General features: G+C 58.8%; 52 protein-coding genes (1 of these 52 running past the window's edge). 18 read left to right on the top strand and 34 right to left on the bottom strand.

The window, feature by feature from the left end; all coding sequences use genetic code 11:
* The 7 genes from ABIB44_RS19930 to ABIB44_RS19900 all read right to left on the bottom strand — a co-directional run.
* Positions 1 to 272: the 5' portion of a hypothetical protein gene (locus ABIB44_RS19930; RefSeq protein ID WP_354586440.1), read on the bottom strand. It extends 100 nt beyond the left edge of the window; the window shows 272 of its 372 coding nt (coding positions 1-272); the start codon lies at positions 270 to 272; its stop codon lies beyond the left edge, outside the window.
* Entirely contained in the window at positions 272 to 1,207 is a 936-nt protein-coding gene (gene porD / locus ABIB44_RS19925) for a type IX secretion system protein PorD (RefSeq protein WP_354586439.1), read from the bottom strand. Before porD ends, ABIB44_RS19930 begins: the two co-directional genes overlap by 1 nt.
* Positions 1,204 to 1,863, bottom strand: a complete 660-nt coding sequence (locus ABIB44_RS19920) for a phosphopantothenoylcysteine decarboxylase domain-containing protein (protein WP_354586438.1) — start codon at positions 1,861 to 1,863, stop codon at positions 1,204 to 1,206. Before ABIB44_RS19920 ends, porD begins: the two co-directional genes overlap by 4 nt.
* Before the next feature lie 154 nt (positions 1,864 to 2,017).
* Positions 2,018 to 2,605 carry a flavoprotein gene (locus ABIB44_RS19915; RefSeq protein WP_502916506.1) on the bottom strand — a complete coding sequence of 196 codons (588 nt, stop codon included), beginning with the start codon at positions 2,603 to 2,605 and terminating at the stop codon, positions 2,018 to 2,020.
* A gap of 138 nt (positions 2,606 to 2,743) precedes the next feature.
* Positions 2,744 to 3,091 (bottom strand): DNA-directed RNA polymerase subunit omega, encoded by a 348-nt coding sequence (locus ABIB44_RS19910; RefSeq protein WP_354586437.1) that lies wholly within the window; start codon positions 3,089 to 3,091, stop codon positions 2,744 to 2,746.
* 100 nt (positions 3,092 to 3,191) lie between these two features.
* Positions 3,192 to 4,022, bottom strand: coding sequence for an outer membrane protein assembly factor BamD (locus tag ABIB44_RS19905; RefSeq protein ID WP_354586436.1), 831 nt, complete (start codon positions 4,020 to 4,022; stop codon positions 3,192 to 3,194).
* Positions 4,023 to 4,121: 99 nt separating this feature from the next.
* The gene (locus ABIB44_RS19900; RefSeq protein WP_354586435.1) at positions 4,122 to 5,924 is read right to left on the bottom strand and encodes an OstA-like protein; all 1,803 of its coding nucleotides are present in this window, start codon (positions 5,922 to 5,924) and stop codon (positions 4,122 to 4,124) included.
* 117 nt (positions 5,925 to 6,041) lie between these two features.
* On the opposite strand from ABIB44_RS19900, the gene tilS reads away from it, so the two are divergent.
* From tilS to ABIB44_RS19870, 6 genes are all read left to right on the top strand, one after another.
* Positions 6,042 to 7,373: a tRNA lysidine(34) synthetase TilS gene (tilS, locus tag ABIB44_RS19895; RefSeq protein WP_354586434.1), complete on the top strand. Its 1,332-nt coding sequence runs from the start codon at positions 6,042 to 6,044 to the stop codon at positions 7,371 to 7,373.
* Between the two features lie 863 nt (positions 7,374 to 8,236).
* Positions 8,237 to 8,497: a hypothetical protein gene (locus ABIB44_RS19890; protein ID WP_354586433.1), complete on the top strand. Its 261-nt coding sequence runs from the start codon at positions 8,237 to 8,239 to the stop codon at positions 8,495 to 8,497.
* A gap of 133 nt (positions 8,498 to 8,630) precedes the next feature.
* The gene (locus ABIB44_RS19885; RefSeq protein WP_354586432.1) at positions 8,631 to 9,524 is read left to right on the top strand and encodes a GLPGLI family protein; all 894 of its coding nucleotides are present in this window, start codon (positions 8,631 to 8,633) and stop codon (positions 9,522 to 9,524) included.
* 62 nt (positions 9,525 to 9,586) lie between these two features.
* Positions 9,587 to 12,247, top strand: a complete 2,661-nt coding sequence (locus ABIB44_RS19880) for a TonB-dependent receptor (RefSeq protein ID WP_354586431.1) — start codon at positions 9,587 to 9,589, stop codon at positions 12,245 to 12,247.
* A 112-nt stretch (positions 12,248 to 12,359) separates the two neighbouring features.
* Positions 12,360 to 13,304, top strand: coding sequence for a malate dehydrogenase (gene mdh / locus ABIB44_RS19875; protein WP_354586430.1), 945 nt, complete (start codon positions 12,360 to 12,362; stop codon positions 13,302 to 13,304).
* A gap of 142 nt (positions 13,305 to 13,446) precedes the next feature.
* Complete coding sequence (locus ABIB44_RS19870; protein ID WP_354586429.1) at positions 13,447 to 13,848, top strand: hypothetical protein; 402 nt, start codon at positions 13,447 to 13,449, stop codon at positions 13,846 to 13,848.
* A 66-nt stretch (positions 13,849 to 13,914) separates the two neighbouring features.
* On the opposite strand, the gene ABIB44_RS19865 is transcribed toward ABIB44_RS19870, so the two are convergent.
* The 3 genes from ABIB44_RS19865 to mutL all read right to left on the bottom strand — a co-directional run bounded on the left by ABIB44_RS19865 (position 13,915) and on the right by mutL (position 17,848).
* Positions 13,915 to 14,826 carry a rhomboid family intramembrane serine protease gene (locus tag ABIB44_RS19865; protein WP_354586428.1) on the bottom strand — a complete coding sequence of 304 codons (912 nt, stop codon included), beginning with the start codon at positions 14,824 to 14,826 and terminating at the stop codon, positions 13,915 to 13,917.
* Positions 14,827 to 14,892: 66 nt separating this feature from the next.
* Positions 14,893 to 15,687 carry a rhomboid family intramembrane serine protease gene (locus ABIB44_RS19860; protein ID WP_354586427.1) on the bottom strand — a complete coding sequence of 265 codons (795 nt, stop codon included), beginning with the start codon at positions 15,685 to 15,687 and terminating at the stop codon, positions 14,893 to 14,895.
* A 121-nt stretch (positions 15,688 to 15,808) separates the two neighbouring features.
* A complete protein-coding gene (mutL, locus tag ABIB44_RS19855) occupies positions 15,809 to 17,848 on the bottom strand; it encodes a DNA mismatch repair endonuclease MutL (RefSeq protein WP_354586426.1) in 2,040 nt (679 codons plus the stop codon).
* Positions 17,849 to 18,166: 318 nt separating this feature from the next.
* Here mutL and ABIB44_RS19850 point away from each other — a divergent pair, with 318 nt between their 5' ends.
* From ABIB44_RS19850 to bshA, 3 genes are all read left to right on the top strand, one after another.
* Positions 18,167 to 21,166 carry a serine hydrolase domain-containing protein gene (locus ABIB44_RS19850; RefSeq protein WP_354586425.1) on the top strand — a complete coding sequence of 1,000 codons (3,000 nt, stop codon included), beginning with the start codon at positions 18,167 to 18,169 and terminating at the stop codon, positions 21,164 to 21,166.
* Positions 21,167 to 21,233: 67 nt separating this feature from the next.
* Positions 21,234 to 21,968, top strand: coding sequence for an outer membrane beta-barrel protein (locus ABIB44_RS19845; protein ID WP_354586424.1), 735 nt, complete (start codon positions 21,234 to 21,236; stop codon positions 21,966 to 21,968).
* Positions 21,969 to 22,167: 199 nt separating this feature from the next.
* Complete coding sequence (gene bshA, locus ABIB44_RS19840; RefSeq protein ID WP_354586423.1) at positions 22,168 to 23,304, top strand: N-acetyl-alpha-D-glucosaminyl L-malate synthase BshA; 1,137 nt, start codon at positions 22,168 to 22,170, stop codon at positions 23,302 to 23,304.
* Between the two features lie 167 nt (positions 23,305 to 23,471).
* Here the strand turns inward: bshA and ABIB44_RS19835 are convergent, their stop codons facing one another.
* On the bottom strand, positions 23,472 to 23,873 hold the full coding sequence (locus ABIB44_RS19835; RefSeq protein WP_354586422.1) for an Imm63 family immunity protein: 402 nt from the start codon (positions 23,871 to 23,873) through the stop codon (positions 23,472 to 23,474).
* Positions 23,874 to 23,882: 9 nt separating this feature from the next.
* Positions 23,883 to 24,419, bottom strand: a complete 537-nt coding sequence (locus ABIB44_RS19830) for a DUF7935 family protein (RefSeq protein WP_354586421.1) — start codon at positions 24,417 to 24,419, stop codon at positions 23,883 to 23,885.
* Between the two features lie 247 nt (positions 24,420 to 24,666).
* Between ABIB44_RS19830 and ABIB44_RS19825 the strand changes: the two genes are divergently transcribed.
* The 3 genes from ABIB44_RS19825 (at position 24,667) to ABIB44_RS19815 (ending at position 27,641) form a co-directional block, all read left to right on the top strand.
* Positions 24,667 to 25,014, top strand: a complete 348-nt coding sequence (locus ABIB44_RS19825; RefSeq protein WP_168675019.1) for a HesB/IscA family protein — start codon at positions 24,667 to 24,669, stop codon at positions 25,012 to 25,014.
* A 191-nt stretch (positions 25,015 to 25,205) separates the two neighbouring features.
* Entirely contained in the window at positions 25,206 to 27,401 is a 2,196-nt protein-coding gene (locus tag ABIB44_RS19820) for a penicillin acylase family protein (protein ID WP_354586420.1), read from the top strand.
* A gap of 51 nt (positions 27,402 to 27,452) precedes the next feature.
* Entirely contained in the window at positions 27,453 to 27,641 is a 189-nt protein-coding gene (locus tag ABIB44_RS19815) for a hypothetical protein (RefSeq protein WP_354586419.1), read from the top strand.
* 75 nt (positions 27,642 to 27,716) lie between these two features.
* On the opposite strand, the gene ABIB44_RS19810 is transcribed toward ABIB44_RS19815, so the two are convergent.
* The 8 genes from ABIB44_RS19810 to ABIB44_RS19775 form a co-directional block, all read right to left on the bottom strand.
* Positions 27,717 to 28,217, bottom strand: coding sequence for a cupin domain-containing protein (locus tag ABIB44_RS19810; RefSeq protein ID WP_354586418.1), 501 nt, complete (start codon positions 28,215 to 28,217; stop codon positions 27,717 to 27,719).
* A gap of 551 nt (positions 28,218 to 28,768) precedes the next feature.
* Positions 28,769 to 29,659: a ChaN family lipoprotein gene (locus ABIB44_RS19805; RefSeq protein WP_354586417.1), complete on the bottom strand. Its 891-nt coding sequence runs from the start codon at positions 29,657 to 29,659 to the stop codon at positions 28,769 to 28,771.
* Between the two features lie 79 nt (positions 29,660 to 29,738).
* Positions 29,739 to 31,130 carry an ABC transporter permease gene (locus tag ABIB44_RS19800; RefSeq protein ID WP_354586416.1) on the bottom strand — a complete coding sequence of 464 codons (1,392 nt, stop codon included), beginning with the start codon at positions 31,128 to 31,130 and terminating at the stop codon, positions 29,739 to 29,741.
* A gap of 9 nt (positions 31,131 to 31,139) precedes the next feature.
* Complete coding sequence (locus tag ABIB44_RS19795; RefSeq protein ID WP_354586415.1) at positions 31,140 to 32,087, bottom strand: ABC transporter ATP-binding protein; 948 nt, start codon at positions 32,085 to 32,087, stop codon at positions 31,140 to 31,142.
* A 155-nt stretch (positions 32,088 to 32,242) separates the two neighbouring features.
* A complete protein-coding gene (locus ABIB44_RS19790) occupies positions 32,243 to 32,884 on the bottom strand; it encodes a hypothetical protein (RefSeq protein WP_354586414.1) in 642 nt (213 codons plus the stop codon).
* Positions 32,884 to 33,393 carry an RNA polymerase sigma factor gene (locus tag ABIB44_RS19785; RefSeq protein WP_354586413.1) on the bottom strand — a complete coding sequence of 170 codons (510 nt, stop codon included), beginning with the start codon at positions 33,391 to 33,393 and terminating at the stop codon, positions 32,884 to 32,886. The genes ABIB44_RS19790 and ABIB44_RS19785 overlap by 1 nt, the downstream gene beginning before the upstream one ends.
* A 240-nt stretch (positions 33,394 to 33,633) precedes the next feature.
* Entirely contained in the window at positions 33,634 to 34,776 is a 1,143-nt protein-coding gene (gene dnaJ, locus ABIB44_RS19780) for a molecular chaperone DnaJ (RefSeq protein ID WP_354586412.1), read from the bottom strand.
* Between the two features lie 150 nt (positions 34,777 to 34,926).
* Positions 34,927 to 35,499, bottom strand: a complete 573-nt coding sequence (locus ABIB44_RS19775) for a nucleotide exchange factor GrpE (protein WP_354586411.1) — start codon at positions 35,497 to 35,499, stop codon at positions 34,927 to 34,929.
* A gap of 142 nt (positions 35,500 to 35,641) precedes the next feature.
* Here ABIB44_RS19775 and ABIB44_RS19770 point away from each other — a divergent pair, with 142 nt between their 5' ends.
* Entirely contained in the window at positions 35,642 to 36,115 is a 474-nt protein-coding gene (locus ABIB44_RS19770; RefSeq protein ID WP_354586410.1) for a DUF3592 domain-containing protein, read from the top strand.
* Between the two features lie 7 nt (positions 36,116 to 36,122).
* Here the strand turns inward: ABIB44_RS19770 and obgE are convergent, their stop codons facing one another.
* From obgE to ABIB44_RS19745, 5 genes are all read right to left on the bottom strand, one after another.
* Positions 36,123 to 37,112, bottom strand: coding sequence for a GTPase ObgE (gene obgE / locus ABIB44_RS19765; protein WP_354586409.1), 990 nt, complete (start codon positions 37,110 to 37,112; stop codon positions 36,123 to 36,125).
* A 180-nt stretch (positions 37,113 to 37,292) separates the two neighbouring features.
* A complete protein-coding gene (locus ABIB44_RS19760; protein ID WP_354586408.1) occupies positions 37,293 to 37,916 on the bottom strand; it encodes an adenylate kinase in 624 nt (207 codons plus the stop codon).
* Between the two features lie 75 nt (positions 37,917 to 37,991).
* On the bottom strand, positions 37,992 to 38,561 hold the full coding sequence (locus ABIB44_RS19755; protein ID WP_354586407.1) for a phosphoribosyltransferase: 570 nt from the start codon (positions 38,559 to 38,561) through the stop codon (positions 37,992 to 37,994).
* A 211-nt stretch (positions 38,562 to 38,772) separates the two neighbouring features.
* A complete protein-coding gene (locus ABIB44_RS19750; protein ID WP_354586406.1) occupies positions 38,773 to 41,049 on the bottom strand; it encodes a sodium-translocating pyrophosphatase in 2,277 nt (758 codons plus the stop codon).
* A gap of 212 nt (positions 41,050 to 41,261) precedes the next feature.
* Positions 41,262 to 42,176: a M20/M25/M40 family metallo-hydrolase gene (locus ABIB44_RS19745; protein WP_354586405.1), complete on the bottom strand. Its 915-nt coding sequence runs from the start codon at positions 42,174 to 42,176 to the stop codon at positions 41,262 to 41,264.
* A 108-nt stretch (positions 42,177 to 42,284) separates the two neighbouring features.
* On the opposite strand from ABIB44_RS19745, the gene ABIB44_RS19740 reads away from it, so the two are divergent.
* Together ABIB44_RS19740 and ABIB44_RS19735 are read left to right on the top strand one after the other, a co-directional pair.
* Positions 42,285 to 43,541, top strand: coding sequence for a tetratricopeptide repeat protein (locus ABIB44_RS19740; protein WP_354586404.1), 1,257 nt, complete (start codon positions 42,285 to 42,287; stop codon positions 43,539 to 43,541).
* Positions 43,542 to 43,544: 3 nt separating this feature from the next.
* Positions 43,545 to 44,900: a hypothetical protein gene (locus ABIB44_RS19735; protein WP_354586403.1), complete on the top strand. Its 1,356-nt coding sequence runs from the start codon at positions 43,545 to 43,547 to the stop codon at positions 44,898 to 44,900.
* A gap of 18 nt (positions 44,901 to 44,918) precedes the next feature.
* Here the strand turns inward: ABIB44_RS19735 and ABIB44_RS19730 are convergent, their stop codons facing one another.
* The 9 genes from ABIB44_RS19730 to ABIB44_RS19690 form a co-directional block, all read right to left on the bottom strand.
* On the bottom strand, positions 44,919 to 45,989 hold the full coding sequence (locus ABIB44_RS19730) for a glycosyltransferase family 4 protein (protein ID WP_354586402.1): 1,071 nt from the start codon (positions 45,987 to 45,989) through the stop codon (positions 44,919 to 44,921).
* Positions 45,989 to 47,137 (bottom strand): dTDP-4-amino-4,6-dideoxygalactose transaminase, encoded by a 1,149-nt coding sequence (rffA, locus tag ABIB44_RS19725; RefSeq protein ID WP_354586401.1) that lies wholly within the window; start codon positions 47,135 to 47,137, stop codon positions 45,989 to 45,991. Before rffA ends, ABIB44_RS19730 begins: the two co-directional genes overlap by 1 nt.
* A 60-nt stretch (positions 47,138 to 47,197) precedes the next feature.
* Positions 47,198 to 47,920 carry a GNAT family N-acetyltransferase gene (locus ABIB44_RS19720; protein ID WP_354586400.1) on the bottom strand — a complete coding sequence of 241 codons (723 nt, stop codon included), beginning with the start codon at positions 47,918 to 47,920 and terminating at the stop codon, positions 47,198 to 47,200.
* Positions 47,917 to 48,867 carry a glycosyltransferase family 2 protein gene (locus ABIB44_RS19715; protein ID WP_354586399.1) on the bottom strand — a complete coding sequence of 317 codons (951 nt, stop codon included), beginning with the start codon at positions 48,865 to 48,867 and terminating at the stop codon, positions 47,917 to 47,919. The genes ABIB44_RS19720 and ABIB44_RS19715 overlap by 4 nt, the downstream gene beginning before the upstream one ends.
* 92 nt (positions 48,868 to 48,959) lie before the next feature.
* Entirely contained in the window at positions 48,960 to 50,105 is a 1,146-nt protein-coding gene (locus ABIB44_RS19710) for a glycosyltransferase family 4 protein (protein WP_354586398.1), read from the bottom strand.
* The gene (locus ABIB44_RS19705; protein WP_354586397.1) at positions 50,098 to 51,342 is read right to left on the bottom strand and encodes a glycosyltransferase; all 1,245 of its coding nucleotides are present in this window, start codon (positions 51,340 to 51,342) and stop codon (positions 50,098 to 50,100) included. Before ABIB44_RS19705 ends, ABIB44_RS19710 begins: the two co-directional genes overlap by 8 nt.
* A 117-nt stretch (positions 51,343 to 51,459) precedes the next feature.
* Positions 51,460 to 53,502 carry a glycosyltransferase gene (locus ABIB44_RS19700; RefSeq protein WP_354586396.1) on the bottom strand — a complete coding sequence of 681 codons (2,043 nt, stop codon included), beginning with the start codon at positions 53,500 to 53,502 and terminating at the stop codon, positions 51,460 to 51,462.
* Positions 53,503 to 53,575: 73 nt separating this feature from the next.
* Positions 53,576 to 54,556 carry a glycosyltransferase family 2 protein gene (locus tag ABIB44_RS19695; RefSeq protein WP_354586395.1) on the bottom strand — a complete coding sequence of 327 codons (981 nt, stop codon included), beginning with the start codon at positions 54,554 to 54,556 and terminating at the stop codon, positions 53,576 to 53,578.
* Positions 54,557 to 54,594: 38 nt separating this feature from the next.
* A complete protein-coding gene (locus ABIB44_RS19690) occupies positions 54,595 to 55,215 on the bottom strand; it encodes an acetyltransferase (protein ID WP_354586394.1) in 621 nt (206 codons plus the stop codon).
* A gap of 330 nt (positions 55,216 to 55,545) precedes the next feature.
* On the opposite strand from ABIB44_RS19690, the gene ABIB44_RS19685 reads away from it, so the two are divergent.
* From ABIB44_RS19685 to ABIB44_RS19675, 3 genes are all read left to right on the top strand, one after another.
* Positions 55,546 to 55,716 carry a transposase gene (locus tag ABIB44_RS19685; RefSeq protein ID WP_354586393.1) on the top strand — a complete coding sequence of 57 codons (171 nt, stop codon included), beginning with the start codon at positions 55,546 to 55,548 and terminating at the stop codon, positions 55,714 to 55,716.
* A 127-nt stretch (positions 55,717 to 55,843) separates the two neighbouring features.
* Positions 55,844 to 56,308, top strand: coding sequence for an IS3 family transposase (locus ABIB44_RS19680; protein WP_354586392.1), 465 nt, complete (start codon positions 55,844 to 55,846; stop codon positions 56,306 to 56,308).
* Complete coding sequence (locus ABIB44_RS19675) at positions 56,247 to 56,483, top strand: integrase core domain-containing protein (protein ID WP_354586391.1); 237 nt, start codon at positions 56,247 to 56,249, stop codon at positions 56,481 to 56,483. The genes ABIB44_RS19680 and ABIB44_RS19675 overlap by 62 nt, the downstream gene beginning before the upstream one ends.
* Positions 56,484 to 56,654: the final 171 nt, after the last annotated feature.

Below are 56,654 nucleotides of genomic sequence, written 5' to 3'. Positions count from 1 at the left end.
TCATCCGGCGAGCTGTTAATAAGTGCAGGCCATATCATTCTGACCCGGCGATTGCTTCTTATTGCCCCAGCTAAATGGAATGGCCCGAAGCCGCTAACAAACTCCCGAAAGAAACTAAACACCCCTACACCGTCTTGCGTTTTATTAGCCTTTAGCTTTTTACCTGCATTCAGTGCGTGTTCCAGAAAAGCTGCTTTGACGCTGAAGTAATAACCTAATATTACGCAACTGCTGAAGGCAATAAATGCGAAAATGAAGGCATTATTATGCACTATCTCAAAAGGGTTTGATACTTGGCCGAGTTCGTGGGGTCCACATCAGTCAGCATGGTCACGAGTTGCTGCTTGAGCTGGGCATCGGGACTGGTGCGGAAAATGTTGGTGATTTCATCGGACTTCGCATCGAAGAAAGCCCGCACGAACAAGGTGCCGGGGCGCGTGAGCGCCGCTTTCTGCACGCCGGTGAGGGCTACCATTACCGAGGCGCGGGCCTCTTCGGGCTTCTCGATAAAAATGTCCATGCCCTGCCGGTAGTAGCCGTAGAGGCTGGTGCGGAAGGCTTCTAGTTGCGGGTCGAGCAGGTTGTCGAGCAGAAAGTGGCGCTCGCGCGAGCCGCTGCCGCGCCACCCTTCGTCGGGCTCATTGGTCTGGGTCTGGTTGGCGGTGTAGTTCACGATGGTGCGGGCCTGCTCGTAGTAGAGAGTGCCGCCGAGGCGGGCAAACGAGTCGCGGTCGAGCCCAATCACCAGGTTGGCGTAAAAGCCCAGCAGCGAAGCCAGGTTCGAGGTGAAGCTGTTGGCCGAATACGACAGCGGATTCTGCGGCGAGTAATTAAAATTAAAGTTCTTATCAACCAGACTCACGAGATTGGTTTCGTAGCCGGTGCCATACACCGGGCGCGTCGAAATCAGGCGCATGGTGCAGTTGTAGGTACCATTCACCGGAATAGCCGTGATGCCGATGAACATTTTGAGCCGGATGCGCTCGGTGGGCTGATAAACGAGGTTGGTCCAGGCCTGGGTATTGAGCAGGTTACGGATTTCATTCTGCATCTGCGTCACGATGCTGGGGTCCGAAATCGTCACGTTTTCGGTTGATACCCGCACTTCGGCCAGCAATTCCTGGGCGCGGGCGGGGCCGGCCAACAGCAGCGCCAGCAGCAACAGCAACGCGGGCAGCGGCCGGGCCGCGAGAAAGGTTCGCATCATAAGGACGGAGGAGAAGATGGCCGGCGGGCCAGAATCAGGCTAACCAGTCCGCGAGCCACGTCGGCCTTGGACTGCAACTCAAAATTAACGATTTGGCCGGTGGCATCCAGCACGGTCACCTTGTTGGTGTCGTGCCCAAAGCCCGCGCCCGCGTCGCGCAGCGAATTCAGCACCACGAGGTCGAAATTCTTGCGGCGCAGCTTGCCTTCGGCGTGGGCCAGCTCGTTCGTGGTTTCCAACGCAAAACCGACGGCAAATTGTTCAGCCCGCTTGCGCTGGCCGAGCGTGGCGGCAATGTCCACGTTCTTTACCAGCTCCAGCGTCAGTGTTTCGCCCGATTTTTTAATTTTCTCGCTTGCCACCTGCGCCGGCCGGTAGTCGGCCACGGCCGCCGCGAATACCCACACGTCGGCCTCAGCGGCCACTTTTTCCGCCGCCGCAAACATCTCAGCCGCCGTTTCTACCCGCACCGTGCGGATGCGGGGGCTGGCGGGGTCGGGCAATTGGCTGGGGCCGCTCACCAGCGTTACCTGCGCGCCGGCGGCGGCAAAGGCCTCGGCCAGCGCGTAGCCCATCTTGCCCGTCGAGCGGTTGCCGAGGAAGCGGACGGGGTCGAGCGGCTCGTAGGTGGGACCGGCGGTGAGGAGAACGTGCATTTATTATTGATGTATAAGAGCGAATTGATAATAGCCCGTTATGCTGAGTGAAGTCGAAGCATCTCGCGTGTGGTAGTAACTCAATCCTTGCAGCGTCATTGATTAGTTGAAGCACGCGAGATGCTTCGACTTCGCACAGCATGACGGGCTATTATCAATTCTTTTCTCCAAAAAACTGCTCCAGCTCCGCCACAATATCCTCCGGCTCCAGCATGCGGCCGGGGCCGCGCAGGCCGCTGGCCAGCTCGCCGCTGGGCGACTCGAATACGTGGTTGCCGAAGCTGCGCAGCCGGGCCAGGTTCTGGGTCACGGCCGGATGGGCGTACATATCCAGGTCCATGGCCGGGGCCAGAAATACCGGGCAGCGGGCCGACAAATACACGGCGCACAGCAAATTGGGACACAAGCCGTTGGCGAGCTGGCCGATGGTGTTGGCGCTGGCCGGCGCAATCAGCAGGGCATCGGCCCACAGGCCCAGCTCGACGTGGTTGTGCCACTCGCCGGCGGCTGCATCGCGCAAAAAGCCCGTGAGCACGGGCTTTTTGGAGAGCGTGCCCAGCGTGAGGGGCGTCACGAAAGCGGTGGCCGCTTCCGTGAGAATCACCTGCACTTCGGCCCCGGCCTGCACCAGCAGGCGCGTGAGCGGGGCCGCTTTGTAGGCCGCGATGCTGCCGCTCACACCCAGCAGGATGCGGCGGCCGGCGAGGAAGGCAGCAGGAATTAGAGAAGCGGTGGCGGTCATGGAATGATTATACAAAAAGAACGTCATGCTGAACGCAGGGAAGCATCTCTACCGCAATAGTAACTAAATTACTGTTGCGGTAGAGATGCTTCCCTGCGTTCAGCATGACGTTCTTACAAACAATCAGACGACAAAAGCCTAGAACAGTTCGCGCGGAATCGGAACCTCCTCCGGCTCGGGCGTGGTGTAGGCGATTTTACCTTGCAGAAATTCTTCAATGGCGAGGCTGGTGGGCTTGGGCATGCGCTCATATGACTTCGACACCTCGATTTGCTCGCGGTTCTCGAACACTTCCTCCAGGTTGTCGACGGTGGAAGCGAACTCGGCCAGGCGGTCGTTCAACTCCTCTTTCAGCTTAATCGACAGCTGGTTGGCGCGCTTGGAAATCACGGCAATGGCCTCGTACACGTTGCCGTTGTCGCCGGTGATGTCGGCGATGTTGCGCGTGACGATGGAGCTCGATACAGCGTTGGGATTCGGTTTCATGGGCTTATTAGTTGTTAGTTATTCGTTATCGGTTGTCAGGTGCTGGCACCAGTTTCAGGACGAAGCCCATCAACTGATAACGAGCAGCTAACCGCTAAAGTTAGTTGGCGGCGGCCGTGGGCAGGGCCTTCAGCCGGGCGATTTCGCGCTGGCTGGTGTCATACATGCCCAGGGCGGCCTTCAGGTTCTTGCTCTGCGGGTAGGCATCCACAAACTGCTGGTAGAAGGCGACGACCTCCAGAAAACGTTCGCGCTGCTTGTTTTCCACGCTTTCCTGGGCCCAGGCGTACTGCGCGCTGACGCGCAGGAAGGAGGCCTGCTCGGCGTAGGCCGAAGCCGGGTAGCTTAGCTGGAAATTAGTGAGGGCGACCACGGCCGCCTGGTTGTAGCGCAGCTGGTAGTAGAGGCGGGCACTTTCGAAGGCTTTGTTTTCCAGCTTCTTCTGCAGTTCCTGCGACATGCTTTCCGTTTCTGCCCGGAATTTGCTGTTGCCGTAGCGGTTCAGGAAATCCTGAATGGATTCGAGGGCCGAGATAGTATTCGTTTGGTCGAGCTCATAGCCCGGCGAATCCAGAAACAGGGACTTGGCGTGCAAATATGAGGCCTCCTCGGCATACTCCGAGTTGGGGTACGTGTCGGTGAATGACTTGAAATAGAAGGCACTCAGCACGTAGTTGCGCTGCTTGTAGTTGGTGTTGGCAAAGTAGAACTGGGCCTTCTCCGCCTCGGGCCGGCCTTTGAGCAGCGGAATCAGGTCTTCGAGCAGCGTACCGGCCCGGAAAAAGTCGCCCTTGTCGTAATACTGAATGGCGGCTTCGTACTTTTTATTAACGTCGGGGCTTTTCAGCAACCGCTGATAGCTGCTGGTGCAGGAGCCCAGCAGCAGCGAAGTAACGAACAGAAAGAGAACCAGGAGGCGGGAAATCGGCATAAGGGGTGCAAAGGTAACGATTTGAGCCCGGGAAGGCAAACCCGCCCGCAAGCCGGGCCGGCAGCAGCAAGAGTGCCCCGCCGCCGGCAAAGGTTGCAGCTAGCGCTTCGGCAGGCCCGCGGCCCGCGGCCCCGGGCTTACCGAAGCAGCCGGCAGCGCGGGTTTGGCGGGAGCTTTAGGTGCTGTGGGAGCCTTCGGGAGCGTTTTGGCCGGGTTTTTCTTTGGTGCAGGCTTTTTGGAGCTGCGCTTGGGAGTGGTTTTTTTCCTGACCACTTTCTTCCTGGGGCGGTCGTCGAACTGCTTGCCCAATACCTGGCGGCGGGTGGGGCGTTCCGAGGCCCGCCAGGAGTATCCTTTCAGGCGCTCATCGTCGGGCTTGAGCTCGTGAGGCGGAATGAATTTGGCCTCGGGGTTGGCCAGTACCGATATGCGGTTCAGCTTGTTATCGGCGAAAAGCAGGCGCATGTTGGCCGAGAGCAGCCGGTTCATGCCAGTGGTGGCGGTGTCGCCATCGAGGGCGTAGAAGATGCTTTCGGCGTTGCCCAGCACGTCCACGCGCCGCATTTTGTCGTCACGAAAATAGGCGCGCATGCTGCGGCCCTTGGTCTGATTAAAGTTTAGCAGCGTGTCCTGGTTCACGGCAAACGCATTGCCGAACAGGCGCATCTCGTCCACCTTGCCGCGTTGCGAACGAATCTGCATCGAGTCGGACGTGAGCTGGTTGCGGGTGTGCCATAGCACGGGGTCCTGGTTCAGGTAAATAATGCTGTCCTGCCGGTCGTAGGTCAGCGAGTCGCAGATGCCCTGCATCGGGCCCCGGAAAATCTGCACCTTCGGGAAGGCGTAGAGCACGGTGCGCTTGGTGGTCTGCCCGGGCTTGGCTTCCACGCTGATAAGCGTATCGGCGGCCATGTACAAGGTGTCTTTCTGGCTGATGTTGCGCACCACCGGCCGGCCCCCGTAGAGCTTGGTGCGGCCCAGGGCGCGCCAGTAGCGGCCCATATCGCCGCGCAGCGTCAGGTTGTCCTTTTTCGAAATCAGCGATACGTGCCCTTTGGCCACGCCATACTGCTTCACCTCGTCGTACACCAGCTGGTCGCCGCCAAGCCGGTAGTTGGGCGTGTCGATTTTGGCGTTTTGCTTGAAGTCCGATACCCGGGTGATGGTGTTGTAGTTACCGCCTTCCGCATACAAGTTGCCCGATTTGCCCTTGATGCGGGTGGGGCCGTTGAAGTAGGCGATTTTGCTGACCGTGTTGTAGCGCAGCGTATCGTTGTTCAGCTCCGAGTCGGGCGTGACGAGGTGCACGTCGCGCTTAAAAACGAAAACCTTGGTGTTGGTATCATAGAAGCCCTGCTGGCTGTCGAGGGTGTTTTGCGGGTCGGTGAGGTGGCCGGTTTCGGTGTAGGCGGCGGTTTTGCGGTTCAGGTCGTAGACGAGGCTGGGCGTGGTTAGGGTCATGCGCGGGTCGCGCATCACCACGTTGCCGGTCATGCGGGCGGTGCGCCGGGCCCCGTCGTAGTAGCCGTGGTCGCCGGTAATGGTTATGGTGTCGCTCTGCACCACGCGCACGTTGCTGAAGGCTTCAACTTCATTGCGGTCGAGGTACTGGTAAGCCGAGTCGCAGTACAGAAATACGTCGTCCTGCCGAAAGCTGACGTTGCCGAGCAGCTTGCGAATTTTTAAGTCTCCAAAAATGCCGCCCACCAGTTCCCCTGTCGTGAGTAGCAGAATGGGCGAGCCCTTCAGGCCCGATGGCGTCGTGGGAGCCGGGCGCGGCCCGCGGGGCACGGCGGGGCGCACGGCAGGGGGCGTTTGGGCGGGCTTCGGCGTCTGGGCCGCGCCGAGGCGCGCCAGCAGCAGCGCGGGCAGCAATAATAGTAAGAAGCGGAACAAGGTCATGCGGGCCTCAAAGGTACGGCAGATGGCCGGGGCTAACGCCGAATGCCGCGCCATAGTGCCCGGGACAGCGCAACGTCTCCTGCGCTGGTACTTTTGTCCCGTTAACGTTTCCTACTCATGCTCGATTCCGTCCGCCAGTTCATCGCCGAACACCAGCTTTTTAACCTCGAAACCGACGCCATTCTGGTGGCCGTGAGCGGCGGCCTCGATTCGGTGGTACTGCTCGATGTGCTGCACCGGCTGGGCGCGCAGGTAGCCGTGGCGCATTGCCACTTCGGCCTGCGCGGCGAAGATGCCGACGCCGATGAGCAGTTTGTGCGCAAGCTGGCCAAGCAGTACGGCCTCCCCTATTTCGCCGAGTTTTTCCGAACCAAGGAATTTGCCGCCCAGGAAGGCATCTCGACCCAAATGGCGGCCCGCCTGCTGCGCTACCGCTGGTTCGAGCAGGTGCGCGAAACCCAGGGCCTAGCTTACATCGCCACCGCCCACCACCAGCGCGACCAGGCCGAAACCATGCTATTGAACCTCACGCACGGCACCGGCCTGGCCGGCCTGCACGGCATTCAGGTGAAGAACGGGCACATCATCCGGCCGGTGCTGGGGCTGGGGCGCGACGACCTGCACGAGTACCTGGTAGCGCATGGCCTGCGCTGGCGCGAAGACGACAGCAACGACAGCCCCGTGTACCAGCGCAATTTGCTGCGCCACGAGGTGCTGCCCGTGCTGCGCGAAATCAACCCCAGCCTCGATGATACTATGGCCGGCACCGCCGAGCGCGTGGGCGGGGCCGAGGAAATCGTGCGCCGCTACGTGGCCGACACCGCCGCTCAGGCCCGCCACGACGAGGCCGAGGTCACCTACCTCAACATCGCCACCCTGCAAAAAACCGCCGCTACCGCCTTGGTGCTGCACGAAATCCTGCGCCCCTTCGGCTTCGCCTGGCCGGTGGTGAAGGACATCGTAGGCGCTTTCGGCGGCGAGAGCGGCCGGCGCTTCGACTCGCCCACCCACCGGCTGGTGAAAGACCGCGAGAATCTGGTTATCACGCCGCGTCGGGTGGCGCAGTTCGGCACCTTCCAGCTGGCCGCTGGCCAAACCGACCTGCTGGCCGACGGCCTGCGCCTGAAAGCCGAACTGCACGACGACGCCCAGCACTTCATCATCCCACGCTCGAAAAGCACGGCCGCGTTGGATGCGGATAAAATCAAATTTCCGCTCACGCTGCGCCGCTGGCAGGAAGGCGACTGGTTTATGCCGCTGGGCATGAAAGGGAAAAAGCTGCTCAGCGACTTCCTCATCGACCAGAAAGTGCCCCTCAACCTGAAAGACGAAGTGCGCGTGCTTACCTCAGCCGACGGCAAAATCTGCTGGGTCGTGGGCTGGCGCGTCGATGACCGGTTTAAGGTGGAGGACGCAACCGAGCGCGTGCTCACGGTGCAGCGGATGTAGCATGGACGCTACGAGTCCGCGCGTGGCAGGCGCAACTGCTCCACCGTGCCGTTTCATGCGCGTTTTATCTTAACTGTGTATTGGTGTCCGATGGGCATATGCGGTCCTGCATCTGCGCGATTTGGCAGCTAACCGATTTATTACGGGACTTGAGCTACTCATCAACCGGGCAAAACAAAGAATTTTGGCCCAACATCCGGGTTGCCGCCAATGAATAACCGTATTTGTGCGAAAAATTATAAATCTTATCAATTGATAATCAAATATATAAAAACTTTATAAATAAATACAATTCCTGATGCATTTGATAAATCAATTATCTCCTGCAAATTTGCCAGGCAAGTCAACACGTCCACTCTTATTCTTTTTAAGAATGGAGCTTAAACGCCCGGATTTCCACCCTGGCAGCTTGATTTGTTACACGAATTCCGAACAATGAATTTCGGACTGCCTGTTTTCCACGCAGGCTCGCCGCCATTCGCACGTTAACCCCGCCGGTATCCGGCTTGGGTTAATTCTCTACCCGTTGCGATTCAAATCTACTGATGTCTTCGATAAGACTTCGGCGAATTTGTCAGGCGTACCACTCCCCCCTTACCTGTCAAGAAACTCCACTAGGCGCTTGCGTTGAAGTGGAATCGCATGTTCTGCAATGGGCTTGCTATGTCTGGATTAAACAGATAATCAGCATCCTTTTCTTTCCACCATTTTACCACGATACCGGTCAAGCGCAGGGCTACCTCCCCATATGCGATGATTGGCGGCAATGGCAATGAGTACCAATGTCGCTAAAAACCAGTCCGATTCCCAGCATAATGCTTGAAATCAACCCTTCCATTTCCACATTTTACCAATTCAAACCCATGAAAAAGAACTTATTTTTTGCCGTACTTCTTTGCAGCATTTCATTTGCTGGCAAAGCAGCTACCAACGAAACTAAAGTATCTCCTATCGCCAAGAAGTCAATAGCTGCTGCTATTGTTACTAAGCCTGTCAGCGTAAAGAAATTGTACGAAATTACTTTTGACTGCCCGAAACAAGGATGGTCCATCGGGTGCTACGGCTACACTGAATTACAAGCTGCGCAGGTATATCTGTACTACCAAGCAAACTTGGACTGCTAGGTGATTAGCTCCCTATTAGCTGACGTAGCAGTACGCGTCAGCTAATAGGGAGCTATTTTTTGGCCGTCAATTACTGATGTACATTCTGTTATCATAATTGATTATTTGGGCACTAATTGTGCCCCTTAATTGCATGAACAATACCTCTTGCAAGACCCAAATTTTCTTTCAAATGATTGCTGGTAAAATATTATCCTTTCCCCTATTCACTGCATTGCTAGCTCTCTGGGGACTGTGCGCCAACGCCCAGTCGACTCCTGTTCCTGCCGCCTGCTTAAGAGGGGTTTACCAGCTAGACTATAAACTCGACTCAGCTGTGGTCACTCCTAAGAGTGTGCAAATGATTTTGCGGATAAGTAACGGCGTTTCATGTTTTCAAAGCACTGGCAAACACATTTTTGATAGTGTGTACGTGAGCTTAAAAGGACTTGCCCCGCAAGAGCGTATGCAAAAGGCCCTTAATGCAACTCAAAAGGCAGTTAAGAACGAATTACGTTACACCATACTCAAGGAGCCAACTAAAAATCTGGTTTCCTACCACGATATCATTGGTTCGCTGGATTACCAATACCAAGAGCCAAAACCTCAGTTTGACTGGAAAATAACGATGAATAAAAAGACCATAGCTGGTCATGCATGCCAGCAGGCCTACACGGTTTTTGGCGGGCGGATATGGGAGACTTGGTTCACGCGCGAAATTCCAGTGAGCGAGGGGCCCTACAAGTTTTACGGGTTGCCTGGGCTCATCGTGCAGGTGCAAGACACGCACAAAAACTACGTTTTTACACTGCTTAACCTCGACACTAACCCTGTCCCTTTTGATATTTCTGTCAATTCAGGAACTGCTTTATCAGCCAATTCCTCGGCTCTCATTATTCCGAAGACAAAGTTCGAGCAAGCCAAACTAAATGATGATTTGACGTTATTGGACCGCATGTCTGCTAGCGGCAATCAGATTCCAGAAAGTGCACGCGCTAATTACCTAGGTAAATTAAAACGACGGAACAATCCATTGGAGTTGAAATAACTCACTCCGTGCAGGTTACAAACCTATATCCATCACGGCTGAAATTATTTTACCTGCTGGTAGTGCTAGCCGCGGTCTGCCCCAATGCCGCGGCCCAAACCACCCTCACCGGCACTGTGCGCAACGCGGCCGGGCAGCCGCTGGAGGGCATTCTGCTCGAAGCTGAAACCAAGGCCCAGCCACCGGCCACGGCCTTCGTTATTTCGGCCGCCGATGGCAGCTTTAGGCTGACGCTGGATGCCAAGCCGGCCAGCGACTCGGTGTACTTGCATGCCCGCGCTCTGGGCTACGCCGCGCAGCTGCGGCGGCTGTCTAACCACAGCCAAACCGTGCCGCTGACCATGCAGGCCAGCACCACGCAGTTGAGGGAGGTACTGGTGAAGAGCGCGCCCATTACGAAAACGCGCGACACCCTGAACTACCAAGTGAGCGCCTTCACCGGTAAGCAGGACCGCGTGATTGCCGACGTGCTGAAGAAGATGCCTGGCATTGAGGTGGACGGCGACGGGCGGATTTCCTATGAAGGCAAGCCGATTAACACGTTATATATCAACGGGCAGAACCTGCTGGAAGGCCGCTACACGCTGGCCAGTAATAACCTGCCCGCCGATGCCGTGCAAAGCGTGCAGGTACTCGAGCGCCACCAGCCCATTCGGGCGCTGGGCGGCCAGGTGCGGCCCGAAGAAGCAGCCCTCAACCTGAAGCTGAAGAAGAGGGTGACGGCCACTGGCCAAGCCCAGCTCGGGGCCGGCTGGGGGCCTGTTCCGCTGGGCGCGCTCTGGAATGCGAACGTGTCGCCGATGCTGTTTGCGGGCCGCCAGCAGTTGATTGACACTTACCAGACAAACAACACCGGCCAGGACGCGGCCACCCAGCTAAAGCCGCTGACGATGGGTGACCTGGCACGCAGCGGCGAGCTCAGCCCCCAGAAACCCGACCTGACGCACATTCAGGGGCTGGGCCGGCCGCCGGTGGGCACCAGCCGCTACCTCTTCAATCAGGTGCAACTGCTGAGCGCCAACCACCTCATTCCCATCAGCGCCGAAAACCAGCTTCGGGTAAATACCTCCTACCTACATGATGTGCAGACGGCGCGCAGTGGCACACAGACGCGGTTTTTCCTGCCCGACAGCCGCACTGTGACCCTGACGGAAGATAAGGCGAACCGCGCAACCTTCAACAACCTGCTGGCGGACCTGGCCTTCATCAAGAACGAGAAGCGCTACTACCTGAAAAACACACTGAGCCTCGACGGCCGCTGGGACGCCCAAACCGGCGACCTCTACCGGGCCGAAACCGGGCTGCACCTCGCCCAGCAGGCCAAAAATCCTTTCCTGAGTTTCAGCAATCGGCTGGGACTGGTGCGGCCGCTGAGCAGTGGGCCGCTCCTTCAAGTGTCGTCGCTCACGTTTTTCAGCAACAGTCCGCACCAGCTGGTCGTAAGCCCAGGGCCGTTTGCGCCGCTGCTCACCGGTGGCGTGGCCTACGACTCGGCCCGGCAGCAGGCCCGGCTGGCGGCCTTTTATACCAACAACTCGGTGGGCCTCAACCTGAGCCGAGGCAACTGGTCGTACTCGGGCCAGGCGGGCTTTTCGCAGGAGATTCAACGGCTGACCTCGGCCCTGACCGCCAGCGCCGAGCCCGCCCCCACCGGCCCGCCCCTGCACAACGACCTGCGCTGGAACCGCGGCCGCTACTATCTGGAGCCCACCCTGAGCCGCAAAACCGACACCTGGGACCTGCGCTTGAGCGGGCCGCTGAGCTACTACGATTTCCGGGCCACCGATGCGCCGCTCGGGGCCAAGCAGCACCTGCACTCCGTAGTAGCCGAGCCCAGCCTGAGCCTGGACTACAAACTAAACCAGCACTGGCACGTGTCGGCCGACGCGGACCTGAGCAACAGCTTCGGCGACATCGGCCAGCTGAACTACGCCTATATCCTGCGTGACTACCGTACCCTGCAGCGCAACGACGCGCCCCTGCCCCGCACGCAAACGCAACGCTACTCAGGCGGCTTTTATTTTCAGGACCCGCTAAACTCGCGGTTTCTCTATGCCAATTACACGTTCAGCAACGCCCTGAGCAACCGGCTCTACAGCAGCCAAGTCGATGCCAGCGGGTCCCTGACCACAGGGGTCCTCGACCAAGACAGCCGCGCCCTGACGCACGCCTTCAACGCCAACATCAGCCAGTTCATCAGCCCCTGGAAAACCAACCTGAGCGTGCAGGCCAGCGGCAGCCTGCGCCAACAGCCCCAGGTCCTGAATGGCCAGCTCACCCAAACGAGCACCCGGAGCGCCACGGCGGGTTTCAAGATGAGCGTGTCGGCCTTTGACTGGGGCAGCCTGGACTACAACGCCGCAATGACGGCCCTGAGTAGCGCCGTGGCCGACGGCCCCACCCCCACCCCCACCACCGCCTTGGTGCAGGAGCACCACGCCAGCGCCAGCCTGTTTCCGGTGGGCGGCCACCAGCTCACGCTCAGCAGCGACTACTACGATAGCCGCGGGCCGGCCCCCACGGTGCGGGCCGTATTTGCTGATTTGCTTTATCGCTACACCCTACCCACCAAGGGCCGCAAAGTGGATTTGGAGCTGCGCTGGAGCAATATTTTTGATGCCCGGCAGTATCAGTACAGCTTCGCGAGTCCGTTCCAGCTGGCCCAGACGACCTACCAGCTGCGGCCGATGCAGGTGGTGACTTCGGTGCGCATATCACTATAAATGAAGCAGTTTTGACCGGGCCGAAGCAAAAACCCGAGCCGTTAGGCAATGCGTTGCGCAGTCCGGCCGTACTTTTGCCCCCGAAACCTCCCAACCCCCAACCACTCTCTCTATGAAAGTTACCGTAGTCGGAGCCGGCAACGTGGGCGCAACCTGCGCCGACGTGCTCGCCACCCGTGAAATTGCCAACGAAATTGTGCTGGTTGACATCAAAGAAGGCATTGCCGAAGGCAAAGCCCTCGATATCTGGCAGAAATCCCCGATTATCGGCTACGACTCGCGCACCGTGGGCGTAACCAACGACTACGCCCGCACGGCCAATTCCGACGTGGTGGTGATTACCTCGGGCCTGCCGCGCAAGCCCGGCATGAGCCGCGACGACCTGATTTCGGTGAATGCCGGCATCGTGAAGTCGGTAACTGAGCAGGTGGTGGCCCACTCGCCCAAGGCCATCATCATCATCGTGAGCAACCCGCTCGACGTGATGACCTACCAGGCCCACCTCACCGCCAAACTGCCCCGCGAAAAGGTGTTCGGCATGGCCGGCATCCTTGACACGGCCCGCTACCGCGCCTTCCTGGCCGAGGCCCTGAACGTGAGCCCGAAAGACATTCAGGCCGTGCTCATGGGCGGCCACGGCGACACTATGGTGCCCCTGCCCCGCTACACCACCGTGGGCGGCATCCCCGTGACCGAGCTGATTGGCAAGGCCGAGCTCGATGCCATCGTGCAGCGCACCGCCCAGGGCGGCGGCGAGCTGGTGAAGCTGATGGGCACTTCGGCTTGGTACGCGCCCGGCGCGGCCGCAGCCCAAATGGTGGAAGCCATCGTGCGCGACCAGCGCCGCGTGTTCCCGGTGTGCCTCGAGCTGCAGGGCGAGTACGGCATCAACGGCGTGTACCTGGGTGCTCCGGTTATCCTGGGCAAAAACGGCGTGGAGCGCGTGATTGAGCTTAAGCTCAACGACGAGGAAAGAGCGATGCTGGAAACCTCGCGCGGCCACGTGAAAGAAGTGATGGACGCGCTGGATAAAATGAGCGCCGCCCCGGCTGCTTAAGTAGTCGTAATGCGTTGAAAAAGGCCGGTACTGCACAGTACCGGCCTTTTTGCGTCCCGGCTAGTTGCCCGGATAACGCAACTACAAGCTGTAAATAATATGCTTACTTTGCGATATAGCTACCTGCTCACCGGTTCCCGTTATGAAAAAGACCCTGACCAACTCATTCGATAAAGTGTTCCTAACCATCGAATTTGATGCGGCCAACCAATGGATTTACAACAACTGGACGGGCGTGCTACCCACCGACAAAGTAATCCAGGGCTGCCAGGCCACCATCGATTTCCTGCGCGAAAACCGTTGTACATACATGCTGAACGACAACCGCGAAGTCATTGGCTCCTGGAATTCGGCCAACGACTGGATTGCCACTAACTGGATGCCGCAGGTGATTGCATTGGGCCTGAAACGCTTCGCCCACATTGTATCGCCGGGCATTTTCGGGCAGGCTTCGGCCGAGGAAATGGTGACGCGGGTGGGCAATCAGCTCGAAATCCGACTTTTTCAGGATGTGGAACTGGCCAAGCAGTGGCTGCGGGCTTAAGGCTTACTTGTTGCTGGTTAGCTAACCATTCCTTTCAGAAAGGACCATTAACCCTCAACTGCTGTTCTACTGCTGGCTGGCCCGGAAAAGCTTCTGCTTTTCGTCCTTGCTCAGGCTTTCGTAGCCGGAGCGCGAAATTTTGTCGAGAATCGTGTCAATTTCGTCCTGCAAGGGCTGGTTGGCGGCGGCCGGCTTACGGGCCGGACTGCTGGCCGAAGCCGCGACCGGCTCGGGGCGACGCGAGCTGCTGCTCACGCGCATAGTGGGCTGGCGGCTGGTGAGGCGGGCAAAAAAGTTGCCCACGGCCTGCACGGGCCGGCCCAAATCGCGCCCGGCCTGCAGCTGCCGGATGAACACAAAGCCCAGCAAAGCACCGCCGAGGTGGGCGATTTCGCCGCCCGGATTGCCCCCATTCACGCCGGCCAGCGAAATGAGCACTACCACGGCCGCAATCCACTTGATTTTGACCGGGCCGATGAGAATAAGCGAGAACGTATAGTCGGGCAGCAGCGTAGCTCCGGCCACGATAATAGCCGTGACGGCCGCCGAAGCCCCCACCATCGGCGTGCCTACGCCCTCCTGGAACGCCGGCACGAAATTGTAGGTGAGCAGGAACAGGACGGCCCCAGCCAGGGCCCCCAAGATGTAGATGCTCACCAACCGGCGGTCGCCCAGGTACTCGCGCACCAGCTGGCCGAACCAGTACAGGTTCAGCATGTTGAACAGAATGTGAAAGAACTCCTCGTGGGTGAAAGCGTAGGTGAGCAGCGTCCAGGGGTGGCGCAGCAGCACCGGAAACGCCGATGACAGCTGCACCTGCGTCATCACGGTGGGGTAATAGCCGATAGCGCTGCTGAATTTGAGGATGAACTTCAGTAGAATCAGGCTGGCAAACACCAGCACGTTCAGCCAGATGAGCTGCATCAGGGCGTTGTCGCGGCGGTTGAAGGTGGAGCGGATGTCTTGGACGATGCTCATGAATCGCGGAGAATAAACAGAATATGACGGCCGGCGCGGCGCGCCCGCTTCCTACTAAACCAACGGCTAGTAAAACCGTTCGCGGCGGCCCTCCCAGTATTTCACCACAAAGAAGCCGATGACCAGGCCGCCAAGGTGGGCGAAGTGGGCCACGTTGTCGCCCGGCGTGCGGTGCACGCCGCTGTAAAGCTCATAAAGCCCATATAGCAGCACAAAATACTTGGCCTTGATGGGGAACGGAAAGAATAGCAGCATCAGCTCGGTATTCGGAAATAGGTAGGCGAAAGCGAACAGGATGCCGAACAGCGCGCCCGAAGCACCCAGCATGCCGCCGCCGCGCGAATTTACGGTTTCACTCACGGCCCCATCCACGGCCTGAGTGGCGGCATCGATGTATTCGCGGTTCTGCGGATTGCGCTCCAGCGCGCCGGCCAGGGTTTCGTAGCCGGTGGCGTCGGGGAAGTAGGAGCGAAAGAAGTTGGCGAATTCGCCGCCCGTGGGCGACTGGCGAAACTCCTGCCGCGACAGTTCCATCTTGTGCAGCTCGTAACCGCGCACCCCCTCGTAGAGCAGGCCCGCGCCCACCCCGCAAATCAGCCAGAAGGTGAGGAAGCGCGTGGCACCCCAGCGCTGCTCCAGCATCGGCCCAAAGGAAATCAGACCGAACATGTTGGAAATCAAATGCCCCCAGCCCGCGTGCAGGAACATGTAGGTAAAAAACTGCCACGGAAAAAAATACGGTGAGCCAATGGGATAAAGGCTACCCACTTGCGTGAGCAGTGGCACCACGCTCTGCTGGGCAACCAGAAAAATGATGTTTGCAATCAGCAGGTTGCGAACGGTGGGAGTGAGATTGAACATACCGGAATTGAAGCGGCCGCGCCGCTGGGGTGGGCCGTTGAGAGAAATTGGTGGGCGCAAAGCTAGAACGCCCGTCGCGCGGATGAGGTAGAGGCGCAAATATGCGTCTACCTCATCCGCGCTACTTACGGAAGAAGTCGGCCAGCTGCTGGCCATCGAGCAATACCAGGGTTTTGCGGCCGTCGGGGGTGTAGCCGGGGGTCTGGCAGGCAAAAAGGCGGTCGGCCAGAGCGCTGAGCTCGGACTCGGGTAGGCGGGCGGCGGCCGTGTTGGCGGCCACGCGACGGGCCAGGGCCCGGGCCAGGCCCTCGCGCTGGTCGAGCTTGAGCGGGCCGGCCGTGGTGCGGAACTGCTCAATCAGGCTTTCGAGCAGCTCCTTCTCATCCTGCGCGGGCATGCCGGCCGGAATGGCTTCCACGGCAATGGTGCTGGGCCCGAACTCGTTGAAGATGAAGCCCAACGCGTGCAGCGGCTCCGTCAGCTCGCGCAGCACGGCAAAATCGGCGGGCGAAAACGTGACGGTGCGCGGAAACAGCAGTGTTTGGGAGGTGCCCACGGCGCGCTCCAGCTCCTGCCGGTACTGCTCGTAGAGAATGCGCTCGCGGGCGGCCTCCTGGTCAATGAGCAGCACGCCCGACTTCACCGGCACCAGCACGAAGCGCTGCTGCACCTGCACGGCGCGGCTGCCGGAGCCGCCCTCCCGCACGGTAGCGGGCCGGGCGGCGGACTCGGGCAGGGCCAGCCCCAGCGAAAAATCGGGCAGGCCACCTTCGCCCGAAGCCGCCGACGGCAGCGCCGCAACCGGTAAGTCGGGCGTTTCGAAGCTGCGAGCCGTGACGGGGTCAATGCCGGAATTCTCGCGCACCGGTTGGCCCAGCTCGCGGTAAAAGGCTTCGAGCTCGCGGCGGGCCTGCTCGGTGGGGCGCGGCGGCAGCTCGCGCTCGAAGCCGTCGCGGCGGGTTTCGGAATTGAAGCTGCTGAAGCCGGTGCTGCTGCTGCCGGAGCTGCCATTGCTCCCGCGCTTGGGGGTGGGGTCTTCGTAGGCGGCGGCGCGGGCGGCGGGGGTGGGCGCGGGCAGGTGGTCGTCGGTATCGGGGGCGGCGCGGCCGGCGCGCAGCGGGCGAATGGGCGCGAAATTCACGTCGCCCTCAAAGTCGAGCGAGGGCGCGATGTTGTGCAGGCCCAGGCTCTGCTTCACGGCGGCGCGCACCACGGCGTACACCGTTTTCTCGTCCTCGAACTTGATTTCCGTCTTCGTGGGGTGCACGTTGATGTCGATGGCCTTGGGGTCGAGCTCCAGAAACAGCACGTAGAACGGGTGCGTGTCGCGGGCCAGCAAGCCCTCATAGGCCGCCAGCACGGCGTGGTTGAGGTAGGCCGAGCGAATGAAGCGGTTGTTGACGAAGAAAAACTGGTCGCCCCGGCTTTTCTTGCTCGATTCGGGCTTGCCCACGAAGCCGCGCACCGAAATGGCGTGCGTCACCTCCTCGCAGGCCGCCAGCTGCTCCTTGTAGCCGTTGCCCAGCAGCGCCACAATCCGCTGGCTGAGCTTGCCGGCCGGCAGGCTGAACACCTCCAAATCGTTCTGATACAGCGAAAAGGCAATCTGCGGGTTGGCCAGCGCCACGTGCTGAAACTCGTCGAGAATGTGCCGCATCTCCACGGCGTTGCTCTTGAGGAAATTGCGCCGGGCGGGCACGTTGAAAAACAGGTTTTTGACGGCGATGCTGGTGCCGTCGGGGCAAGCGGTAGGCTGCTGGCTGGTAATCTGGGAGCCTTCCACGAGCAGCAGCGTACCGGTGTCGTGTTCGCGCTGCTTGGTGCGGATTTCGACCTGGGCCACCGCCGCGATGCTGGCCAGCGCCTCGCCCCGAAACCCAAGGGTGCGGATTTTAAATAAATCTTCCGTGCTGCGGATTTTGCTGGTGGCGTGGCGCTCCAGGCTCATGCGGGCGTCGGTGGGCGACATGCCGGCCCCGTTGTCGACCACCTGCACCAGCTGCTTGCCGGCCTCTTTCACAATGAGTTGCACCTGGGTGGCGTGGGCGTCGACGGCATTTTCCAGCAGCTCCTTCACCACCGAAGCGGGGCGCTGCACTACTTCGCCGGCCGCAATCTGGTTGGCGAGGTATTCGGGAAGCAGGTGAATAATATCAGGCATTTTTCGGGAGCGGGGAGCGGGAATTGAGAAGTGGCCAGCTAAAGGCTAACCAGCACGTAAACAGGCCGGAACACGAGGGGCAATAAGCAAAAAACCGTTGCGTTGTCAACCCGCAAGGCGGTTTTCTACGTACCTTCGCGGCTGGAACGGCCGTCAGTATCAGGGAGTCAGTCGCGGGGGAGGTTGTTGTTTCGCCCGTTTCCCGACCATCGGATACCGCTGGCGCTGGCTGCCGTTCGCTGCGGAACCTCTAAACCCGGTGGGCGGGTTCCGCAGTACCTCACGACAAAAGTACGGCCCCCGCGGCCCGTTTGCCCCTTGAATAAACCCACCAACCCTACGGGGCTGATGCGCATCCCTTTCCAGCTCAGCGTGGCCGCTTTGGTCCTGATGGCGGGCCTGCTGCTGTCGTTTGCCGACCTGAAAAAAATGCCCGCCGACCCGCTGCCTTCGGGCCCGGTCGAAACGGCCTGGGTCGACAGCGTGTTCAACTCTTTCTCGCCCGACCAGCGGCTGGGGCAGCTCTTTATGGTGGCCGCGTATTCCAATAAAGACCGCAGCCACGTCGAGCGCATCGAGCGCCTTGTGCGCAACTACAACATTGGGGGCGTGATGTTTATGCAGGGTGGCCCCAAGCGCCAGGCCATCATGGCCAACCGCCTGCAGGCCGCCGCCAAGGTGCCCCTGCTCGTGGCCATGGATGCCGAATGGGGCCTCGATATGCGCCTCGACTCCTCGGCCCACTACGCCAAGCAGATGACGCTGGGTGCCATGGACGACCCCCGCTACGTGTACCAGATGGGCCGCGACATTGCCCGCAAAATGCGCGCCCTGGGCGTGCACGTCGACTTTGCCCCGGTGCTCGACGTAAACTCGAACCCCGGCAACCCCGTCATCGGCAACCGCTCGTTTGGCGAAAATCAGAACCGTGTGGCGGCACTTGGCCTCCAGTATATCAAAGGCTTGCAGGATAACCAGGTGATGGCCGTGGCCAAGCATTTCCCCGGCCATGGCGACACCGATACCGACTCGCACGTGGCCCTGCCGGTTATCAACACCGACCTGGCCCGCCTCACGGAAGTGGATTTGGTGCCCTTCCAGCAGTCGTTCGAGGCCGGCGTGATGGGCGTGATTGTGGCCCACCTCTACATGCCGCTCTTTGATACGACGGACGCCAAAACCACTACGCTGTCGCACGCCCTGGTCACCGACCTGCTGAAGACCAAGATGGGTTTCAAGGGCCTGGTGTTCACCGACGCACTCAACATGAAGAGCGTGAGCAAGCTGTACAAAGACGGGGAGCTGGATGCGATGGCCCTGGCTGCCGGCAACGACGTGCTGCTGTTTTCGGAAGACGTGCCCTCGGCCTTGCTCCGTATCCGCGAGGCAGTGGCAGCCGGCAAGCTCACGCAGGAGGACCTGGATTTTCGGGTGAAGAAAATTCTGCGGGCCAAGTATTGGGCGGGCCTCAACCACTACCAGCCCGTGAATATGCGGACGCTGCGCGACAGCCTGAACCAGCCCAAATCGAAGATGCTGGCCCAGGAGATTTTTGAGCACGCCGTGACGGTGGCCAAAAACGAGGACAACCTGCTGCCTTTCCAGCGGCTCGATACGCTGCGCATCGCGGCCATCACCATCGGCACGCAGGCCGAGGGGCCGTACGCTACTATTTTCAACAAGTACCAGCCCGGCCCGGTGTACGCCGTGCCCGACCGCTACGCGCCCGACTCCACGTTTGCCCGCATTACCAGCCGCCTCGGCGACTATAACGTGGTGGTGGTGAGCCTGCACAACATGAACAACACGCCCAGCCACAACTACGGCCTGGGCGACGGGGCGCTCAAATTTATCAAGCAACTCCAGGCTAACCCCAAGCTGAAAACGGTGGTAGTGGCCATGGGCAACGCTTATTCGCTGAAGTTCCTGGAGAGCGCCCGCACGCTGGTCTGCGGCTATGAAGACCATTACGCCGCCCAGCTGGTGATGCCGCAGGTACTGTTTGGCGCGCTGCCGGCGCGGGGCAAGCTGCCGGTTACGGTATCGCCCACCATGCGCGTCAACTCCGGCCTCGCCACCCTCGATTTGCACCGCCTGCGCTACGCCGCACCCGAAAGCCAGGGCCTCGACTCGCGCGTGCTGGCCCAGATTGACAACATCGCCCTCGAAAGCCAGACCTACGCCGCCGCCCCCGGCTGCCAGGTGCTGGTGGCCAGAAACGGCACCGTGGTCTTCGACCAGAGCTACGGCTACTGCACCTACGACCAAACCCAGCCCGTAACGAGCAGCACGCTCTACGACCTGGCGTCGGTAACCAAAGTAGCCGGCACCTTGCAGGCCGTGATGGCCCTGAAAGACCAGGGCAAGCTGGTACTCGATGAGAAGGTGTCCACTTACCTGCCCGAGCTGGCCCGCACCAACAAGCGCGACATGACCATCCGCGACGTGCTGCTGCACCAAGCGGGCCTTAAGCCGGGCATTCCGACCTGGGAGCGCACCATGCGCGACGGCCGCTTCAAGCCTACGTTCTATGCCAGTACCCGCTCCGACGACTTCCCCAACGAGGTAGCGCCCGGCGAGTACAGCACCAAAGCCGCCGACGACTCGGTGTGGGCCTGGACGATGCGCTCCAGCCTACTGCCCAAAATCAAGGGCAAATACCCCACCGAGTACTCCGACCTCAGCTTTATGGTGATGAAGCGGGTGTGCGAGAAGATTCTGCAGGAGCCGATTGAAGGCTATTTGCAGGATAACTTCTACCGGCCGCTGGGCCTGGGCAGCATGACGTACAACCCGTTGCAGCGCTTCCCCAAAAGCTGCATCGCGCCCACCGAAAACGACACCTACTACCGCCGCGAGCAGCTGCAAGGCACCGTGCACGACCAAACCGCCGCCCTGGTGGGCGGCGTGGGCGGCCACGCCGGCCTCTTCGCCACCGCCAACGATTTGGCGGTGCTGATGCAGATGAACCTGCAAAACGGTAAGTACGGCGGCTCGCAGTTCTTCGCTTCGCCCGTCGTCACGGAGTTTGCGCGCCCCCAGAGCGCCGGCAGCCGCCGCGGTCTGGGCTGGGACCACGGCGACCCCAGCAAGCCCGAAGGACCTACTAGTAACCTTTCGCCGGCCAGTACCTTCGGTCACACCGGTTTCACCGGCACTTGCGTATGGATGGACCCGGAAAACGGCATTCTCTACGTTTTCCTTTCCAACCGCGTGTACCCCGATGCCGGCAACAACAAGCTGCGCCAGTACAACATCCGCACCCGCATTCACGAGGTGATTTACAAGTCGCTGGCAGCGGGAAAAGCGAAGGAGTAAGCACCCCACGCAACGTTTGGTAGCAAGTGGCGGTCAGGGCGCTATTGCTCACTTAAGCTCCAATTCCATGCTCCGCGTTTCCGGTTTTTTTCTGGTTGTTTCATTGAGCGCGGCCGCCGCGCAGGCCCAACCTACGTTCCGGCTAGGCGTGCGCGGCGGTTTGCACCGGGCAACTACCACGCTGGACGCCGCCAGCACGGGTACTGGTTTCTATGATTTCAGCTATTCGGCCGATAAATCGGCCCTTTACACCTGGCAGGCGGGGGCTGTGCTGGACATCGCGTGGAAGAAATTTGCCCTGCAGCCGGCCTTGTTATTTTCGCAGAAGGGAGAACAATTCAACACGACTTCTACCTTTGGCGGGGTAGCGGGCACTAGCGGCACTTCCGCGCGCAGCACCAACCGTTACCACTGGCTGGAGCTTCCCCTGAACCTCGTCTATACGGTGCGCAGCGTCCAGCTTTTTGCCGGGCCATACGTGGCGCTGGGCCTGGGGGGCCGGCGGCAAGGCACTAGCTACTTTACTTCCCCAGTTGCCAAGTACGCCCCCTACGATTTCAACGAGAAAGTCCGCTACGGGTCCGACACGCACAACCCGCGCCTGGATGCCGGCGTCAACTTCGGCGTTGGCTATCGGCAAGGCCCCGTGCAGGTGCAGTTCGGCTACGGCCTGGGCCTGCGCAATCTGCACAGGGTACCTTACGATGGGCTAATTGCCGAATTTCCTTACCACGATTTCGACGCCGACGCGGCCTACAACCGCGTAGCGCAGTTCATGGCTACGTATTTTTTCGAGCTGTAGAAAAGTCGCGTACTCTTTTGATTAGTTGGTAGAAGCCGCTCCCCGAACTTATTTTTTGCCCAGAACCAGCCGCCGCATGGGAGAAATTAAACAACATCGGGCCCGGTTCCGCGTCTTTGCGCAGACGTGCGCTTTGCCAACTTCCCGGCCCGATTCCGGTTAGGCAGAACGCGCCGCTCATTTTCGCGTTAGCTTCCCTATGAACATCGGTATTGTCTGTTATCCCACCTTCGGCGGCTCCGGCGTAGTGGCTACCGAGCTGGGCAAGGCCCTGGCTCAGCGCGGCCACCGCGTGCACTTCATCACCTACAGCCAGCCGGTGCGGCTCGACTTCTTCAACGAGAACCTCTTCTACCACGAGGTGTATGTGCCGGCCTACCCGCTGTTCCAGTTTCCACCCTACGAGTTGGCGCTCACCAGCAAGATGGTCGACATCGTGCAGAACGAAAAGCTCGATATACTGCACGTGCACTACGCCATTCCGCACGCCTCGGCGGCCTACATGGCCAAGCAGATACTGCGCTCACGCGGCATCCAGATTCCGGTCGTCACCACCCTGCACGGCACCGATATTACCCTCGTGGGCAAGGATGCCAGCTTCGAGCCGGTGGTTACCTTCAGCATTAACCAAAGCGACGGCGTGACGTCCGTATCGGATGACTTGCGGCGCGAAACCTACCAGTATTTCGCCGTCGAGAAGGACATCACCGTCATCCCCAACTTCATCGACCTGCACCGCTTCAAGAAGCAGGAAAAAAGTCATTTCCGGGCCGCCATCGCCCCCGACGGCGAAAAGCTGCTCATCCACACCAGCAACTTCCGCACCGTGAAGCGGGTGGAGGACGTGCTTCACATTTTCGTGGGGGTGCGGGAGCAGATACCCGCTAAGCTGCTGCTCGTGGGCGATGGCCCCGACCGCAACCGCATGGAAAAGCTGGCCCGCGACCTCGACGTGCACCGCGACCTGCGCTTCCTGGGCAAGCTCGAAGCCGTGGAGGAAGTGCTGAGCGTGGGCGACCTCTTCCTGATGCCCTCGGAAAACGAAAGCTTCGGCCTCGCCGCCCTCGAAGCCATGGCCTGCGAAGTGCCCGTGGTGAGCACCAACGCCGGCGGTATTCCCGAGCTGAATGTGCACGGCGTGACGGGCATGCTCAGCGAAATTGGCGACGTAGCCGACATGGTAAAAAATGCCCTCTTCGTGCTGGCTGATGAGAACCTGCCCCGCTTCAAGGCCGCCGCCCGCGCCCGCGCCGAGGAGTTTGCGGTAGAAAACATCGTTCCGAAGTACGAGGAGTGCTACCGCAAAGCCATCGACGCCGTAAACGCGGCAGTTTAAGTAGTCACGAAAAAGTGACCGTGGCGAAAAAGGCAGTCATGCTGAGCTTGTCGAAGCATCTCTCCCGCAGTAGTAAACTTAATTACTTCCGCAACGGCGATGCTGCGATGAGCTCAGTACGACGTCTCAAATTCAGTACGCTTACTCCTGTACAAGTACTTAAGCAATCAGTATATCAGGTGGACACCATGTAAATAGCCTTCTGACTTTACTCGCTGTCTTTCCGCAAAAGCGCCATCAAGATGCTTAAGTAGCTGAAGTTGCTTGGTGAATAACACAATGCGGAAGTCCTGATTTTCCACGCGATTTCTCACCTCATAGTTGCAGGCCATTGAGAAAGTGATTCCTTCCAAAATTTGAAAGAGAATTTCCTCAAGCTTATCAAAAACAAGATGCTCAAGTTGTTGCCCGCGCTCAATTATCACGAAATGGTAACCTTTTTCATCCACTCGGATTTCAGGTCGGGCAGCATCTTCGTTGCGCCCAAAAGTTGGGAGCATATAAAGCGGTGCATCAATTAATTTCCCTAATGCGCTGACAACAGCTTCGAGGGCGGAGAGCGTCATCATATATTCAAATTAAAACAGACCGGCCGCCTCATTCTTCACCACGGCCAGCGCCTGCGCGGTCGGCTCGGCTCCGTCCAGCATCAACCCTTCCAGAATGCGCTTGGCCAGTTCGGTGCCGCGCGCCTGGGCGGGGTTCTGAATGCCGTGAAAGGCGCGATTCACCATCGTGAGCACATGTTCCTTGGCCTCCTTCACCAGCGTCCAGGCATCGGCCGAGAGGTAGAGCTGTTGCGAAAGGTTGTGCTCGTACTCGGCCCGGATTTCCTGCTGCAGCAGCCGATGAAACTCGGGCGCGGTGGAGCCGGCACTGCTCAAACGCACGAGGATGTTGTTCGGCGAAATACGCTCCAGAAACAGCACGATGCGCTCGTAGGCCTGCAGGCGCAGCGGCAGCGTGGTTTTGCCGCTTTCGAGACGCAGCTCGATTAGGCGGCGCTGCTGCTCCTTCTCCAGAAACTCTTTAAACAGGAAGTAAATAGCCCCGGCCACGATGAGGGCGGGCAGGATGATTTTAAGCAGGTCGTAGAAATAAGTAGTCGAATCCATTGTTTTTTTTGATTTTCAGAACGTCATGCTCATCTGGCGTCCGCGTAGTCGAAGCATCTCTGCCACGCAGCTAATCCAATGTCAGGATTTACTATTGCGGTAGTGATGCCTTGGTAAGCTCAGCATGACGGGCTAGTTGCATAAACGCCGCGCAAACTTACGCCGTGAACCGCCGCACCCCAACCGCTGTTTACGCCTCGATACCGCCGTATCTTTGCTATCCATCTCTCTAAATCGACTTTCTATTATGGCTGCTGTTGCCACCCTCGCCCCCATTACCCTCACCGACCGCGCCGTAGTGGAGGTGAAAAACATTATTCAGGAGAAGAACGTCCCGGCCGATTATGGCTTGCGCATTGGCGTGCAGGGCGGCGGCTGCTCGGGCATGAGCTACCTGCTCGGGTTCGACAAAGCCAAGGATGCCGACGAAACCTACGACCTCGACGGCCTCAAGCTCATCATGGATAAAAAGCACGCCATGTACGTGCTGGGCATGGAAGTTGACTTTCAGGACGGCCTCAACGCCCGCGGCTTCGTCTTCAACAACCCCCAGGCTAAGAGCACCTGCGGCTGTGGCTCGTCGTTCTCGGCGTAGCTAAAAGGTTGTCGTGCAGAGCGCAGCGAAGCATCTTGCCCACAGTAGTGACTGATGCATTACGCGGTAACGACGCTTCGCTGCGCTCTGCACGACGGACGCGGTTTCCCTGTACATAAGCCCTGGCCTACCGGCCGGGGCTTTTTCGTTTACTTTCGCCCTTATTGATTGTCCCACCAACTTCCCGCCCGATGCGCTTGCTCTTCTCGCTGCTATTGATTTTTACCGGCCTCTCGGTTCAGGCCCAGAAATTTAGCCCCGCCGAGCGGGCGCGCTGGCAGCAGCAGGCCCGGCAGGTAAGCATTACGCGCGACACTTACGGCGTGCCGCACATCTACGGCAAAACCGATGCCGACGCGGTTTTCGGCCTGCTCTACACCCAGTGCGAAGATGACTTTAACCGCGTCGAGACCAACTACCTCGATGCCATTGGCCGGCTGGCCGAAGTCGACGGCGAGGCTGCACTGTACCACGACCTGCGTGCCCGCCTGTTTCTGGACAGCACGCAGGCCATCGGCATCTATCAAAAGTGCCCGGCCGATATGAAGCTGCTGCTCGATGCCTTCGCCGCCGGCACCAACTATTACCTGGCCACCCACCCCACCGTGCGGCCGCGCCTGTTGCACCGCTTTCAGCCCTGGATGCCGCTCATGTTCAGTGAGGGCAGCATTGGCGGCAACATCAGCGTGGTGCCGCTGGCCCGCATCAAGGACTTCTACGGCCAGAAAAAGTCGAGTTCCTGGATTGATACCGACTTCGGCCGTACCGACCGCGAGCCGGTGGGCTCCAATGGCTTTGCCATCGCGCCCGCCAAAAGCGCCAACGGCCACGCGCTGCTCCTGATTAACCCACACACCTCGTTCTACTTCCGCTCCGAAGTGCAGATGGTGAGCCAGCAGGGCCTGAATGCCTACGGAGCCGTGACCTGGGGCCAGTTTTTCATCTACCAGGGTTTCAACGAGCACTGCGGCTGGATGCATACATCCAGCCAGGCCGATTCGATGGACGAGTACCTCGAAACGGTGGAGGAGAAAGGTGGTAATTTCTTCTATAAATACGCGGGCAAGCTGCGCGCCGTGACGGCGCAAAAAGTGTCGCTGCCCTACAAATCGGGCGATAAAATCCTGCGCAAAACCTTCACCATCTACCGCACGCACCACGGACCGATTGTGGGGCAAAAGTCGGCCGGGCAGTGGGTAGCGGTACGCATGATGAATGCGCCGCTGGCCGCCTTGCAGCAATCCTATTTGCGCACCAAGGCCACCGACTACGCCAGCTTTCAGCAGGTAATGAAGCTGAACGGCAACGCCTCGAACAACACTGTTTTTGCCGATACCAAGGGCAGCATCGCCTACTGGCACGGCAATTTCATGCCCCGGCGCAACCCGAAATTCGACTGGAGCCAGCCGGTGGACGGCAGCACACCGGCAACCGAGTGGCAGGGCTTCCACCCGGTCAGCGAGCTGGTGCAGGTGCACAACCCGGCCAGCGGCTTCATCCAGAACTGCAACTCCACGCCCTTCACCGTGAGCGGTGTCAGCAGCCCAATACCGACCAAATACCCCAAGTACGAAGCGCCCGACGCCGAAAACTACCGCGGCCTGAATGCCGTGCGCGTGCTCAGCCGCAAAGCCGTGGTCAGCCTTGATACGCTGATTGCCGCGGCCGACGACCCGCACCTCACGGCTTTCGATGACCTGCTGCCGCCGCTATTGGCCGCCTACCAGCCTACCTCAGCCGAAAAAGCGTCAGCGCCCGCCGTGGCCGAAGCCATTGAGCTATTACGCACCTGGGACCACGGCTACGCCCAGGCTTCCGTGGCCCAGACGGTGGCCATCTATTGGGCTGAACGGCTGCTGGCCAAGGCGCGCGCCCGCGTGCCCGAAGCCCAGCCGCAGCTCGACTACATCAGCTTCGTGCGCTTCGCGCTGGCTAATACTACACCAACGGAAAAAGTCGGCACCCTAGCCGAAACCCTCGACGACCTGACCCGCGATTTCGGCACCTGGAAAATGCCCTGGGGCGAAGTGAACCGCTACCAGCGCCTTACCGGCCGCATCGAGGAAACCTACGACGACCAGCAGCCCAGCCAGCCGGTGGCCTTCACCTCGTCGGCTTGGGGCTCGCTGGCGGCATTTGGGGCACGGGCCTACCCCGGCACTAAAAAACGCTATGGCAACGTGGGCAACAGCTTCGTGGCGGTGGTCGAGTTCGGCCCGCGCATTACGGCGCGCTCCGTGGTCACGGGCGGGCAAAGCAGCCGGCCCGGCAGCCCGCATTTCACCGACCAGGCCGATTTATACTGCAACGGCCGCTTCAAGGCCGTACGCTTCTACCCTGAAGACGTGAAGGCCCACGCCGAAAAAACCTACCGCCCCGGCGAATAATCCGGCGCTGGTTAATTTCAGAAACATCCAACCACGTTACTTTCCCCACTCATGGACATCAAATATCTTTCCGACGACAAAGGCAAAATCACCGGCGTTTTCATTGCCATCGAGGAATGGGAGCGGTTGCAAAAGCAGTACAACATCAGCGAGCAAGCCCCGGCCGACTCCGGGGCCAAGCTGCAACAGTCGCTGGCCGAGGCCATGAAAAAGGTGAAGCCCGGCGAGGACGAAGCATAGCCGCACGTTTTGATATTTTCGCCAATCGCAAAATGCCCGGTTTAGCCGGGTTTTTTGTTGGATATCCAATAGCTTTTAGCGGCCGAAATCGTCCTCTATCCTCACAATGTCTTCCTCATCCGAAGGGTTGTCAGCGTCGGTGTGCTGCCATATTTCAGCCAGCACGCCCCACTCTTTAAGACCCACCAAGCGGTGGCGCTCGCCTTGTTTCAGAATGATGCGCTCGCCTGCCTGGCAGCTTTTCACTTCGCCCTGCTCGTCGGTATCGCTGGTGGCTACACCCACCGGGCCCTGCACCACCTGCCATATTTCGGCCCGGCGGTGGTGGTACTGCCAACTCAGGCGCTGGTGCGGGGCAACAAGCAGAATCTTGGGGCTCAAGCGGCCCGTAATGCGCAACTGGTCGACGGACAGGCCATTGAAAAAGGCATTGGCAAACTGCTGGGCCTGATTTTCGTTAATCACAAAAAAGCCACCCCAGGGGCGCGTCGGGTCCTGCCGCTCTACGATGAAGCCCTGCTGCCGAAGCTGCGCGGCCACTTGCTGGAACAGGGCTTGTTTGGGGGTGTCGGTCATTGACGTGAACGCTGCTACTAGGCCAAAGCCTCAAAATTTGGGACTGCAAGTTATGGCTTTGCTGGTTCAGTCTGCCGTACGCCTCCCTTTTAGAAAGCCATGAGGCCGCTGGCAGCCAGCGTCACAATTCTTAAATGCGAACAAGTCACGAGCCAGCTACCTCAGTGCCACTTGGCGGCGTCAATTTTAGCGTGCACTTGCCACTGACAGTAGAGCTAGCCGGCGCGGTGGAAAAATCTTTTGACGCGCGTGCCACCTACGATGCCTAGCTAAGCCGGCCAAGGTGTTTGCCCGACGTATGAATTACCGTCAAATAGTACGTTGCGGGTGGATGTCTGCGACACAGTGTGTAACAGCAGCAAAAATTACTTAACACGTTTTTTCAGCGACAAGCGGAATTCCCATCATACTATTCGCGAAGTGGTTTGCGCAAAAGCAATAGGGAGCGGGGCAACTCCCACACCCTATTGTTTTTGCGATGATTATAGTAATTGACTATCAGTTCATTAGGCTGTGGCGAACAGCGTCAGAGTCTAAACTGAAATAAGTACTCAATACGTCTTCGCCGCATCGGCCGGCACCACCACCACGTAATCGGCCACGTTCACCTGCTCCTTCTCCAAGGTTTGAAGCTGCTCCTGCGTCACCACGCTAATTGTTTTCACCCGCAGCTTGGGAGCCGACTGCCGCAGCCAGGCCACGATGCCATCGTGGTGGTCGGAATGGTAGCTGCCGTTGAAGTGCAGCAGGGTCTGGCCGGGCTGGCGGCTGGTTTCGATGAAGTGCGCCATGGTGGCATCCTTCAGCGCCTGGGCCTGGATAATGTTCTGGGCACCGCCACCGTGGGCCTGGCTGCTACCGCCGAACATGGCAGCCATATTTTTGTAGCCGGGCAGGTCGTAATCTACTTTTAGCGGGAGCGGGGCGAGCAGGGCGCGGTCGGCACCCGGCAGCTTGTCGAGGGCAGTGAGACTGCGCTGCGCAACAACCCTGGCAAAGGGGCGCGGGGCATTGGTACCGATGACGGGCAGGTGATTTTCGCGGGCAAACTGCAGCAGCGGGCGGTAGTCGGTGCCGTAGTTGGGCCACGGGCGCGCTTGGCGCTCGAAGGCCGTATCGGCCAGGGTGCCGGCGGCGTATTGGGCAACCAGCGGCTGCACGTCGCGCTCAAACATCTCCATACCGATAACCAATTGGCTGGGCTTCTTCAGCTTCAGCAGGTCCTTGGCCACTTGCAGCTCCAGCCAGTGCGCGAGGGCATCGTTGTGCTGCTCGCCGAACAACACCACGTCGGCCTGAGTTAGCTCGGCCAGCATCTGGTCGTAGTCGGCGGGCTGGCCGGTGGAGGTGAAGAGGCGGTAGGCCGGCCGGTCGCCGCGCAGCGTGAAGCTGGCGAGGCTACCAAGCAGGCAGAAGAGGGTGGCGAGGCGGAGGAAACGCATAAGGCTGGAAAGCGCTACTAAATAAAGAACGTCGTGCTTCGACAAGCTCAGCACGACGTTCAATGTTCCCAAACGGCAGTTATCCCTTATAAAACATCCACTTGCCCAGCTCGCGGTACGTCACCTTCTTGCCGTACATCAAAATACCCACGCGGTAGATGCGGGCCGCCACCCATACCGCGCCCAAGAAGCCCAGAATGAGCAGGAAGATGGACAGCGCCAGCTGCCACATCGGCACGCCAAACGGCAGGCGAATCACCATGGCAATGGGCGAGGTGAGCGGGAACATCGACATCCAAAAAGCCACCGGCCCGTCGGGATTGCGCAAAATCACCGACACACCTACGATATAGCTCAAAATGAGCGGCATCGTAATCGGAAACATGAACTGCTGGGTATCGGTCTGGTCGTCCACGGCCGCGCCCACGGCCCCAAACAAGGCCCCATAAAGCAGGTAGCCGCCCAGAAAATAAATGATGAACCCGAACATAATGCTACCCAGGGGCAGGTTGCCCAGAACCTCGAATATCTTGAAACGGCCGGTCATCGCCGTCTGCTGCTGCTTTTGCGCGTCCATGCCTTTGTCGAACGTCGCGGCGGCCGAGCGCGGCTCGTCATCCGCCACCGCGGCAGCTCCCGGCGCCGTGGGCGCGGCGGCTACTTCGGTTTTGGGCTTGTCCTTGCCCATCAGCAGTGGCAGCACCACCGAGCTCACGCCGAACGAGAGCACGCCCCACAGCAGAAACTGGGTGAGACCCACGGCCGCAATGCCCACGATTTTACCCATCATCAGGTCAAACGGCTTCACCGACGACAGCATCACTTCCATAATGCGGCTCGACTTCTCCTCTCCCACTCCGCGCATTATCTGTACGCCGTAGATGAAGATAAAAAAGTAGATAGCCAGGGCCAGCGCGTAGGCGATACCCGAGGTGGCTAAGGCGTTGCTGTCGGCCTCCTTGCCAGTTTCGTCGAGGCTGATGGTCTGCAAATCCACCTTCGAGCGCAGGCGGTCGAGCTGGTCCTGGGTGAGGCCGGATTTCTGCATCTTCAGGTCTGAGAAAGCTTTGTTAAGTGCCGTTTCCACGGCCAGCTGCTTCTTCAGGCTGATGTTGCCTTTGCCAAAAAACTGCACGCCCACGGGTTTCTCCACGTCGAGGGCGGTGGGTAGTACCAGCAGGCCATCGTGCTTGGCTTTCTGAAAACCCTTTTTGGCTTCGGCCAGCGTGCCGGTGGCGGGCACGAAGCGCACCCGCGGGGTACTCACCAGGCGGCCGGCCACGTTCAGGCCTGAGTCGTCGCGCACTTCCACCACGTCGGTGGTGTCGTTATCGGAACTGGCTACTTTGGCAATGATGAAGCCGAATGCCGCCAGCAGCAGCGGTACGGCCAGGGTGAGGATAATGAAAGACTTTTTGCGAACGCGGGTCAGGTACTCGCGCTGGGCAATGAGGAAGAATTTGGAGGCCATGACGACGGATTAAAGAAGTGCGTTCGCAGTTTCCAGGATGGTTTCAGGCATGGTCTCGCCCACGCGCCGGATAAAAATCTCGTTGATGCTTGGGATTTTCTCCCGGAAGGCTTCCACCTCCACCGCCCCGATGAGGTAGCGCAGCAGGTCGTTGGGCCGCACGCCATCGTGCAGCTGCACGCGGGCGTAGAAGTGGCCGTTTTCGCGTTCCTTTTGCTCAATCACTTCAAAATCGGGGTGCGCCAGAATGAGCTTGCCCCGGCCCTCCACCTCGTAGGTATTCGTCTTGAACTGGTCCCGAATCACGCCAATGGGCCCGTCCAGCACCTTGCGCGCGCGGTTGATGAGGGCAATGTTGTCGCACATCTCCTCCACCGATTCCATGCGGTGCGTCGAGAAGATGATGGTCGCCCCCTGCTTCCGCAGCTCCAGAATCTCGTCCTTAATCAGGTTAGCGTTAATCGGGTCGAATCCCGAGAACGGCTCATCTAGGATAATGAGCTTCGGGTCGTGCAGTACGGTGGCAATAAACTGCACTTTCTGCTGCATGCCCTTGCTGAGGTCTTCCACGTTTTTGCCGGCCCATTCCTTTATCTCGAAACGATTCAGCCATTGCTTGATGCGGGCCGTAGCATCTTCGCGGCTCAGGCCCCGCAGCCGGGCCAGGTAGAGCAGCTGCTCGCCCACTTTCATCTTTTTGTAGAGGCCGCGCTCCTCGGGCAGGTAGCCAATCTGGGCGATGTGGCTCGGATTGAGCCGCTCGCCCCGGAAGCGGATTTCGCCTTCATCGGCCCCAGTAATCTGGGTGATGATGCGGATGAGCGAGGTTTTGCCCGCGCCGTTGGGCCCGAGCAGGCCAAAGATGCTGCCCTCCGGGATGGATAGACTCACGCCGTCGAGAGCGACGTGGTTGGCGTAGGCCTTGCGCACGTCAATGGCTTCCAGTATTGGTTTCACAGAAAGAAGGGTTAGTTGATTGGCGGGATAAATGTAGAAGAATGCCGCTGAGTAAATGTATTAAGCCCGCTGCGCCCGCGCCAAACGCCGGGAGCTAAACGGCTACAGCCCGGTTCCAAACGGTGAATAAGCCGGATGAATGGGGTTGAGCCAGCTCAATCGGTTGTAGCCGGCTCAGGCTCGGCTAGTTCGCGTAGGCTGGCTTCAAGGCGGTCGAGGTGCTGCCCGTAGAGCCGCTGGAGGTACCAGCGGGTACCGCGCGCCGCAGCCCATTGCAATGGCAGCACCAGCAGTAGGACACACCCGGCTTCCAGGCCCACCAACCCCCATCGGAACCGGGCAGCCCGCACCAACTCCTGCCCCACCACGAAGCCAAGGTTCAGCAGCGTCGTCAGGGGCAGCGTGGCCAGGGTGAGACGGTAGTAAAACTGAATTTGCCGCCGCAATCCGGCGCAAAGCGCCCCCAGATGCTTCCGTACGTGGGTTTCGGCGCGACCCATGCGCCCCAACAGCTTCAACTGGCGGTAATAGTGGAAGAGCAGCAGCAGCGCCAGCAACACAAATACTACTCCGTATAGCCTGAAAATAACCAATTCGGGCCCGCTGACGAGGTAGACTAGCGCCCCCACCCCTACCAGCGCGGTGAACACCGTTTCGACCCAGGTGTTGCGCCGTAGCTTGGCAACGAGGTTGGTGGGGACGCGGGCCAGCATTCCCCGCAGTTGTACCGCGTCAACGGCAGGCGGGCTGACCGGTTCGGGCTGCTGCCACTGGCGGCGGAGGTCATCGAGTTCCATTAGGCGGCGGGGACTAAAAGCGAGCGAAGTTTTTCCTGCACGCGGTGCATTTTCACGCGCACATTGTTTTGGGTGATACCGAGGATATCGGCCATTTCCTCGTAGGACCGGTCTTCGAGATAAAGCAGCACAAAGGCTTTATCCACATCAGACAGCCGGCCGATGGCCCGGTAGAGCTGGGCGCGGTCGTCGGCATCGAAGCCGGTTTCCGGGGCTTGCGCCACGGCCAGCGCTTCGGCATCGAGGCCCACCGGAGCTGGGCGGCGGGTGCGTTGGCGCAGGTTCGAGATGGCCACGTTCAGCGCGATGCGGTACAGCCAGGTGCTGAGTTTGGCCCCCGGCTGCGGCACGTAGCGCGGCCACGCCCGCCACAGCTGCAGCACCATTTCCTGGAACAGGTCCTGCCGGTCGTCGGCGTCCTGGCAATACAGGCGGGCCACGCGGCGCAGCAGCGGCTGGTATTCGTGCAGCGCGGCAATAAAATCAGCAGACGGAGTGGCGGAGGCCATGCGATGTAGAAGTTTCGGGGAATGAATCGCCTGAGTGGCGACGGCATTACAACGAGCTATGGAAATTTCCGCAAGAACAACAACTGTCTGTCATGCTGAACGCAGGGAAGCATCCTGTTCAACGCAAAATGAGTCGTCTCACCAGCTCAGAATGCTTCCCTGCGTTCAGCATGACTGCCAAAAAAAGCCCCGCCTGACCAACGGCCAGACGGGGCTTTTCAAAACTATTTAATCAAGAAGCTACGCGAAATACTCCTTCACTTTCTCAAAAAAGCCCTTCTCGTTCTTGCCGGGGTGGGGCGTGAAGTTGTCCGAGTCGCGCAGCTTCTCCAGTAGCTCGCGCTCCTGGTTGCTCACGTTTTTGGGCGTCCACACGTTCAGGTGGATGAGCTGGTCGCCGCGGCCGTAGCCGTTCAGGTCTTTGATGCCTTTGCCGCGCAGACGCAGGATTTTGCCGGGCTGAGTACCGGGGTCCACCTTGATTTTCACTTTGCCCTCGATGGTGGGTACCTCCAGACTTGCGCCCAAGGCAGCATCCACAAACGAGATGTACTGCTCGAACATGATGTTGTTGCCGTCGCGCTTTAGGAACTCGTGCGGCTCCTCCTCAATCTGGATGAGCAGGTCGCCGGGTACGCCGCCGCGCTCCGGAAAATTGCCCTTGCCATTCATGCTCAGTTGCATGTCGTTGGCCACCCCAGCCGGGATGTTAATGGGAATCACTTCCTCGTGCAGCTGGCGGCCTTCGCCCTTGCACACGTCGCAGGTCGCCACAATGGTTTTGCCCTCGCCGTTGCAGGTGGGGCAGGTGCTGCTGCTCACCATCTGGCCGAGCATGGTGTTCACCACGCGCTTGGTTTGGCCCTGGCCTTGGCAGGTGGGGCAGGTTTTCATGTCGGTGCCGTTTTTGGCCCCGGTGCCGCTGCACGGCTGGCAGGCTACGTAGCGCTTCACCTTGATTTTCTTCTCAACGCCGTTGGCAATTTCCTCCAAATCGAGCTTGAGCTTGATGCGCAGGTTCGAGCCCTTCTTCTGGCGCCGGCCGCCGCCCTGGCGTCCACCCCCGAAGAAACCTTCGAAGCCCCCGCCCCCGCCGAAAATATCGCCGAATTGCGAGAAAATATCCTCCATGTTCTGGGCCCCGCCGCCGTTGCCGCCCATGCCTTGGTGGCCATACCGGTCGTAGCGGGCCCGCTTGTCGGCGTTGCTAAGCACTTCGTAGGCCTCGGCGGCTTCCTTGAACTTGTCCTCGGCCGATGGGTCGTCGGGGTTTTTATCGGGGTGGTACTTAATGGCCATCTTGCGATAGGCCGACTTGATGACGTCGCCCTCCGCTGTTTTGACAATGCCTAATACCTCGTAATAATCGCGCTTCGTAGCCATGTTTTAATTGTGTAGGGGCGGGTTGCACCCGCCCGCCATTCGCGCCGCCGCAACGGTCATCATTTAATTATATGGAGAGATACTACAATCTTGTGCTATTCGCGCCGCCAAAACGGTTTCCTTCTGACGGCGGGCGGGTGCAACCCGCCCCTACTGTCCTAATATTACTTTGGCGTGACGAATCACCTTGTCGCCCAAATAGTAGCCCTGCTCCACCACGTCCACGATTTTCCCTTTCAGGTCGTCGCTGGGCGCGGGAATCTGGGTGATGGCCTCGTGTAGCTCGGCATCGAATTCGCCGCCCTTGGCTTCCATGGCGGTCAAACCCTTTTGCTGCAGGGTTTTGTTCAGCTTGCTCTGAATAATCTCGATGGCGTCGCGCACGGCCCCGGCATCGTCGGTGGTGGCGGTGGCATTGCGGGCGCGCTCAACATCGTCGAGCACGGGCAGCAAGGCCACCATTAGCTCCTGGTTGGCGGTTTTGAACAGGTCGATGCGCTCCTTGCTGGTGCGGCGCTTGTAGTTCTCAAACTCGGCGGCTAGGCGCAGGTACTTGTCCTTGATTTCGGCCAACTCGGTCTCGGTGCGGGAGGCTTCGGGCTGCGGTGCGCCGGTGGCCGTCATGTTGGGGTCGGTGCTTTCGCCGTCGGCCATTTCGCCAGCTTCGTAGTTGGGGTCGGCGGTCAGGTTGTCGTCCTGCGGCAGGTTGGTTTCGTTAGCCATTTGCGGAAATATTCGTCGAAAGGGGTTTTTCACGGGGTTAGCCGGTTAGTCACGTTGCGGGCGCAATTCACTTGCCAAAGGGGCAGCGGCTGACATAGTGGCACGAGTAGCTTATTGATTATTCACCGCGTTATTTACAGGCATGAATTATAAATGGGCTGGCATACTGGCACTTTCAACCTTTATACTTTTTGGTATCTTAACAACGAATACCATAAGTTCGGATTTCGCGGGCCTGCTCGCCTATGCCTTCATTTTTGCTGGTATTCCTTATACTTTCTACAAAACATTTCCGTCTAGAATTGGCCTACTTATAGCAATTGCGCTACCTATTGCATTAGGAATGTCTTGGGGTAGATGGGTTGACTTTCTAGTACAACGGCAGCTCAAGAAAGAAGGCATCGCTACAACCGGAATTGTAATTGCTGCATGGGAATCACGTACTCGCCACAATGGAAAAGAGAAACTGTACAAAGCTAGTTTCAGGAGTCCATCCGGCGATATTCAAACCAGTTCCTACCGCAACACTAAAGACCTTCAGAAAGGAGATTCTGTTATTGTTCGATATGCCTTTTCAAACCCTAATATTTACAAAATCGAGGGATTAGACAATTGACCTATAACTACTCGTGCAACGCCTTCCAAATCATGTCCTTCAGCGGCGTGATGTTCTTATTGGTGATGCTGGAAATAAATATGGCGGGTACCTCGGCCGGGAGCGTCTGGCGGATTTCGGCCTCCAACTCCTCGTCAATCATGTCGGACTTGGTGATGGCCAGCAGGCGCTTCTTATCCAGCAAATCGGGGTTAAACTGCTCCAGCTCACCGATTAGCACCTTGTATTCAGCGTCAATATCGGGGCTGTCGCAGCTTATCATGAAGAGTAGCATGGAGTTGCGTTCAATGTGGCGCAGGAAGCGGGTGCCCAGGCCCTTGCCCTCGGCCGCGCCCTCGATGATGCCGGGAATGTCGGCCATTACGAACGACTTGTAGTCGCGGTAGGCCACCACACCCAGGTTGGGCACGAGGGTGGTGAAAGCATAGTCGGCAATCTTGGGCTTGGCGGCCGATACCACCGACAGCAGCGTGCTCTTGCCGGCGTTGGGGAAGCCCACGAGGCCCACGTCGGCCAGCAGCTTCAGCTCTAGGATAATAATGGCCTCGATGGCCGGCTCGCCGGGCTGCGCGTACTCGGGGGCCTGGTTAATGGAGTTCTTGAAGTGGTCGTTGCCCCAGCCGCCGCGCCCGCCGGGCACGAGGATGAGCCGCTGCCCGTGCTCCGTGATTTCCAGCAGTTGGGTGCCGTCGGGGTCGCGAGCCACGGTGCCAAGGGGCACTTGCAGCACGATATCGGCCCCCTGCGCGCCGCTGCGCAGATTTTCGCCCCCGCCATCGCCGTCCTTGGCAAATACGTGGCGCTGATACTGCAGGTGCAGCAGCGTCCAGAGCTGCGAGTTGCCTTCGAGGATGATGTGGCCGCCGCGGCCACCGTCGCCGCCATCGGGGCCGCCGTTGGGCAGGCCCTTGGCCCGGAAGAAGTGGTGCGAGCCGGCACCGCCTTTGCCCGAGCGGCAGATGAGTTTGACGTAATCGATGAAGTTATTAGAAGCCACGGAGATTGGGTATTTGATGTAAAAGAACGGTCATCCTGAGCACAGCGAAGGACCTTGTCACGTTAGAATTGACGGCCGAACAAATGTTCTAATGCCGGTTTTTCTAACGTGACAAGGTCCTTCGCTGTGCTCAGGATGACAGTCGTATTAAGAGATGACAGTCGTGTTAAAAACGTAAAGTTACGCCTTTACCTCTTTGGTCGCCTCGGCGGGGGCTTCGGGCCTGGCAGTCTGGTTCTGGTCAATCAGCCCGCAGATTTGGCCAAAAATACCGTCAATCGCACCAATGCCGTTGAGGGCGTGAAACTTCTTTTGGGCAGCGTAGTAGCCGGCCACCTGCGCGGTTTCGGTGTTGTACACCGTCACGCGGCGGCGGATTTTGGTTTCGTCCTGGTCGTCGGGGCGGTTGCTGGTTTTGCCGCGCTCCAGCAGGCGCGTCACCAACTCTTCCTCTTGCACTTCGAGCGCAATCATGCAGCCGATGTGGGTGTTGTGCGCGGCCATGAGGCGGTCGAGGCTTTCGGCCTGGGCCACGGTGCGCGGAAAGCCGTCGAAAATAAAGCCGCCCGCCTGCGGATTGGTTTCCAGGGCATTGCCAATCATGCCAATCACCACGGCGTCGGGTACGAGCAGGCCTTCGTCCATCAGCTTTTTGGCCTGCAAGCCCAGTTCAGTGCCTTCGGCAATCTGGGCGCGCAGCAGGTCGCCGGTGCTCAGGTGCACGAGGTTGTAGTGGGAAATGAGTTTCTGGCTCTGGGTTCCTTTGCCGGCACCGGGGGGGCCGAACAGCACGATATTCAACATGAACGAGAAGAGTTGCGCGGAGGCAGGTGGTGAAGTGGGTTTGGGCAAGTTACTCAATCATTACCAAAAACGTTGCTATACGGCCACGTACACATCGGGCAGGTTGCGGCCCAGCCCGTCGTAGTCGAGCCCGTAGCCCACCACAAAATCATTCGGAATTTCTTTGGCTACGTAGCGGATGGGCAACTCGTGGCGCAGGCTTTCGGGCTTGAAAAACAGGGTGGCAATCTCCACCGAAGCGGGGCCTTTGCCCAGTAGCGTAGGCAGCAGGTGGTGCATGGTAGTGCCGGTATCCACAATGTCTTCGACAAGGATGATGTCGCGGCCCTGCACTTCTTCGCGCAGGCCCAGCACTTCCTGCACCACGCCGGTGCTATCCGTGCCCTCGTAGGAGGCTACCCGGATAAAGACAACCTCGCACTCGCCCCGGTAGCACTTCAGCAAATCGGAGGCAAACATGAAGCCGCCGGTGAGCACCACCACAAACAGCGGCCGACGGCCGGCGTAGTCAGCACTCAAACGGGCAGCCAGTTCCACTACGACCTCATCCAGCTGAGCAGCCGACAGATATGGCCGAAATTCTTTGTTATGGATGGTAACGTTGGCGTGGCCCATGCGGCGTGGGGTGGGGTGAGGGAGCCGCAAAGCTAATCACGGATTTAACCGAATTTTTCGGGTTCCCCGGATTTCGTGGCCACTACCGGCCTTCGTCGCCCGCATTATTTCCCGCTGCCGAAACAAAAAAGGCTGCCCGGTAGGCAGCCTTTTTTATTGTTCAAATGCGGCGATTTGCCGGATTCATCGCAGTGTCCGAATCCGTTCAATTCCGTTTAATCGGTTATATCTGCGGTTCAGACTATTTCATCAGCACCGTGTATACCACGCGCAGGGCCGTCGGCGCTACCTCCTCCACGGCGTAGCGCACGTGGGGGCGGGCAGCTACTTCAACCCGCTCCTTTTCGAGCTGCACCGGGGCCATGCCACGCTCGCCGTCTTTCACTGCGATGTGAGGCGCAATAACCAGCGACACGATGCTCATCAGCTTGATGAGGATGTTCATGCTCGGGCCGGAAGTGTCCTTAAAGGGGTCGCCGACGGTGTCGCCGGTTACCGAGGCCTTGTGGGCGTCGGAGCCTTTGTACTGCATCACGCCGTTCACCATCACACCCTTTTCGAAGGACTTTTTAGCGTTATCCCAGGCCCCACCGGCGTTGCTCTGGAACATGGCCATGAGCACGCCGCTGACGGTGACACCAGCCAGCAGGCCACCCAGTACCTCGGGCGAGGAGGCGTTCGAGAACAGGCCCCGGCAGCCAAAACCCACGATAATGGGCGTGAGCAAGGCAATCGCCCCGGGCAAAATCATCTCCCGGATAGCCGCCTGGGTCGAGATGGCCACGCATTTTTCATACTCGGGCCGGCCAGTGCCTTCCATAATACCCGGAATTTCGCGGAACTGGCGGCGCACTTCCTGCACCATGGCCATGGCGGCCCGGCCTACGGCCGCAATGGCCAGCGAGGAAAAGATGAACGGAATCATGGCCCCGATGAACACGCCCGCCAGCACCGGGGCTTTGCTGATATCGATGGACGTGATGTTGGCCGTACCCATGAAGGCGGCGAACAACGCGAGCGACGTGAGCGCGGCCGAGGCAATGGCGAAACCCTTACCGGTGGCGGCAGTGGTGTTGCCCACGGCATCCAGAATATCGGTGCGCTCGCGCACTTCCTTGGGCAGCTCACACATTTCGGCGATGCCGCCGGCGTTATCGGCAATGGGGCCGAAGGCGTCGATGGCCAGCTGCATGGCGGTGGTGGCCATCATACCGGCGGCGGCAATGGCCACGCCGTAGAGGCCGGCTGCTTCGTAGCTCAGCACAATACCCGCGGCCAGCACCAAAATGGGCAGTACCGTTGATTCCATGCCCACGGCTAGCCCACCGATGACGGTAGTGGCGTGGCCCGTGCTGCTTTGCTGAATAATGCTATTAACCGGGCGCTTGCCCATGGCCGTGTAATACTCGGTAATGATGCTCATCAGGGTGCCCACTACAAGGCCGACCAGCACGGCGTAGAAAACGTGCATGGCATCGAAGCTGATGCCCCGAATGGTGAAGGCCCCGCTCGGCAGAATCCACATAATCAAGCCGTAGGCTCCGGCCGCTGATACGGCCACCGAGATGTAGTTGCCGGTATTGAGAGCGCCCTGCACGTTGCCGCCCTCCTTCACCCGCACGCACAGAATACCGATGAGCGAGGCGATGATGCCCATGCCCGCAATGGCCATCGGCAGAAAGATGGGCGAAAGGCCACCGAAATTATCAATCATCCGGTCCGAGCCCTGCGTCATCATTTCCTTCCCCAGCACCATGGTGGCCAGGATGGTGGCTACGTAGGAGCCGAATAGGTCGGCCCCCATGCCCGCCACATCGCCCACGTTGTCGCCCACGTTGTCGGCAATGGTGGCAGGGTTGCGGGGGTCGTCTTCGGGAATGCCGGCTTCGACTTTGCCCACGAGGTCGGCCCCCACGTCGGCCGCCTTGGTGTAGATGCCGCCACCCACGCGGGCAAACAGCGCAATGCTTTCGGCCCCGAGCGAGAAGCCGGTGAGGACTTCGAGGGCCTTTTCCATCTCCAGCCCGTTGGCGAGGCCGCTGGGCACGAACATTTTATAGAAGATAATGAACAGCGAACCCAAGCCGAGCACGGCCAAACCGGCTACGCCCATGCCCATCACCGAACCGCCCGAAAACGACACGTTGAGCGCCGTGCTGAGGCTGGTTTTGGCGGCCTGCGCGGTGCGCACGTTGGCCTTGGTGGCAATCTTCATTCCAATGAAGCCAGCCAGGGCCGAGAAAATCGCGCCAATGAGGAAGGCAATGACGATGACCGGGCTGGAGTTGCCGCTGGTGCTGCCCAGGTAGAAAAGGAAAGCCCCGGCGATGAGGCCAAACAGGGCCAACACCTTGTATTCGGCTTTGAGGAAGGCAATGGCCCCGTCGGCGATGTAGCCGGCAATGGTCGTCATGCGGGCGTCGCCGGCGTCCTGCCGGGATACCCAACCGGCGCGTAGCCACGTGTAAAGGAGCGCAAAAATGCCCAGCGCAGGCACTGCGTAGAGGTAGTTCGTCATAAAAGGTGAGTGGGTGGGGAAAAGTGAGTTAGGCAGTATTCGGGTCGCAAAATAGCGGAAATTGAAGCGAATCCAAGTTTCCTTCCTCCGGCTACCCATAATCAGGGATTTTGACCCTCATTTCCCTCCCCTTTCCCCCGGAGCAACCGCCGGTTCCGTAACCAGCCCCGGGAGCCAGCAATGGGTAACAAGCCCACGAGGCGCACCCAGCCCTAGAGTTCGCGCATCAACACCTGATACAGGGCCAGCATGCTGTCGATATCGCGCTTGTCAACCAACTCATCGGGCGAGTGCACATGGTCTTCGGGAGCTCCCACAAAGCACCAGTCCCAGGGCGCGGCAGCATGTTGTAATTCTTTAGCATCGGAGCCGCCGCTGCCCTCTACTTCCAGTTGGTGCGCAATACCTGAAGTAGCGGCGATAGCCCGAATGCGGTCGACGTAGGCGCGGCGCGGAATGAGCGAGTCGCGTAGCGAGATGGCGCAGCCCTGGCCGGCGTGCACGCCCTCCGTAACCCAGGTAATATCGGAGATGAGGGCCTGATGTACGCCGTAGGTTTCATAGATGTATTTGGCCAGATACGCTACCGAGCCGCCGCCATGCTCCTCCCAGCAGGAGAAGGCAATGATGCCGTGTTCGAGGGTTTCGCACAGGCGCAACGCGTTCCACACACCAAGCCGGTTGTCGAGGTAACAGCTTTGCACCGTAGTTTCGGTTTCGCGGAAATCACAGTAGAAGGTTAGTTCGGTGCCCCGGTCGATTTCGCGCGGGAACGCATAGCCCAGTTCGCCGGTTTCTTCGTCAACCGTTAAAGTACAATCTATCTCTCCTTGCGAATCTCTACCTACCAAGCGATATCCAGCCTCTGCCTGCGGCCCGCCGATGCGAACCAGCTGCCGGCCGTAGCGTACGGTGAAACCGATGCTATCGAGGTGCGCGAAAACGGCCGTGCGGGGCTCGCCAAACACCAGAAAAAGGCAATCCTGCAGGTTTTCGTGCGCAATCACGCGGGGCTGATGCTGCCACGAAGCCTGGTGCTGGCGCACATAGTCGAGGACGAATTTTGTGAGCGGCGCTTCGTTGCCGGCGGGGGCCGCGATGCGGCAAAGGGTGGACAGAAGATGCATACGACGCAGGGAAAACGTCCAAAGCTAGGCCAAAGTCCGTACTTTAGCTGTCCCATTTTCCTTTCGGCACTTCTGCGGAACGCCGGCCCTGCCCTCTATACCCCATTTATGCTGCGTTCGCTGCTTTGTTTCTGCCTCGGGCTGCTGTTGCTGCCGCTGTCGGGCCGAGCCCAAACGCCTGATACCATCCGTGCCGTGCCACCGATGCGTACCGTTGCCCTCGACTCGGTGGGCGTGATGCCCTCGGCGGTAGACACGAAAGGCTGGCTGCTGCTCGACAAGGATATTCAGCTGGAGCTGGACGGGGCTGTCTATAATATTTACAATTTCAAGTTCGACAAAGCCGAGAAGCAGTTTCGCTCGTTGCGCCGCCGTTACCCCAACCACCCGATGCCCTACTTTTTACTGGGGCTCAGCACGTGGTGGAAAATCCAGCCCTCCAGCTTTCAGTCGAAGCAGTACGACAAAGCTTTTTTTGCCTACCTCGATACGGCTTCGACCAAAGCGCAAAAGCTGTTCGATGCTGATAATACCAACTACGAGGCCAGCTTCTTTCTTTCGGCTTCCTACGGTTTTTCGGCTCGCCTGCACGGCGAGCGCCACGACTGGCGGAAGGCGACCGTAGATGCCCGTCGTTCGCTCAACTACTTAAAAAAGAGTCAGGAAGCCAACGGCCTGAGTCCGGAATTTCAATTCGGCCAGGCCCTGTTCAATTACTATTCAGTTTGGATTGGCGAAAACTACACCCTGCTCAAGCCGGTACTGCTTTTTTTTCCGAAGGGTGACAAGAAACTAGGGCTTCAGCAGTTGCGTAGCGTGGCCGCCAATGGCTTCTACACCGCCACCGAGGCGAAAGTATTTCTCATGCGCATCCTCAAAAACGAGGAAAACAATGCGGAAGAAGCATTACCCGTAGCCAAACAGCTGGCTACTACTTATCCCGATAATGGCTTCTTCCAGCGCTTCTACGCGTTGCTGGCCTACGACCAAGGCGAATTTGCCGACTGCGAACGGGTGAGCCGCGAAATCCTCGATAAAATCAATAGAGGTATGCCCGGCTATGAAGCCATCAGCGGGCGCTACGCCAGCTACTTTCTGGGCTACCTGATGCAGAATCGCTACCGGGACCTGGCCAAGGCCAAGGACTATTACCAGCGGTGCATCGTATTTTCGGAAAGTACGGGCGAAACGGATGGCGGCTTTTATCTGTTTGCCAATGCTAATCTGGCCCGCATCGCGGCTAAAGAAAAGGATGTAGATGCCACCAAGCGCTATTATGGCGTCGTGATAGACAAGGCCACCCGCAAGTCGGAGATGTATAAGGAAGCGAACATGTGGCTGAAGAAAAACGGAAAAGCAAAATAGGTCATGGAACTCAAGGACTTATTTATTACGCCTTTCTACTTAGCCATTATCTATGCCATTGCCTATGGTATCCGTTCATCGGTTACGAACGTCTATACCAAAAAGTATTTTATTCCGGCCCTTACCGTTAAAGTAGTTGGAGCTATTGCTCTTGGTATTCTCTACCACACCTTGTATGCTGGCGATACCAACAATTATTACCGTCAGGCTGGTATTGTGTATCATGCCTTCGGCGATTCCTTTGCTGCTGGCTGGGAGTTGGTCACGACCTCGGGTGATGTAACGCCAGCCATCAGCAGGTATACGGACCAGCTGAATTGGTTCGGCCACGGGAGCAACGAGTACTTTGTGATTCGGGTAGCTGCCGTTTTTGCGCTGTTGAGCTTCAACACCTACACCGTAATTGCCGTGCTGTTTGCCGCCGTCACATTTACGGGAATGTGGGCCATGTACATGACGTTTGCTAAAATCCGGCCTCAAACGTTTAAGGAACTGGCTATTGCCGTTTTTTTCCTGCCATCGGTTTTCTTTTGGGGCTCCGGCCTGCTTAAAGATTCGCTGTGTCTGGGCGCGCTGGGGTGGTTGTTCTATGCCTTTTACCGGGGGGCGATTGAACGTAAGAATATCCTGCGTTGCGCCATACTAGGTGCAGGGGCGGTAGGGGTCATTTTTGCGATGAAGACCTATATTCTGTTGGCTTTTATGCCCCCGGCTCTACTGTGGGTGTTCAACGAAAGCACGCGCGGCATTCGCAGCAAGGCGCTGCGACTTGTTGCCAAACCGCTGTTTTTGAGTGTGGGCCTGCTGGTTGCTGGCTACGCCTTCGTGCAGATTTCGGCAGCTGATGCCCGCTTCGATATTGAGAAAATCGGCGCGCAGAGTAAGCTAACGGCTGAATATCTACAGGGCGTCAGTAAGACTGAGCAGGGGTCGGGCTACAACATCGGCGAGCAGGATGGCACCCTCTCGGGCATGGCCAAGCTGGCTCCTCAGGCACTTGTAGTAGCCTTGTTTCGGCCGTTTTTATGGGAAGCGCGCAACCCCACTATGGCCTTGTCGGCACTCGAGGCCACATACTTTTTGGTGCTGACCCTGCGCATTTTATGGCGAGTAGGGGTTCTCAAAACTCTGGCCCTTATAAGTAGTACGCCGGTTTTAACCCTTTGCTTCGTATTCAGCTTGGTATTCGCTATTTCAGTGGGTATTTCAAGCGGCAACTTTGGCACCTTAGTGCGTTACAAGATTCCACTCATGCCCTTCTATCTCAGCGGCTTGTATATTATGCAAAGCCTGACAATGGCCTACCCCCGACGGGCCCAACAGCCGGCTGGCGCGCCTCCCCAACTAGCCCGGGTCTGACGCACGCCTTCGCGCCCGCTACGAGAATAATTGCAGGAAATTGGCCGTGTTGGACAGCACCGAATAACGTTGCTCGATGGTTGCGCGGGCAGCTACGCCCAAATGCTGGCGTAGGCTGGCATCGGCCAGCAGCAGACGCAGACTGGCCTCCCACTCGGCGGGGGTAGCGCACACGAAGCCATTCACGCCTGATTGCACCACTTCGGTATTCATACCGACTGGCGATACCAGCGCGGGCACTCCCAATGCCATGTATTGCAGGGCTTTGAAGGCGCACTTGCCATTAGCCCAGGGGTCGTCTTCCAACGGCATGAGGCCCACGTGGAAGCCCAGCAAGTCGGCAATTTCGGTGTCTTTGCGCCAGGGTAGATATACCAGCGAGCGCAAGGGCAGCGCCGGTGGCTGGTTGGAAATCACCCGGAACTCGAACTCCAGCCCCTCATTCTCCAGCTTGGCCAGCACGGGCACTACCTGGTTGAGGTATTTCAGCGTGGAGTGGGTACCGGTCCAGCCAATAACAAGGCGGCCAGGCAGAGCCTGGTCGCGTACTTGGTTATGCAGGTGCACCGTGTCGATGGTGGTGGGGTTGACGATGGCGCGCGGGTTGAACTGCCGCGCGTAGGCTGCCAAATAGGCGTTGCCACAGCTATTTTTATAGGCCAGGCGACAAATGTCGGCCACCTTGTGGTGCCACTTAACGCCAGCGGCGATTTTGTTAGCCTCCGACGTATTGGCCAGCCATATGGCGTCGTCGAAATCGTAAATAATCTTCTTGCCCAGCACTTTGGCCATCAGCCATTCGAATACCGGCGGGCCAATGGGAGCCGCCTCGCGGTGCACAAACACAAAATCGTATTTCGGCACCGTAAACAACAGGCCGACCCGCCGCGCAAAGCCGCCCAAAATACCTAAGGCTTTAGCCGCCGTTTGACCGGGCTTGTAAAGAATATTCCAGGTAGCAACCGATATGAAGGGTGCCAACCGGTACTGATGCCCGTTGGCTACCAGCGCATCGAGGTATTGCTCGAAGCGAAAGCGTTGGGAAGGTGCCCGGCCGGGCGGATAAGGAACAACAAATAGAATACGCACTAGCAAGAAGAATATTTCTGGTAAAACTGTAGTACGACCTCAATAATCAGATTCTGGTCGGCCAGCGAAAGCTCATAGAACAGGGGCAGTCGCATCAGGCAATCGCCGTAGTGGTCGGCCCAAGGCAGCGCCGGACCTGCGCCATACCGCCCCCGGTAGTAGGCGCTGCCATGCAGCGGAACATAGTGGAACACCGCCAGGATACCCCGCTGGCGCAGCTCGGCAATGAGCGCCGTGCGCTCGGTTAGGCTGCGGCATACGAGGTAGAAGAGGTGGGCGTTGTTGGTGGCGTAGTCGGGCAGGGCCGGCAGGCCAACTCCCTGCGCCGCCAGCGGAGTTAGCGCCTGTTGGTACCGCTCCCAGATAGCCAGCCGCTGGCGCTGGATATCGGCCAGGTTTTCGAGTTGAGCCCACAGGTAGGCGGCGATAATATCGGAGGGCAGAAACGATGAACCGACATCGACCCACCCATACTTGTCGACTTCTCCGCGAAAGAACGCCGAACGCGACGTGCCTTTTTCGCGGATAATCTCGGCCCGGAGCCCGAACCGGGCATCATTCACGGCCAGCAGGCCCCCTTCGCCCGAAATAATGTTTTTGGTTTCGTGGAAGGAAAACGTGGCCAGCTGGCCCAGGCTGCCCAACGGCCGCCCCCGGTGGTAGCTGTCGATGGCGTGGGCGGCATCTTCCACTACGGCCAAGCCGTGGAGCTGGGCCACTTGCAGTACGGTATCCATGTCGCAGGCAATGCCGGCGTAGTGCACCGGTACAATGGCCCGCGTACGCGCCGTAACCAGCCCCGCGAGGGCGTCGGCGTCGAGGTTGGGGTTGAGGCCGGTGCTATCCACAAACACCACTTTGGCCCCGCGCAGCACGAAGGCATTGGCGGCGCTCACAAAAGTAAACGAAGGCATCAGTACCTCATCGCCGGGCCGAATATCGAGCAGCAACGCGGCCATTTCCAGCGCATCGGTGCACGAGGTAGTAAGCAGCGCCTGCCGAAACCCCAGCTCCTGCTCGAAAAACGCGTGTACCCGCTTCGTAAACATGCCATCGCCCGATATTTTCCCGGAGCGCACCGCCTGCTCGATGTAGCGGGTTTCGGCCCCGGAGAAATACGGCTTATTAAAAGGAATTGAAACGGACATGCGCAGCTGCAGAGTCCACAAAGGTACGGGCATGGTACACAAGCCCCACCAACGCTCCGCTTAGAGCCAGAGATGATACACGTTTTCCTGGTGCTCGATGACGAAACCAACACTGGTATAGAAACGGCAAGCCGGAATATTATCGAGCTGGGTGACGACGCGCAACTGCTGGTAGCCCCACGCCTGTGCCGTGCGTGAGGCTGCTGCTACCAGGGCGCGGCCCTGCCCCTGGCTCCGCTGGCCGGCCTGCACGGCCAGCAACCCGATACTGGCTTGCGGGCCATGCGACTGCAGCGTGAGCAGACCAGTAGGCTTACCGTCGGGACCAGGCCAGGCCAGCACGGCCCGCGCCAGCTCGCCGCGCAGGGAGGCGCGCAGCCACTGGCTATACAGCCGCTCGAACACGCCGGGCGCAAATGCCGGGTCGCGGCGAAAGCGCGAGTATTCGCCACTTTGCCAGGCCAGTGCCTCCAGCTCCGGGCTAAAGGTACTGAGGGGTATTACCGGCCCGGGGTCGGCAAGTCGGCCCGGCTCCGGACCGATGGGCCGGCTAAAGGTCACTTTCCGGTCGGCCAGCCAAGCTCCTGTAGCGCGGGCATTGGCAGCGGCTTCGTCGGCGGCGGGGTCAATTATCAGATACAACAGGCGCACGCCCTGGCCCCGTGCCTGCGCAACCAGCGCACTTAGAGCGGCCGCACCCTGTGGCGGCACCACGGCCCGCGCCACCACGAAGCCCAGAAACTCGCTGTCCCAAGCTAGCAGCTGTAGTTCGGGCAGGCTCATGGCTTGATTGCCGACGGCTCCGACCCTTCGTCGATTAAGTACAGGGGACGGTTTTTTACCTGCTCGAAAGTTTTGCCGATGTACAGCCCCACCATGCCCGTCACGGCCAGCAGCAGGCCCGCAAAAAAGCTGATGGAGATAATCAGGCTGGTGTAGCCGGGCTGCGTAATCTGGCCCAGCCAGTAGCGCAGCAGCGTAACCGGCACAAACAAGAAGGCTCCGCCGGCCAGCAGCAGGCCCCACTTCACGGTGAGGCGCAGGGGCTTGTCAGAGTTCGCCAACAGGATATCCAGGCCCAGCTGCAGGCGACGGGATAAACTGTAGGCACTGGTGCCGGCGGGGCGGCTGGCGTGTACCACCTCCAGGTACCCCGTCCGGAAACCCACCCAACGCACCATGGTGGGGAAATAGCGGATGCTCTCGCGCATCAGCAGCACCGCCTGAATAACCTTGCGGTGATAGATGCCAAAGTTGGCCACTTCCGAGCTCTGCGGCACTTCGGTGAGGTACGACAGCACCCGGTAGAACAGTCGCGAGAGCAATTTCTGGTGCCAGGAGTCGCGCCGTACCGTGCGCCGGGCCAGCACGAGGTCGTAGCCGGTTTGCGCGGCGGCGAACAGGGCCGGAATTTCCTCGGGGCGGTCCTGCAGGTCGCAGTCCAGCACCACCACCCATTCGCCCCGGCAATGGTCGAGCCCAGCCGTAATGGCGCGGTGCTGACCAAAATTTCGGCTCAGGCGTAGGCCCCGCACCCGGTCATCGCGGCGAGACTGGGCCTGAATCCGCTCCCAGGAACAATCGGTGCTGCGGTCGTCGACTAGGACGATTTCGTATTCCGCCGAGAGCTCCGCCATTGCCCCATGCAGGCGCTGCACCAGTTCATCGACCAGGTTTTCGGCCTGATACACCGGGCTGACGATAGAAAAGCGGGGAGCAGATGAGGGCATTGAACAATCAGGTATCAGAAGCGTGAAGCTACGCAGCTCACGCAATAGCAATGAAGCCGATGGCAGGCCATTTTTTCCGGGTGCAGGTCGGCTTATCGTTCCGCAATCACGGCCCGATAGTATTCCGCCAGACGCTGATAGGTGTGGGCCGGTGCAAATTTCTGCCGCACAAACACACGGCTGGCCTGCGAGAAAGCTTGTCGCTGCCCGGCATTTTCGGCCAACTGCACCATGGCCGCCGCCATGGCCGCCACATCGCGATTGGGCACCAATAGCCCCGACACGTTGGCTTCGAACAGCTCGGCCGGACCGCCGCAATCCGAGGCAATCAGCGGGACGCCGTAGTACAGCGCATCCAGACAGGTGAGGGAGAACGACTCGGCTTCCGAGAAGTTGAGCACCACGTCGTGCGCTTTCATCAGCGCTTCGGTGTCGCTCGCGAAGCCGGCAAACGTCACCATCTCAGCCAGGTTCGCCTGGCGAATCGCCGTTTCCAGCTCCTGACGAAACTCCTGGTTTTTGGCTAGGCCCATATCACCGCCCACAAAGTGCAGCCGCAGGCGGGGGCACCGGGCATATGCCAGCCGAAAAGCCTCCACCGCAAAATTCTGGCCCTTGCCCCGAATATAATTACTGAGGTACAGCAGTCGCACTGGTGCCCCAGCGACCGTAGCAACCACGTGGGCCGGCTGGTTTTCGCCGCGCGCGGGCAGCGGGTCATACACAGTTTGCACCCGTATGTGGCCGGGCGCAAAATAGGCCCGCACGGCATCCGACACGCACAGCACGCGCTGGGCCAGGTGCTCAGCCAGCCAGCGCCACGGCCGGGCAAACACCTGCGGCAGCGCCTGCGGCAGAAATCGTACGTGCGTGAGCACCGGCAGCCGGCCCAGGCTTAGCCAGCGAGCCACATAGCCGGTAAGGTTGTAGAAGTCGTTGAGATGCACGGCTGCCGCTCCCTCGCGGCGAGCCAGCCGGTACAGCCGCCAACCGTTGAGCAGCAGCATGGGCACGTAGCGCAGCAGGTCGGCGGGCCGGCGGCTGATTTCTACAAATGGCAATTCGTGTACGCGGTAACCGTCGGCCTCCAGCACCGGGCGAGCCGTGCTGCCCGTCGGCACCACGTACACAAACCCAAACTGCTCACGCAACGGCGTAGTCGCGTGGCGCAGGGCGTTGAGCGCGCCGGTTACCGCACGCGAATTATCGACGACCAGAATGGTGGGTAACTTATTCATGGCCTACCTGCTCAATCAGCTCTACCCATTGCCCAAAAATGCGCTCCCGGGTAAAATCCTGCATGCGCCGGGCCGCCAATTGGCCCAGGCGGGCCCGCTCGGGCGCGTCGGCCAGCAGCGCCGTCAGGGCAGCCGTCCACTCTGCCTGGTCGCGGGCCAACGTGGCGGGCTGGTTGAGCATGGGCAGCAGTATGCCGTACGCGCCGGTTTCGGAGCGACGAATGGCAGTAGTCGGCGTAGCCGTGGCGGGAGCCAGCATTTCGCGGGGACCAGTGGGGCAGTCGGTGCTCAGTACGGGCAGGCCGCAGACCATGGCCTCACCCAGGGCCATCGGGAAACCTTCCCAGGCCGACGGAAACACGAAGGCCGTGGCTGGCCGTAGGTATTTAAATGGATTTTGCTGCAGTCCCAGAAAATACACGTCGTATTCGGGTGTAAGCGGCGCTTCTTCCCAGGCCGCAAACACCCGCAGGCCCAAGGTGCGGGCGTGGCTCAGCAGCGAGTCGCGCAACTCGCCGTCGCCCACAAACACCAGCTTGGCGGGCTGTTGGCGTATTACCGCCGCAAAAATATCGAGCAGCGGTGCCTGGTTCTTCTGTAGCGTCAGGCGGCCCGACGTTACCAGTACTGGCGCGGCGGCGTACACCGCCGCCTCGGCCGCCGAAAGCGGCTCCTGGCTTTTGGCCTCAATTTGGGCCACTTCGAAAAAGTTATTGATGGTCAGCAGCTTTTCGCGCTTCACCCCAAATCCTTCTATCAGCTCTGGCATAATATCGCGGCTGACCGTCACAATGCGGTCCGCGCGATTGTAGAGCCGGGGTATAAGCACCTTCTTGCGCAGCCAGCCGAGGGGACCGCGGATATTGGCATCGTGCAGCTTCGAGCCGTGCACGCAGAGGATGGTTTTGCCCGGCCCGCCGCTGAGCAGGTTCACGTAGTCGGCTCCTTCGAGGTGGCTGATAACGACTAGCGGCTGCAGGCGCTCGCGCAGTTGCCGCAGCCCGCTGATGCGCCGCCGGAAGTTCTGCAGCTTGGCTAGTGCCCCGCCCCCACCGCTCACTTTCAGGCTCACCACTGGGTTGCCACTCGGGTACAGGTCGCCCCCATCGGCATTAAATACTACCTCGGTAACGTCGTAATTGTTGGCCAGCTCCACACTGTGGTCGTGGAAAACACGTTGCGCGCCGCCAAAGCCTAGGTTAGGAATCAGCAACAAAATTTTAGTCGAAAAGGTCATAGTCATCGAAGGATAGCAGCAGTTCAGAGCAGGAGTTCGTAAGCATTCAGCAAGCCATGCACTGAACAGCAAAACGGCCGACTCTCCGTCACCGGTCATTTAATTCTGAATATGGAATTAAGGTTGCAGCAGCGCCGCCAGATGCTGGCGGAACTCGGCCGGGTCCACACGAAAACCGCCCGAAAACGGCTGCGAGCCAACAAGGCCAATCAGACCATCATATTTATAACCCAGTTGATTGGCTAGTATGATATAATGAAAAGGGAAATAAGCCGCGGGCGGATAAATTTCTAATAATCCCATTGGGCAGCCGTTTCGAAAAAGAATGTTCACCAAGCCCGCCCCGTGAATGCCCACTACGTAGCGGGCCTGCCCCATTACCCGGATTTGCTCGGACAAAGTTAATTCATCAAAATCCAGTACTTCAAAATCCATCTGCTGGCAGATGTTGGCTATCTCCGCATTGTTTTCAACATAGCGCAGCCGTTTGGGGCCGCGGGTGATGAACAAACGCCGCTCACGCGCATCGGCAACCGTCCGGTCCTCGGGCCGCACCATTCCCAGAATGCGACGGTAATACTGCGGCGTGTGAGTTAGCGGCTTGCAGAAGTAAGTGCGGTGGCTGCGGATGTACTGTTCGTCCTGCACCACCCACTGGCGACCTTGCAGGTAAGGATGCGCCAGAAAATACTGAAAGTATGGCCGCTCGTATAGCCGCCTGCTAATCAACAACGGCACGGCAGGCGACAGTCCCAGCTTTTCTTCGAGAAAGAAAAGTTTGGCCAGCACGTCGTTATAGAAGTGATAGTAGTTATCCTCCCCCGTATCGCGCAACGACACCAGCACCGGATACTCTTCCAAAGGCACCTCGCGCAGGTCCTTTGCCTTGCCCGCTGGCTTGGGTAAGTACGGCACCCGGCTGAAGCCCAGCGAAGGATAAATCAGCTTGTTTTCAGACGACAGGGCCCAACCATAGCGCGGCTCGATGATACAGGGCTGCTCATAAATAAGCAGGTACTCGTCCTGCGTCCAATTCTGGTTGTCCTCAAACTGCCGCCGCAACCGGGGGGCTAGGTGTTCCGTTGCCACTGCATACGCGCGGAAGGGATACTCTGTGCGCTGGATAATAAAATCTCCCGGCTGAATTGCCTGTTCCGGAAAGCGCCACTTATCTAAAGTTTTGATGCGCAGCTTATTTATTTCTAATTGCACTTTCCTTAGCAGCACTAAAGGAAATAAGCTTATTGCTAAGAATTTTATTTCTTCTTTAGTAGGCCCTGCGCCTAACCCAATCCGCAGACGCCAAGCCTGCCATAGGTAACGTCTAGTTGCGTTGTAGCGGCCCTCGTTGTTCATGAGGCCCGCTAGGCTGGCGTAGTTGTTCGCTATTTTAAGGGTAAGATTACGGTGGAACGAGAAGCCGAGTTCCTGGTCCAAACATTTGTGCATATGCGCCAAACCCAGTAGGAACCCTTCCTGCTTATTGGTATTGGTCACACCACCCGCATTAATGCGGTACACCGCCATCTCTTCGGGCAAGTAGCCTACTCGGCCACGGCTAGCCAGCAGAGCGAATACCGGCAAGTCTACCACCACGGATTCGTGAACCCAACCCGGAAGCTTCGGCATAAGACTACGGCGCAACACCACCGATGCGGTAGCTATCGACCATTCTCTAGTCACATCATCCAGCGTGAGCTCGGTTTTGGTATGGCTGGTTACAAGCAATCTGGTTCGCGCCCGTGAAACCATTTCGTACTCCACGCGCGTGCGGTGGAAACACATGCTAAAATCCGGGCGCGCTTCCAGAAAATCAACCTGCCTCTGCAATTTATGTGGGCTGGTCCAGTAGTCGTCACCCTCCAGCAAAGCAATATATTTGCCCCGACAAGCCTGCGTGGTTGCTTCCCAGTTATGCGATACGCCCAGATTGTGTTCGTGCAATAGCAACCGTATCAAGCGAGGGTAGCGGGCCCGATACTCCAACAAAATTGCTCGGGTGCCATCTGTCGAGCAGTCCTCTCCTATTACTACCTCCGTTGAGAAGGTCGCTTTCTGCGCGATAATGCTATCCAGCGCCGCCCGAATGTAACGCTCATGATTATACGCAATAACCATAACGCTTAACATTATCTCTGACGAATGAATAATTTGAAACATATGCTTGAGCGTAAAGGTGCCGCGCACTGTGAACGGGCAATTAATCAGTTTTCGGGATTAAAAAATTAATCAGTCACGATACCTTACGTATAATGAGAAGAAACCGCAAGGTGATTAGTCGTCGCTCGAAGTATAAAGGCAACCGGTGCCAACTGAGAAAAAGCGCTTTGGCAAAGTACTCCAGCGCCTTCCCCCGTTGCCCTTGCCCGCGCAGGTACCTGGCATAGCCGCTGTACTGGTTGGCCAAGTAAATATCCGCGTACCGTTGGTTACGGGGGTCGAAGACGTGCTGCTGAAACATGCGCGCTTCGTAAATGCGGCGCTCAAAGTGATACACTGACTGCACCATAGTGCTGCTCACGCTCTGGTCGTGCATTCGATAGCGTGACATCAGGCGCGGCAAGTATAGCGCTGGCCCCCAACGGGTACTGAGCAAGTGCAGCGTATAATCGCCACTATACACCCCCGCAAACCAGGCCGGTAACGGCTGCGGTAGGCTACTGGCCCGAAACAGCATAGAAGCCGATGGAATTATCCAGCCGGCCCGAGCCAAATCGAGCTGCGTAAATCGCATTGTAACACTTTGATCCGCATTTGCCGGCAGCGCATGAGCCGCCACTTGCCGGCTGAATAGCAGCACGGGTTGTTCTGGCTTAGCATTGAAGAATATTTCAGCGTCGTGAAAGCAAAGCGCGCAGTCCTTATTAGCCTGAAGGGCATCTACTTGGATTTGCAGCTTGTTGCAATCGGTCCAATAGTCATCGCCCTCCAGAAACGCAATGTACTCACCTTGGCAAGCAGCCATGGTCGCCATCAGGTTCGGCATGATTCCCAGGTTTGAGTCTTGTGTGATGACGCGGACGCGTCCCGGGTATTGCTTCGCGTACTCCTGCGCAATACGCCGCGTGTCATCGGTTGAGCAATCTTCTCCGATTACCATTTCAACGCTAAAACCCGTCTGTTGCATCAGCACCGACTCTATAGTCTGGACCAGGAACTGCTCGTGATTGTAGGTAATACAACAAACGCTAACCATTGGCCGTCGCTCACTCATAGAATATGCTGTTATACAGGCGATAATTTAGCAGATATTTAGCTCATAAGCCGCGCGGGTATGCCAACGACAGTAGTTCCGGCTTCGACCGACCGTGTTACGATTGCTCCCGCGCCAATAACGGCATCCTGACCCACCGTAACGCTAGGTAAAATTACCGCCGCTGCCCCCACCCAGCAATTCTGGCCCAACCTGCAATGGCCCAAAATACGCGCACCAGGCGATATTTCGCAGTATTCGCCCACGATGGAATCATGATGCACTGCCGCGCCGGCATTAAGTAACACCCCTTCTCCAAGCGTAGCCGTTGGGGACACCAGCGTATGCTGCATAATATTGAGGCCGGGTCCCAATGTTGCAAAGGGACCCAGAACTGCCGTTGGAGCAATCACGGAAGTAAGCTGCCCGCCACATTCCCGGAACTCTTTGGCCAGGCGCCGACGCAAGCCAGGGCCACCCAATCCTAATATAAAACGAGAATCAATGTTGGCTAAATATGCCCGCGCATCAGCAAGTGTGCGCAAAACCGGGTATGTACCAAATAAATCAGCCGACTGGTCAGGAGTAATATTGTCAAAAAATACCGTTTGCTCTCGCTCATAACTACTCAGGCATTGAAATATTTCTACGGCATGCCCCTTGGAACCAATAATTAGCATATATCTAGTCGTTTTGAAGCACTTCGCAGATTGATGTGTGCAAGATGCGCGGCTTGCCCCCGCCCGCGTCTTTGAACGAGATTGGGCGATGGTGGCCTAGCAACTGTGGTAGTGGCAACTTTCATTTGGTAAATCGTCGAAAAACAACATATGTTTCCACCTAAGCAGCCCCAAACATAACCAAAGGCTGTCGCCTTATTACCCTAGCTTAAACCACTATCCGAGATTGAGCAGTAGTTGAAGCGAGGCTGAGCACCGCACAAAGTACTAATGTTCAACTGAGGTGGTCTAGGTAAAACGGACGGTGCGAAGTCTTAACTTTCACTGCCCATGACCGAGAAACTGAATCCTGGCGGCTTGCCCGCCACCCGCAAGAAATATACGCCGGCCTTTAAGGCGGAGTGCATGCGCCAAGTGGCCGCCGGTGCCCGGCAAAGCGACGTGGCCCGCGCCCAGGGCATCTTGCCCGCGCTACTGGGGCGCTGGCACACCAGGCCCTAGAAGCGGCCGTACCTAGCAGCGCGGAGCGCGACGAAATTCAGCAGTTGCGCGCCGCGCTCAAACGCGTGGAAATGGAGCGCGATATTTTAAAAAAAGTCGTAACCAGCTTCTCCCAGCCCCCTCAGTGATGAGCCGCTACGCCTTCATCGCGGCCTGCACCGAGCCGTGGCCCGTGCAGGTGCTTTGCCGCCTGTTGGCGGTCAGCTCGGCCGGCTACTACCAGTGGCGGCAGCGCCCGACCCCACTCGTTGCGCCGTGGCAGCCCGCAGCGCAGGCCGTCTTTACGCGCCACGCCCGCCGCTATGGCACCCGCCGATTGCGGGCGGAATTACGCGCCGAAGGCCACGCCGTGGGCCGCTACGCCCTGCGCACCTGGCTGCACCGCAACGGGCTGCGGGCGCTGAGCACCCGCCCGCAACGCCCCCGCACCACGGTGCCCGACCAAGCTGCCGTCGTCGCCGAAAATCGCCTGCTCGGCCAGCCAGTGCACCATCGCCGCCTGCCGCGCCCGCATCGACCAAGCGGGTGCCGTGCCCAGCTTCAGCCGACCCAGCAATCCCTACGACAACGCCCAGGCCGAAGCCGGCTGTAGTAACCTGAAAACCGAGTTGCTCCCCAGCGTTAGCCCCTTTGCCTCGCTGGAGGAGGCTCGTTTAAAAGTCGCTTGGTACCTTGATACCTACTTCAACCTCAACCGCCGCCACTCCGCCCTGGGCTACCGCTCGCCCCATCAATTCGAACGCGACCTGAAACTCAACCTATCTTAGCTCACTGTCTGTTTTTACTGGACCACCCCAAACCAAGCATCTATTGAGATAAATGCGGCAGTAATCAAATTTTGTAAGGGGCTTAGGAAGCAAAAATCAGGAATAGGGGCGTAACTTCTTGTTATGCAACCCACTAACCGCTACTATAAGTGCAGCAAACTTTCGGAGGTC

The organism is Hymenobacter sp. UYCo722, from assembly GCF_040547115.1.
Lineage (GTDB): Bacteria > Bacteroidota > Bacteroidia > Cytophagales > Hymenobacteraceae > Hymenobacter.
This window is presented reverse-complemented; position numbering and strand designations above follow the sequence as displayed.

What these genes read in the sequence shown, in the direction of transcription:
- porD (WP_354586439.1), bottom strand. Translation starts at nt 1,207, where the DNA reads ATGATGCGAACCTTTCTCGCGGCCCGGCCGCTGCCCGCGTTGCTGTTG.
- ABIB44_RS19920 (WP_354586438.1), bottom strand. Translation starts at nt 1,863, where the DNA reads ATGCACGTTCTCCTCACCGCCGGTCCCACCTACGAGCCGCTCGACCCC.
- ABIB44_RS19915 (WP_502916506.1), bottom strand. Translation starts at nt 2,605, where the DNA reads ATGACCGCCACCGCTTCTCTAATTCCTGCTGCCTTCCTCGCCGGCCGC.
- ABIB44_RS19910 (WP_354586437.1), bottom strand. Translation starts at nt 3,091, where the DNA reads ATGAAACCGAATCCCAACGCTGTATCGAGCTCCATCGTCACGCGCAAC.
- ABIB44_RS19905 (WP_354586436.1), bottom strand. Translation starts at nt 4,022, where the DNA reads ATGCCGATTTCCCGCCTCCTGGTTCTCTTTCTGTTCGTTACTTCGCTG.
- ABIB44_RS19900 (WP_354586435.1), bottom strand. Translation starts at nt 5,924, where the DNA reads ATGACCTTGTTCCGCTTCTTACTATTATTGCTGCCCGCGCTGCTGCTG.
- tilS (WP_354586434.1), top strand. Translation starts at nt 6,042, where the DNA reads ATGCTCGATTCCGTCCGCCAGTTCATCGCCGAACACCAGCTTTTTAAC.
- ABIB44_RS19890 (WP_354586433.1), top strand. Translation starts at nt 8,237, where the DNA reads ATGAAAAAGAACTTATTTTTTGCCGTACTTCTTTGCAGCATTTCATTT.
- ABIB44_RS19885 (WP_354586432.1), top strand. Translation starts at nt 8,631, where the DNA reads ATGAACAATACCTCTTGCAAGACCCAAATTTTCTTTCAAATGATTGCT.
- mdh (WP_354586430.1), top strand. Translation starts at nt 12,360, where the DNA reads ATGAAAGTTACCGTAGTCGGAGCCGGCAACGTGGGCGCAACCTGCGCC.
- ABIB44_RS19870 (WP_354586429.1), top strand. Translation starts at nt 13,447, where the DNA reads ATGAAAAAGACCCTGACCAACTCATTCGATAAAGTGTTCCTAACCATC.
- ABIB44_RS19865 (WP_354586428.1), bottom strand. Translation starts at nt 14,826, where the DNA reads ATGAGCATCGTCCAAGACATCCGCTCCACCTTCAACCGCCGCGACAAC.
- ABIB44_RS19860 (WP_354586427.1), bottom strand. Translation starts at nt 15,687, where the DNA reads ATGTTCAATCTCACTCCCACCGTTCGCAACCTGCTGATTGCAAACATC.
- mutL (WP_354586426.1), bottom strand. Translation starts at nt 17,848, where the DNA reads ATGCCTGATATTATTCACCTGCTTCCCGAATACCTCGCCAACCAGATT.
- ABIB44_RS19845 (WP_354586424.1), top strand. Translation starts at nt 21,234, where the DNA reads ATGCTCCGCGTTTCCGGTTTTTTTCTGGTTGTTTCATTGAGCGCGGCC.
- bshA (WP_354586423.1), top strand. Translation starts at nt 22,168, where the DNA reads ATGAACATCGGTATTGTCTGTTATCCCACCTTCGGCGGCTCCGGCGTA.
- ABIB44_RS19835 (WP_354586422.1), bottom strand. Translation starts at nt 23,873, where the DNA reads ATGATGACGCTCTCCGCCCTCGAAGCTGTTGTCAGCGCATTAGGGAAA.
- ABIB44_RS19830 (WP_354586421.1), bottom strand. Translation starts at nt 24,419, where the DNA reads ATGGATTCGACTACTTATTTCTACGACCTGCTTAAAATCATCCTGCCC.
- ABIB44_RS19825 (WP_168675019.1), top strand. Translation starts at nt 24,667, where the DNA reads ATGGCTGCTGTTGCCACCCTCGCCCCCATTACCCTCACCGACCGCGCC.
- ABIB44_RS19820 (WP_354586420.1), top strand. Translation starts at nt 25,206, where the DNA reads ATGCGCTTGCTCTTCTCGCTGCTATTGATTTTTACCGGCCTCTCGGTT.
- ABIB44_RS19815 (WP_354586419.1), top strand. Translation starts at nt 27,453, where the DNA reads ATGGACATCAAATATCTTTCCGACGACAAAGGCAAAATCACCGGCGTT.
- ABIB44_RS19810 (WP_354586418.1), bottom strand. Translation starts at nt 28,217, where the DNA reads ATGACCGACACCCCCAAACAAGCCCTGTTCCAGCAAGTGGCCGCGCAG.
- ABIB44_RS19805 (WP_354586417.1), bottom strand. Translation starts at nt 29,659, where the DNA reads ATGCGTTTCCTCCGCCTCGCCACCCTCTTCTGCCTGCTTGGTAGCCTC.
- ABIB44_RS19800 (WP_354586416.1), bottom strand. Translation starts at nt 31,130, where the DNA reads ATGGCCTCCAAATTCTTCCTCATTGCCCAGCGCGAGTACCTGACCCGC.
- ABIB44_RS19790 (WP_354586414.1), bottom strand. Translation starts at nt 32,884, where the DNA reads ATGGAACTCGATGACCTCCGCCGCCAGTGGCAGCAGCCCGAACCGGTC.
- ABIB44_RS19785 (WP_354586413.1), bottom strand. Translation starts at nt 33,393, where the DNA reads ATGGCCTCCGCCACTCCGTCTGCTGATTTTATTGCCGCGCTGCACGAA.
- dnaJ (WP_354586412.1), bottom strand. Translation starts at nt 34,776, where the DNA reads ATGGCTACGAAGCGCGATTATTACGAGGTATTAGGCATTGTCAAAACA.
- ABIB44_RS19775 (WP_354586411.1), bottom strand. Translation starts at nt 35,499, where the DNA reads ATGGCTAACGAAACCAACCTGCCGCAGGACGACAACCTGACCGCCGAC.
- ABIB44_RS19770 (WP_354586410.1), top strand. Translation starts at nt 35,642, where the DNA reads ATGAATTATAAATGGGCTGGCATACTGGCACTTTCAACCTTTATACTT.
- ABIB44_RS19760 (WP_354586408.1), bottom strand. Translation starts at nt 37,916, where the DNA reads ATGTTGAATATCGTGCTGTTCGGCCCCCCCGGTGCCGGCAAAGGAACC.
- ABIB44_RS19750 (WP_354586406.1), bottom strand. Translation starts at nt 41,049, where the DNA reads ATGACGAACTACCTCTACGCAGTGCCTGCGCTGGGCATTTTTGCGCTC.
- ABIB44_RS19745 (WP_354586405.1), bottom strand. Translation starts at nt 42,176, where the DNA reads ATGCATCTTCTGTCCACCCTTTGCCGCATCGCGGCCCCCGCCGGCAAC.
- ABIB44_RS19740 (WP_354586404.1), top strand. Translation starts at nt 42,285, where the DNA reads ATGCTGCGTTCGCTGCTTTGTTTCTGCCTCGGGCTGCTGTTGCTGCCG.
- ABIB44_RS19735 (WP_354586403.1), top strand. Translation starts at nt 43,545, where the DNA reads ATGGAACTCAAGGACTTATTTATTACGCCTTTCTACTTAGCCATTATC.
- rffA (WP_354586401.1), bottom strand. Translation starts at nt 47,137, where the DNA reads ATGTCCGTTTCAATTCCTTTTAATAAGCCGTATTTCTCCGGGGCCGAA.
- ABIB44_RS19720 (WP_354586400.1), bottom strand. Translation starts at nt 47,920, where the DNA reads ATGAGCCTGCCCGAACTACAGCTGCTAGCTTGGGACAGCGAGTTTCTG.
- ABIB44_RS19715 (WP_354586399.1), bottom strand. Translation starts at nt 48,867, where the DNA reads ATGCCCTCATCTGCTCCCCGCTTTTCTATCGTCAGCCCGGTGTATCAG.
- ABIB44_RS19710 (WP_354586398.1), bottom strand. Translation starts at nt 50,105, where the DNA reads ATGAATAAGTTACCCACCATTCTGGTCGTCGATAATTCGCGTGCGGTA.
- ABIB44_RS19705 (WP_354586397.1), bottom strand. Translation starts at nt 51,342, where the DNA reads ATGACCTTTTCGACTAAAATTTTGTTGCTGATTCCTAACCTAGGCTTT.
- ABIB44_RS19700 (WP_354586396.1), bottom strand. Translation starts at nt 53,502, where the DNA reads ATGTTTCAAATTATTCATTCGTCAGAGATAATGTTAAGCGTTATGGTT.
- ABIB44_RS19695 (WP_354586395.1), bottom strand. Translation starts at nt 54,556, where the DNA reads ATGAGTGAGCGACGGCCAATGGTTAGCGTTTGTTGTATTACCTACAAT.
- ABIB44_RS19690 (WP_354586394.1), bottom strand. Translation starts at nt 55,215, where the DNA reads ATGCTAATTATTGGTTCCAAGGGGCATGCCGTAGAAATATTTCAATGC.
- ABIB44_RS19685 (WP_354586393.1), top strand. Translation starts at nt 55,546, where the DNA reads ATGACCGAGAAACTGAATCCTGGCGGCTTGCCCGCCACCCGCAAGAAA.
- ABIB44_RS19680 (WP_354586392.1), top strand. Translation starts at nt 55,844, where the DNA reads ATGAGCCGCTACGCCTTCATCGCGGCCTGCACCGAGCCGTGGCCCGTG.